Here is a 54,854-nt window from a genome sequence, read left to right as displayed (position 1 = left end):
GGACGGAGCAGAGTGGTGCGGGGCGCGGGCCTGTGGCCGGCGCGCGTGGTCGTCGCCCCCCCGGGGGGGGCCCCCCCCCCCCCCCCCCCCCCCCCCGCGACGCCTTGCCGAGCGCGGTGGTGATCCTGTCAATTGAAGACGGCTTGATATCGCCTGCGGCCGTTCTTCGGCTGTAGCTGGGAAATCAGAATGGTGTAAGGGCCGCCACGGCCGCAATCGAATTCATAGGCGGCATCGAGCAGGTATACGTCTTCGGCCGATTCAAAGAACAGGCTAAACGGCTCACGCTCCGCACCGATGAACAGCGGCTTGCGGTGCAACCTGACCAGAGTGAGCTCGACCGGCTCGGGAACGGTGGACACGCGGACGGCGCGCCCGATCCAGGGTTCGAAATCTTCAGGCTTCATCAGATACATTGGTGACCTCGATCAGATGCAATCATCATTCGGAAATGCAGCGTTCGGAGTTGATCCAAACGACAGATAAGCAGCATCATCGATGCGACGGTCCACGTCCGTCGTCAATGAGGCGCCGCAAAGAGCCGATCGGGGCAGATCATCGGGGAGGCGGGATGAGCAGAATTGGCGAACATTTCGCGCTGACGGTGCCCGGACTGACGATCCGGCCGGCGCGAGCCGAGGATGACGCCTTCTGCCGCAGCCTCTCGGATGCTACGTTGCGCGCCGCATGGGTTGGCATCGACATGCCTGATGAATTGCAGAACGCGCTACTCGTGCAGCAGTTCGAAGCGCAGCGGATCGGTTACCGACAGAGCTTTCCGAAGGCTGAGTATTTCATCATTGCGGAGCGGGAGATCGCCGTCGGTCGACTGGTGGTGGCGGAGGAGATGAGCGGAACCGGGCTGCATGATCAGAGCGAGCCGGATGCGAGCGCCGCAGGCAGGTCGGCCGGGCTGGCGCTACGTCTTGTCGATATCGCGTTGCTGCCGGCTGCACAGAGGCGCGGCGTCGGGCGTGAGGTGATCGCGAGCCTCGCGCGCGCAGGGCGGGCGATGGGAGCCGAGCGCCTGACATTGTCCGTGCAGCCATCCAATGATCGCGCGCGCAGCCTGTATCTTCGGCTGGGCTTCGTCGAGACGGACTGCGAGTCGTTTCGGCAGATGACGATGCGGCTGGACTGACCGGCGCCTCGGCCTAAATGATCATGGCCGGGGCGGACCCCGGCCATGATCAACTTCGCGAAGGGGCCGAGGACTTACTTCTTGACCAGCGGGCACTCGCTGTCCGCCAGCGGACGCGCAGCGTCATCGGCGGAGATGTCGGCGATCTTCTTGTAGTAGTCCCACGGGCCCTTGGACTCGGCCGGCGATTTCACTTCGAACAGGAACGCCGGCACCATGCGGCGGCCGTCGGCGCGGATCACCGATTTGCCGAACGGCAGATCGTCCGCCGGGATTTCCTTCATCTTGGCGACGACCTTGGCGCCGTCATGCGGATTGCCGCCCATCGCTTCCAGCGTCTTCAGATAGTGCAGCACCGCGGCATACACGCCGGCCTGGGTCATCGACGGCTTGGCGTTGTTCTTGGCCTGCTTCTGGAAGCGGTCCGCGAACGCACGCGTGTTGTCGTTGAGGTCCCAATAATAGGACTCGGTGAAGGTCAGGCCTTGCGCCGTCTTCAGTCCGAGCGAGTGCACGTCGTTGATGAACAGCAGCAGCGCGGCCAGCTTTTGCCCGCCCGCGGTGATGCCGAATTCGGCGGCCTGCTTGATCGAGTTGGTGGTGTCGCCGCCGGCATTGGCGAGGCCGATCACCTTGGCCTTCGACGCCTGCGCCTGCAGCAGGAACGACGAGAAGTCCGGGGTGTTCAGCGGATGCTTGACGCTGCCGACCACCTTGCCGCCATTGGCCTTGACGACCGCGGTGGTGTCGCGCTCGAGCGCGGCGCCGAACGCGTAGTCGGCGGTGAGGAAGAACCAGGTATCACCGCCGGCCTTGGTCAGTGCCTGACCCGTGCCGTGCGCCAGCATGTAGGTGTCGTACGTCATCGAGATGGTATTGGCGTTGCACGCCTTACCGGTCAGGTCGGCGCTGGCGCCGCCCGAGTTCATCAGGATGCTGTTCTTCTCTTTGACCAGGTTGCTGATCGCGAGCGCGACGCCCGAATTCGGCGTGTCGGTAATCAGGTCGACCTTGTCGACATCGATCCACTGCCGCGCCAGGTTGACGCCGACGTCCGGTTTGTTCTGGTGATCGCCGGAGACCAGTTCGATCTTCCAGCCCTTCGCTTCGAGCCCGGAATCGGCGATCGCCATCTTGGCGGCCACCACTGAGTTCGGGCCGCCGATGTCGGCGTACAGGCTCGACATGTCGTTAAGTACGCCGATCTTGGCGGTCTTGTCGCCGGACTGGGCCGACGCCGGCAGGATCAACGCCGCACTCACCAACGCAGCAGCGATGGCGTGCGAGAACACTCCTCTCATCACTTCCCCCTTTGTATGGATAGCTGATTGACTGCGGATGTTTCCCCGCTTGTAGTCAGTCAATCGCGCTGCCGGGCCGAAGTCAATCGGCCTGGGGGTCTTTCAGGGTGCGAGACGGGCCGTCGAACAGCTTGCCGGTTTCGGTAAAGGACGGCAGGCACAGCGGTAGCAACAGCTCCGCGGCCTGATCCGGCGTCGGCAGGGTTTCCGGGTCTTCGCCCGGCATCACGCTGGCGCGCAGCTTGGTCCGGGTCGGACCGGGATCGAACAGGTTGATGCGGATCGGCGTGGTGTTGACCACTTCCTTGGCCCACACCTGAACCAGCGTTTCCAGGGCCGCCTTCGATGCCGCATACGGGCCGCGGTAGCCCGGCGCCTTGCCGCCGGCGCGCGAGGTCAGGAACACGGCACGGCCGGCATCGGACGCCCGCAGCAGCGGTTCCATGCAGCGCACGAGTTGGAAGTTCACATTCAGGTTGATGCCGATGACGTCGAGCCACGGCTTCAGCTCGATATGGCCGAGCGGCGAAGACGGGCCGCCGATGCCGGCATTGCCGACCAGGACGTCGAGCTTGCCGTGGCGTTCGTAGATCGTGCCGCCGAGGCGGCCGATCGCCTGATAGTCGGTGAGATCGAGCGGGACCAGCGTCAGCGGATGACCGCCGTCCTTACGCACCTCGTCGTCGAGCTCTTCGAGACCGCCCTGGGTGCGGGCGACGGCGATGACGTGCGCGCCGGCCTTGGCGAGCGCCTTGGCGGTGGCGTAGCCGATACCGCGCGAGGCGCCGGTGACGAGAGCGATGCGGGAGGCGAGAGGTTGGGTCATGACAGGTCCGGCTCAAGATATATCGCGCATTGTCATACGCGGACCGGACCGGAGTATCCATCCTCTAAAAGAGGTATCGTGGGCGTCGTCACCGGCGTGGCCGATGACGACGTCAAGGCCGTGGCCGGATCAGCTCGCCTCCGCCAGCAGCGACAATTGCCGCGGCGCCGACTCGGTCTGATTGAGATCGGTGAGGCCGGTCGGATAGTCACCGGTAAAGCAGTGGTCGGTGAACTTCGGCAAAGCCGGATCGCGGCCCGGTTCGCCCATCGCGCGATAAATGCCGTCGACCGACAGGAACGCCAGCGTGTCGGCGCCGATCAGGTCGCGCATCTCTTCGAGCGAATGCGTCGCGGCCAGCAGGCCGGCGCGATCCGGGGTGTCGATGCCGTAATAGTCCGGGTGGGTGATCGGTGGCGAGGCAATGCGGAAGTGCACCTCGCGGGCGCCGGCATCGCGCATCATCTTCACGATCTTCTTCGACGTGGTGCCGCGGACGAGGCTGTCGTCGATCAGCACGATCCGCTTGCCTTCGATCGCGGCGCGGTTGGCCGAGTGCTTCATCCGGACGCCGAGTTCGCGAACGCTCTGGGTCGGCTGAATGAAGGTGCGACCGACATAGTGGTTGCGGATGATGCCGAGCTCGAACGGCACGCCGGACTGCCGGGAATAGCCGATCGCCGCCGGCACGCCGGAATCCGGCACCGGCACGATGACGTCGGATTCGACGTGGCTCTCAAGTGCCAGCTGAGCACCGAACGCCTTGCGAACGTCGTACACCGAGCGGCCGCCGACGATGGAGTCCGGACGGGCGAAGTAGATGTACTCGAAGATGCAGGGGCGGGGCGGCTGCGGCGGGAACGGCTTGTGGCTGGTGACGCCGTGGCGGTCGAACACGATGACTTCGCCGGGCTCAACGTCGCGGACGTAATGCGCGCCGATGATGTCGAGCGCACAGGTCTCCGACGCCAGGATCGGGCAGCCGTCGAGTTCGCCGAGCACCAGCGGGCGGATGCCGAGCGGATCGCGGGCGCCGACCAGCTTCTTGTTGGTCAGCGACACCAGCGAATAGGCGCCTTCCAACGCGCGCAGCGACTCGATGAAGCGCTCGATGAAGCGGGTCTTCTTGGAGTGCGCGACGAGATGCAGGATCACTTCGGTGTCGGTGGTCGACTGCATGATCGCGCCGCTGCGGATCAACTCACGGCGCAGGGTGAGGCCGTTGGTGAGGTTGCCGTTGTGGCCGACCGCGAAGCCGCCGGCGTTGAGCTCGGCGAACAGCGGCTGGACGTTGCGCAGGATGGTCTCGCCGGTGGTCGAATAGCGAACGTGGCCGATCGCCGAATTGCCCGGCAGCCGCGCGATCACGTCGGCGCGCGAGAAGGTGTCACCGACCAGACCGAGGCGACGCTCGGAATGAAACCGGCCGTTGTCGAACGACACGATGCCGGCGGCTTCCTGGCCGCGGTGCTGCAGGGCGTGCAGGCCGAGCGCGGTGATCGCGGCGGCATCGGGGTGCCCGAAAATGCCGAACACGCCGCACTCTTCGCGCAGCGTGTCACCGTCAGTATCGAAAACGGTATCGTCGAGGATGTGTTGGTCGCGAGCGTCCGAAGCGGGCGTTGCGGCGTCGTCGGAAGAGCTGGGCATCGCGTCCATCGCGCCTCTCATGTGGGACACGCTCAGCGCGTGGCCGGTTTGCCCTCTATCAGCTTTTTCAGGCCGTCACGGGCAGGTTTGCTATAGCCTTCATTGGCACCGGGAGCAGCCGAATCCTCGGTCTGCTGCTGGTCTTCTTCCGGCTTGTTCTTCTTGAACCGTTTCAAGATGGTATTTTCAGGGTCGTCCGGCAAGAGCGTCATCAGCCAATCACCGGTTCCTTGCAGAACCGTGCGCGACTTCGCGTTGGTGACCCACTCGGGACGCTGTTTGTCCGGCACCAGCCAGTTGAAGAACAGATACGCCACCACCACGATCAGCAGACCGCGGGCGAGACCGAACAGGAAGCCGAGGGTGCGATCGAGCGCGCCAATGCGCGAATCCAGGATCATGTCCGAGATCCGCACCGTGATGATCGACACGATGATCAAGGTGCCGAGGAAGACCCCGGCGATCACCACCACGGCGGCGACCGTCTCGGACGAGAAATAGGTCCGCGCCGTCGGCATCAGTTTTTGGAATGCGTACAGCGTCACCAGCGCGGCGGCGCCCCAGGCCGCGATCGACAGCACTTCGCGCATGAAGCCGCGCACCATCGCGAGCAGCCCCGACACCAACATCACCGCGAGAACAACGAGATCAAGGATGGTAATCGGCATCGGCAGGTCAGGTCCGCTCGGTCAGCACAACGGCGAATCGGCGTGCACGGGGTCGGCACAGGTGACGGTGGTATGGCACGCGGCGCAAGGCGAGAAAACCACCCCCGTCCGCCTCGCCACAGCAATGTTCCGCTGGGTTAAAGCTTGGTGGCCGGATACGTTCAGCTTGCGCGGGCGTTGTATAGCGGCGCGCTCCCGAAACGTCACGCCGCTTCAACCCTCCTGGCGCCGGAATCGCGCCGGTGTTGCATTTGAGGCAGCTTTCGTCCGCGGCGCACCATCGTCGTCACCCCGCCGTGTGCCGCGCGCAGCGATATCCGCCACCAGGCTGGAGAGGCTGCCGACGGATTGCAGCGTCAGCCCCGCATCGCTCGGCGCTTCGCCGCGGGTCTGTTCCGGCAGCACGGCGCGGGCGAAGCCAAGTTTGGCGGCCTCTTTCAGCCGCGCCGGGGTCTGCGCCACCGGGCGCACCGCGCCGGACAGCGAAATCTCGCCGAAATACACCGCATCGGTCGGCAGCGGCGCGTTCGCCAGCGACGACACCAGCGCCGCGGCCGCAGCCAGATCGGCGGCGGGCTCGTTGATGCGCAGGCCGCCGGCGACGTTGAAATAGACGTCGTAGCCACTCAGCTTGACGCCGCAATGCGCCTCGAGCACCGCGAGCACCATCGACAGCCGTGCCGAATCCCATCCGACCACCGCGCGCCGCGGCGTGCCGAGCGTCGAGGGGGCCACCAGTGCCTGTAATTCCACCAGCACCGGCCGTGTGCCTTCGATGCCGGCAAACACCGCTGTGCCCGGCGAGCCGAGGTCCCGCTCCGACAGAAACAGCTCCGACGGGTTGCTGACTTCGCGCAGGCCCAGGCCGGTCATTTCAAACACGCCGATCTCGTCGGTGGGGCCGAAGCGATTCTTGACCGAGCGCAGGATGCGGAACTGCTGCGAGCCTTCGCCTTCGAACGACAGCACTGCGTCGACCATGTGCTCGACCACGCGGGGGCCGGCGATCTGCCCGTCCTTGGTGACATGGCCGACCAGGATGATCGCCGCGCCGGTCTTCTTGGCGAAGCGGATCAGCGCCTGCGCCGAGGCGCGGACCTGGGTCACCGTGCCCGGTGCGGACTCCACCGTGTCGGTCCACATCGTCTGGATCGAGTCGATCACGATCAGCTTCGGCGTCGCGCCTTCGGACAGCGTTGCGATGATGTCCTCGACGGAGGTCTCGGCGGCGAGTTCGACAGGCGCTGAGGCGAGCCCGAGCCGTTCGGCGCGCAGCCGCACTTGGGCGATCGCTTCTTCGCCGGAGATGTAAACGGTGCGGTGACCGGCCTTGGCCATCAGGCTGGTCGCCTGCGTCAGCAGCGTCGACTTGCCAATGCCCGGATCGCCGCCGACCAGCAGCACCGAGCCGCGCACGAAGCCGCCGCCGGTGACGCGGTCGAGCTCAGCCATGCCGGAGGGCAGGCGGGGAGCGTCGTTGCTCTTGCCGGCCAGCGATTCCAGCTTGAACGTCCGGCCGCGTCGCTTGGCGCGGATCGACACCGGCACCGCGTTGTCACCGGCTTCCTCGACCAGCGTATTCCACTCGCCGCAAGCCTCGCACTTGCCCTGCCAGCGATTGAACGCCGCGCCGCAGTTCTGACAGACGAAGGAAGAGGAAGCTTTGGCCATGACGTCCACGTGGATGGGAAGAAAGCGCCCGACACCGAGACGGCCCGGCGACGGCTGAATATGTTCGCTTTTTGTTCCAGATGCAAGTCGCCGCGACCGAGTGAAGGCGATCGTCGGCCACCTTTCACAGGTTGCATTGACCTGGTGCTAACCCGCGGCCGCGATGATCCGCCGCGAACAGAGACGGGGCGAGGGACTGCGCGTGATGATCAAGGCTGCCGATGCCGCGCCGGGCGGCGGACCGACGCTTGGCTGGTGGGCCGCGGCGGCTGCGCTTCTCGTGGTGCTGCTGGTGCCGTTGCTGATGGTCGATGTGCCGCCGGTGCTCGACTATCCCAATCATCTGGCGCGCTACTTCGTGCTGGCGCATCCGGACGATCCTTTCCTGTCGGAGGTGTACGCGCCGCATTGGCGGATCCTGCCTAATCTCGGCATGGACGTGATCGGCGCGGCGCTGCTGAAAGTGTCGAGCGTTCACGTCGGCGGCCGCATCCTGCTGGCGCTCAGCCTGCTGATGCCGGTGATCGGTGCTATCGTGTATCACCGCGTGGTGTTCGGCCGGTTCTCGTATTGGTCGCTCGCCTCCGGCGCCGTCGCCTACAATGCAGTGTTCTTCCTCGGCTTCATGAACTTCCTGCTGTCGCTCGGCCTGGCGCTGATCGGCGCGGCCGCGTGGATCGCGCTGCGCCGGCGTAACCGCAACGTGGCAGCGGTGGTGATCGGCGCTACGTTCGCCGCTTTGACGTTCTTCTCGCACATCTTCGGTGTGGCGCTGTTTGCGCTTCTGATCGGCAGCGAAGAGATGGCGCGGATCGTGCGCGCCCGGCGAGATGGTGCGCCGGTGTTTCGCGAGACGACCGTCTCGGCACTGCTGCTGGCTCTCTCGCTCGCTCCGGCGGTTGCGCTTTATCTGGCGAGCCCGCTTTCCGAAGCGGGCGCCGGCGTCGGGCCATGGCGCGGCCTCGCCAAGCTGTGGGACCTGTTTGCGCCGGTGATGACGACCAGCGAAGTCGTGACGATGCTCAGCGTTGCAGCGTTGTTGATTACGCTGGGGCTGGCGATCCGCGGTGCGCGGCTGGCGCCGGCGTTGCCGCTGACTCTGCTGGTGCTGGCGGTGGGCTTTGTGATCGTGCCGGCGATGTATAAAGGCGGCAGCTTTCTCGACATCCGACTCGCGGTGATGGCGGCCGTGCTGCTGTTCGCCGGCATGCTGCCGCAGCTCTCGTCGCGCCGTGCTGCGGCGGTGGCGGCGCTGGTGATCGCGTTGATTGCCGGGCGCTCGGCCTATGTGGCGTACGACTGGTACGACCATCGCCACGATCTCGCCGAGCTGCGCGCTGCGATCGCGCATGTCGAGCCCGGCGAGCGGGTGCTGATGGCCCGCGGCCGCGAAGTCGATATCATTGCCTCGGCTCAGGCCGGACGCGCGCTGGCCCGCTACTTTCCGCTCGACAATCACGTCGGCGCGCTGCTGACGATCGAGCGGCGCGCGTTCTGGCCGCTGATGTTCGCCGACGCCACGCAGCAGCCACTGGTGGTGAAGCCGGCCTTCGCATCCTATGCGGCGCCGCTCTGCGAGCCGCTTGAGCTATCGTTGTTGATGGAGACGGCGTCGCTGCAGGTCGGGCAGGCGGGGCACCGCTGCAAGACGTATCTCGCCGACTGGCCACATCGCTTCGACGCGGTGCTGATGCTGGAGCCGCCGGCCACGGCGCCGTCGCCGGAACTGTCGCCGGTCTATCGAGGCAACTATGTCGCGCTGTATCGCGTGACGCCGCCGAAGGCCGAGCCCGGTTCCGCTGGCCGCGTTCATGCCGGTGAGCTAAGCTCACCGGTGCAATGACCCCGCGCCGTCACGATAGCGATTACGAACGCCGCAAGTGGCGTCAGGTCGCCGGCCATTTCGGCATGGGCGCGGCGTTCGGCGCGCTGTTCGCCGGCATCGTGCTGTTCAATAATTACTTCGGTCTGTCGAGCGTGATCGCCACCAGCGAGGCGCCGACCCTGGTGCGGATCATCTTCGTGGTCGGCGTCGCCGGATCATTCGCCTTCATGGCGGCGATCACCGGCTTTCTGTTTCTGGTCCACGAGGATTGAAAAGTTAAGCGAGGCCCATCCGCCCTTGCGAGCGAAGCGAAGCAATCCAGCGCAGTGCACTGGGCTGGATTGCTTCGTCGCTTCGCTCCTCGCAATGACGGGGAGAGTTTGTCATTGAAACGCGGCCTCAGCTCGCCGGTGCCACCGGCTCGACCGCTGCCGGTTCGGCCGCCGGCTTGGCGTCGCCGCCTTTGTAGATCCGGGTGTAGCGCCGGCCGAGGCTGGTCAGCACTTCGTAGCCGATCGTCCCGAAGTGATGGCCGAGTTCGTCGACGGTGATGCCGTCGCCGATCAGGGTCGCCATCATGCCGCGGCGCGCGGCGTTGGCGGGCAGGTCGGTGACGTCGACCGCGAGCAGGTCCATCGAGATCCGGCCGGCGATCGGACAGCGCTGGCCGGCGATGATCACGTCGGCGCCGCGGGTGCCGTCGCTCGAACCGGCGGCGCGGAAGTAACCGTCCGCATAGCCGGCCGACACCACCGCGATCTTGCTCGGGCGCCGTGCGCTCCAGGTCGCGCCGTAGCCGACGGTGTCGCCGCGCTCGACGCTGCGGACCTGGACGATCCGCGCTTTCAGATCGACCACCGGCTGCATCGGATTGTCGGCTTCCGGCGTAGGATTGATGCCGTACAGCGCCGCGCCGGGGCGGACCAGATCGAACGCGAACTGCGGACCTCGGAAGATGCCCGACGATGCCGACAGCGACGCCGGCACGCCGGCGAACTGACCGGCGATCTCGCGAAATGCCGCGGCCTGCTTGGCATTGAGCTGATGGTTGACGAGATCGGCGCAGGCGAGGTGGCTGATCACCAGTGTGATGCCATGGTCACCGGCGATGATGCGCGGCACGATGCCTTGCGCCTCGACGACGGTCAGGCCGAGCCGGCTCATGCCGGTGTCGATGTGGAGCGCCGCACCGCCGCGCCAGCCGGTGCGGCGGCAGAACACGTCCCATTCGGCGAGTTCGTACAGATCACCGATTACGGGCTGGCAGTTCAGCTTGGCGAATTCGTCGCCGGAGTTCGGGAAGAACCCATCGAGCACGTACAGCGTCGCCTCGGGGGCGGCTTCGCGCACGACGCGTGCTTCGCTCAGCGTGGCGACAAAGAAGGTCTTGCAGCCGGCCGCGAGCAGCGCCTTGGTGACGGGACCTGCGCCGCAGCCATAGGCGTCGCCTTTGACGACGCCGGCGCATTCGGAGGGGATCGCGGTCTTCTCGAGCTTGCGCCAGTTCGCGACCAGCGCGTCGAGATCGACGGTGAGAATGCCGGTTGCGGCCGCGTTGGCCGCGGCGAACTCAGCAGTTTTGCCCGCCTCCGGCGTCAACAACTCGGCGACGGTGGCGTTCGGATCGGGAAGGATATGCATGGCGCACCTTATGCGTTGCCTGCAGCGCGTTCAACGGCGGCCGGCGCGGCTCAGATCCGCTTCGGCATCAAATCCGTTCGGGCAGATGGCTGTCGTCGGTGAGATCGCTGAAGCGGGTGAACTGACCTTCGAACTGCAGATCGACGGTACCGGTCGGACCGTGACGCTGCTTGGCGATGATCACTTCGGCCTTGCCGTGCACCAGCTCCATGTCGGTCGCCCACTTCTCGTGCTCGGGCGTACCGGGCCGCGGCTCCTTGTTCTGCAGATAGTATTCCTCGCGGAACACGAAGATCACGACGTCGGCGTCCTGCTCGATCGAACCGGATTCACGCAAGTCGGAGAGCTGCGGGCGCTTGTCGTCGCGGGATTCGACCTGACGCGACAGCTGCGACAGCGCGATGACGGGGACGTTCAATTCCTTCGCCAGCGCTTTCAGGCTGGTGGTGATCTCGGTGACTTCCTGGACGCGGTTGTCGCCCTTCTTGCTCGAGCCCTGCAGCAGCTGGATGTAGTCGACCACGATCATGTCGAGGCCCTTTTGCCGCTTCAGACGGCGGGCGCGGGCGGTGAGCTGGGCAATCGACAGACCGCCGGTTTCGTCGACGTAGAGCGGCAGCGACTGCAGTTCGATCGAGACGTCGCGGAGCTTGTCGAAGTCGGATTCCGAGATGCCGCCGCGGCGGATCTTGCTCGACGCGATCTCGGCCTGCTCGGCGAGAATACGGGTGGCGAGCTGTTCGGCCGACATTTCGCAACTGAAGAAGCCGACGATGCCGCCATTGACGGTCTTGGTCGAGCCGTCCGGCTGCACTTCGCCGCGATAGGCCTTGGCGACGTTGTAGGCGATGTTGGTGGCGAGCGCGGTCTTGCCCATGCCGGGACGGCCGGCGAGCACGATCAAGTCGGAGTGCTGCAGACCGCCCATCCGGGTGTCGAGGTCGCGCAGCCCGGTGGAGATGCCCGACAGTTTTCCGTCGCGCTGGAACGCCTTCGCCGCCATGTCGACGGCGGTGGTCAGCGCCTGGGAGAATTTCTGGAAGCCGCCGTCGTAGCGGCCGGATTCCGCCAGTTCGTACAGCCGGCGCTCAGCGTCTTCGATCTGGTTCTTCGGCGCGAAGTCGACCGGCGCGTCGAAGGCAACGTTGACCATGTCGGTGCCGATGCCGATCAGATCGCGGCGTAGCGACAGTTCGTAGATCGTCCGCCCGTAGTCCTGGGCGTTGATGATGGTGGTGGCTTCGGCGGCGAGGCGCGCCAGGTATTGCGCGACCGTCAGGCCGCCGAGATCGAGATCGGCCGCCAGGAACGTTTTCAGCGTGACCGGGGTGGCGATCTTGCCGGCGCGGATGATGCTGGCGGCGGTCTCGAAGATGGTCTGGTGGATCGGCTCGAAGAAGTGCTTCGGCTCGAGGAAGTCCGACACCCGGTAGAACGCGTCATTGTTGACCAGGATCGCGCCCAGCAGGGCCTGTTCGGCCTCGATGTTGTGCGGCGCGGTCCGGAAAGCCGGCGCGCCGGGTTCCGGCGCGAGCTTCAGAACGTTCGAATCAGATGCGGCCATAGCTCTCGAATATCGGGTCGAATTTGTCGGATGCGGGGCGCGACTAAAGCGCCGATTTGCTCGGGAGCGAAAGCCGCAATCGCGCGTTATGCACCAGCGCGACAAGGATGTGGATGACCGCAACAGCCGCCATCACCCGTGCTTGACGCGTTCCGGCGTGAGCTCCGGCGGCATTGAACCTCCAGCGGCGGTCGGACGACAGTTCAAAATGGACGGTCGAGACAGATCGATCCGCTCCAGTCGGGGATTCGTAAGAATTTTCGGCGAGGATAGCGGCAAGACGCGATCACCGAGGCTCCCTGAGGGATGCACTCGAACAAGGTGACGCGGGACAGGGCAAGAGCGTCGAGGACTTCGCAGCGGCTCGCGAGGCGCCTCGGATGATGGACAGAGCAGATGGCGCAGCAGTATTGCCACGACCACTCCGACCGCGATTGGCTGACTTCGCTGATCGATTCCTTCGAGCGCGCCTCGGCTGAAGAGGCCGAGCATCGGCCTTGCGACCGCGAACTGCTGTGCGCTGCCGAGGCTCATCTGGCACGCCCGCTGCCCCTTGCGCCGGATCATGAGGATCCGGTCCGTCTCGTCAGCTGAGAATTCCAACACTGCCCGGCGGGTTCACTCGCCGGCGCGTTGCAGCCGTGGCTTGCGGCTGTTTCAATCCCGCGAAGTCGTTTCTCCTCCGCCGCGCTATAGTCGCGTGTGTCGGCTGTTGATCACTCCGACAACTACTTCCCCCGACGTGCCGAATTGCTCAAGGACGACGGCGTGATGCTGCGGCATTCGATCGGCCGCTCCGATGGCCCCGGCTTCACCAATCCTTGGATCGCCAAATACATCTTCGGGGGGCTGCCTGCCGGCCCTCCCGAAGGTGGCCGAACGGTCATACGACGCGTGGTTCGTGGTGCCGTGTTGGATGAGCGGCTGAGCAGCAGACAAAATACTCCGTCCATCGACTTGCCCCAAAACCGGACGCCGACAGCGAGGCGGCGCCTCGACTGCATCAACGGCGGCCGTGAAGCTCTGTTCTTATCGCTGTGACCCGGCCACCGCCGAAGCGTTCCCAGGTAACATCCGCGTCATGACCAACAGGCTGATCAGCTGCCTCATTTCATGCACGGTGATGTTCCATCTCTCCCTTCCAATCATCTCACAATTCGCTAAAAGGTCACCGCCGCTACAGCGGCGATTGTTTGCATCGGAGGGCTAAATGGTAAGCCGATTGCTCAGTTCGGTAGCGGTACTGCTCGCGCTTGGGATCACCGTCGCGCAGCCCGCCCGGGCCCAGAACTTAGAGGCGGGCAAGAGCTCGGCACAGATCTTCACGAGCACCTGCTCGGTCTGCCATAAGAGCCCGCGTGGCCTGCTCCGCACCGTGCCGCCGAATGCGGTCGGGTCGTTCCTGAGACAGCATTACACCACCAGCGCCGAAATGGCGTCGGCGCTAGGCGCCTATCTAGTGTCGAACGGCGCCACCGACGCTCGCGGCCGGCAGGATGGACCTGCCGAGCCGAAGCAGCGGCGCCAGCGTCGCGGCGCTCCCGAAGCGGTTGCTCCGGACGAAGCTTCGCCGGCACCGCAGGCGGAAGAGCCCAAGGTTCAGCGTGGTCGCAAGTCCAAGCGCCGTGCCGCCCCAGTCGAGGCTGCTCCTCCGGCGGAGAGCGCAGCTCCGGCCCCGGGCGCCGAAGCAGAACCGACCGCCGCGCCTGAGCCGGAAGCCAAGCCGACCAAGAAGCGCCGCGACAAAAAGCGGCTGCGCGAGAAACCGGCTCAGCCCGAAGCCGCCAAGCCGGAGGCGCCCGCGGCTGAGCCCAACAAGGGCGAAGCTGGCGCTGATCCGAAGCATGGAGCTGGCAAGCCCGCTGCGACGCCTGCGGCCGAAACTCCCGCACACACCGATCCGGTGCCTGCCGTGACCCCGGCGCCGAAGGCTGCGGAGCCTGAGCCGGCCAAGCCGGCGGCTCCGTCCGAGACCAAAGCGCCCGAATCTGCTGCGCCGGCCGCCGCGACGCCGAAGCCGGCTGCTCCGCCGCCGTCACCGGCCGGTCCTCCGGCCCGACAGTCGGAAACGCCATCGGCGCCGTCGACCGAAGTGGTGCCGCCGCCCGTGCAGGCGCCGTCCGGATCGGGCGACGTGCCGGCCTCGAAATAACCACTCAGGTGTTCTGACGTTCAAAGGGCCGCGCGATGCGCGGCCCTTTTTCGTTGGCTTCAGCCAAGGCGGGTTCTGGAGATTGTGCCCGGCCTACGAGTGGGCAACAGAAAGCCCGGCCTGATTGCTCAGGCCGGGCTCCGGAAATGATCGGCTGCAGGCGAGGCTTACTGCTCGGCCGGCTGCTCTTCGCCGAACTCCGCGTCCGGATCGAAGAACTCGCCAGCGGCGGCCAGCGCCTCGGCGGCAGCGTCTTCGTCCTCGCGGCGGGTCGAGATGTCTTCACCGCGGTTGATACGCTCGGCTTCCTCGGCGCTGCGCGCCACGGTGACCGACACTTCGACTTCGACTTCCGGATGCACCGCGACCTGGATCGAGTGCTTGCCGATGGTCTTGATCGGGGCGTCGAGCAGAACCTGGCTGCGATCGATCTTGACGCCCTGGCCGTCGAAGCTGGCGATGATGTCGCGCACCGACACCGAACCGAACAGCTGGCCGCCTTCCGACGCCTGGCGGATCACCACCACGTTCTGACCTTCGATCTTCTCCGCGACCTTGGTGGCTTCGGCCTTCGCGGCGATGTTACGCGCCTCGAGATCGGCCTTCATGTGCTCGTACTTCTCGCGGTTGGCGGCGGTGGCGCGCAGCGCCTTGCCGCGCGGCAGCAGGAAGTTGCGCGCGAAACCGTCCTTGACGCGGACCAGCTCGCCCATCTGACCGAGCTTGGCGACACGTTCCAGTAGAATGACTTCCATGATGATCTCCTCGTGTGTTTGCGAAAGACGTTGAACTAGTGAGTAGGGGGAGGCGGCATTGAGCGGCGCTCGAAGTAGCGCTGCCGTAGATTGAGGAAGGCGTCGCCGAGGCCGAGTGCGATCAGGCCGACGGCGGGCCATAGGAAGATCAGCATCAACGCGTAGGTCGAGCTGAGCAGAAACAGGCGGCTGCGCGACGCCATCGTCAGCGTGTGCAAGGTCGCCGCACCGGTGAGTCCATAGGCGACGAACAGCGCCGCGCTGGCGGTCTTGCCGAACATCGAGGTCAGGCCGCCGACGAAGCTGAGTGCCAGCGCCAGCGACAACACCGCCAGGGTCATCGGCGGCAGCGTCACGGTGCGCAGATCCGGCCACGGCCGCCCGAGGCGGTTGGAGGCGGAGGTAATCTTTGCAGCCAGCCACAGATTGAGCGTGAGCGTCACCATCGCCACCGTGGCTGCGGCAGGCGGCGCGATCGCCACCAGCGCGTCGACCAGCGCGGCGTCGCTGCCGGGCGTGCTGCGCGGACCGAGCGCGCGCTGCAGGCCGTTGCGAAGGCCGTCATTGATGGCGGCGCCGTCGGTGCCGAGCGTGAACAGAGCGGCCATCGTGGTGGTGGCGGCAAAGCCGGCCATCCACACCACCAGGCGGCCGACCGGGTACCATTCCAACGTGGGCGTTTCGCCCTGCGCGGCTTCCGCGGGGCGCGCCAACAGCGCGAGATGACCGAGCCAGCAGGCCGGCACGGCGATCGTCACGACAAATGCAATGGCGTAGGAGAAGCTGACCAGCGCAGCGAGGCCGATGGCGGCGACCAGACCGCCGATCGCGGCGGCGAGCACGCCCCAGCCGAGCGCGGCCACCATCAGCGGCAGCGGTGCCAGATAGAACAGCAGCAGGGAGATCAGCGCGCCCGAAACGATCGAGACGAACATCAGCGCCGAAGCACAGCCGGCGGCGAGCGCGATCAGAATGTTGATCATCATCAGCTGTCCCGCTCCCTTCGAGCGGTTAGAGGCGTTTCGCCCCAACCATCGGCGACCGGACGACCCGGAAGCCTTATGAGAAAAAAGAGGAGAGCCCCGCGGCGCGAACGCCACGGGGCTGCTTCGATTAGCGGATCACGTAGGGCAGCAGACCGAGGAAGCGGGCGCGCTTGATGGCGCGCGCGAGCTCGCGCTGCTTCTTGGCGGACACGGCGGTGATGCGGCTCGGCACGATCTTGCCGCGCTCAGAGACGTAACGCATCAGCAGCTTGGAGTCCTTGTAATCGATCTTCGGCGCATTCGCTCCCGTGAACGGGCAGGTCTTGCGGCGGCGGAAGAACGGACGGCGTGCACCTGCTTCAGCCATGATGCTTACTCCTCGACTGCTGCTGCGGGGGCGTCGGCGTCTTCACGCGGACGGCGCGGACCACGATCGCCACGGAAACCGTCGCGGTCGCCACGGCCTTCGCGATCACCGCGGAAGCCACCCTCGCGGGGGCCACGGTCGTCGCGTTCGCGATCCCGATCGGCCTTGCGCATCATCGCCGAGGGGCCTTCCTCGTGTTCGTCGACGCGCACCGTCAGATAACGGATGACGTCTTCGTTGATCCGCTCCTGGCGCTCGATCTCGGCGACCACCGCGGCCGGGCCGTCGATGTTCAGCAGCACGAAATGCGCCTTGCGGTTCTTGTTCATGCGGTAGGTCAGGGAGCGTAGGCCCCACGACTCGGTCTTTGTGACCTTGCCGCCGAGACCTTCGATCACGCCGGTGATCTGGGTGGTGAGCTCTTCGACCTGCTGGGCGCTGGCATCCTGGCGCGCCAAAAAGACATGCTCATAAAGAGGCATGGTTGTCCTTTCTCGTGTTAGCGCAGAACCGGCGGCAAGCCCTTCGAACCCTTCGGAAAGGACTCGACTGCTCAGAAGGCGGAAGCACGGGACGACGAGCCGACTGGCCCTGCCGCATCAAAATCGCCAAGGGAGATAAAGCCCAGGGGAGATCATGGTGAGACCGTCCGTTCAGCTCCCGGCCGGGATCTGCGGATGCGCCGTTATACGGATTTCGGTCGCCTTGGCAAGGGACTGAAGCTGTCGTTTCGGCCACCGGTCTGCCGATTCCGCTACCCGGCGCCTCGAGGGAGGAGCCATGTTGGGGGTAACGGGTGCGGGCGGTCGAGCGGCTGAGCCGGTGAGGCTGGATGCCACGAACCGGCCCTTTCCCTGACGTTTGGCCTGATACATGGCAATATCGGCGGCCCGCAGCAGGTCGTCCACCGTCGCGCCATCGTTCGGGAAGGTTGCGGCGCCGATGCTGACCCCGATGTCGAGCCGGCCGTGGCCCGCCAGTTCGAACGGCTCGGCAATCGCCGCGATGATTCGCTGCGCGACGGGAGCCGCATCGTCCGTCCGTGTTCCGGGCAGCAGCACCACGAATTCGTCGCCGCCGACGCGAAACACCTGATCCTGCTCGCGGACGCTGCTGCGGAGCCGCTCCGCGACCGAAACGAGCACGGCATCGCCGGCGGCATGACCGAACCGGTCGTTGGCGCTCTTGAAGCCGTCGAGGTCGAGACAGAACACGGTGAGCGGCTGGTGGCCGGCCGCATCGGCCCCGCGCAGCAACCGTTCGAACCGCTGCCGCTTCAGCACCCGGTTGGGCAGCCCGGTGAGAGAATCGTAGTTGGCGAGACGGCGATTCTTCCGCTCGGAGAGAAACAGGTTGAGCAGCACCTCGTAATTCTCGAGCAGAACGAGAGCCATGCCCAGGCCCCAGATCGGAACGAGCAGTCCGACGATGTACATATAAGGCAACGGCGACAGCACCATCGCCACGCTGTAGGGCGTGCCGAGCAGATAGATCAGCGTAATTCCGTAGCGCGGCGTGCCCGAGTTGCGGGACGAGATCCCGCCCGCCAGGCCGGAGATGAAGATGCCCGCCATCAAAATCAGCAGCCAATCGCCGGAGATAGCGCAAAGCCCGCAACCAATTCCGTAGCAAATCGCCCAGGACATGCCGAGATAGAGCGGCAGCACCGCATTGCCGGGGCGACCGGCCGCTTCGTCGCGCTGCAATGCAGCAAGCGCGGAGTAGCGTGCTGCACCGAACCCGAGTTCGACCGCGAGCCAGACCATCGCCCAGATTGCGCCGGTGGTGGCGGCGACCACTGCTGCCATTAGAGTTGTGGAGAAGATCGCCAGCACCAGCGTCCGCTTCCTGGTTTGCGTGTGCAGCAGCAACTTGCGAACGATCGACGCGGGCTGCGGCTGCGGGCCGCTGATCAGCCAAGTGATGATCGGGCTGGATGGGCCGATTGCGCGCAAAAAGCTCGCATTTGTCGAGGGCAAGTATCGTTCGCTGATCAATCGCATGAGGAATAATCGTCCGCTGTGCTGGTGATAGCGGTAGCCGGGAAAGCGTTGATGGGTTCCTTAAAAGCCGTACGCACCTTCCTGTACGGTAAATGCATTTCGCAGATGCCGGCCGTTCGACCGGAGAGGCGTTGCCGAGACGATGACAACAACAACCCTGTGAGTCACAGGGCTGTTCGAAAGGATGTTAGACAGCAGTCAACTTGACACGACGGGGCCGGGCGGTGTCTTACGGCCCCGACTTCAGAGACAGGTTCAGGAATCCAGATGACCGCAGCATTCACTTTTCCGGGGCAGGGGTCCCAGGCCGTGGGCATGGGCAAGGCGCTCGCCGAAGCCTTCCCGGCGGCACGGGCGGTGTTCGACGAAGTCGACGCGGCGCTCGGCGAAAAGCTGACCTCGATCATCTGGGAAGGCCCGGCCGAAACGCTGCAGCTCACCGAGAACGCACAGCCGGCGCTGATGGCGGTGTCGCTGGCGACGATGCGCGTGCTGGAGGCTGAGGCCGGTCTGTCGGTCGGCAAGGATGCCGCTTTCGTCGCCGGTCATTCGCTCGGCGAGTATTCCGCGCTGGCGGCGGCCGGCAGCCTGAGCGTGAGCGACACGGCGCGGCTGCTGCGGATCCGTGGTCAGGCAATGCAGAAGGCGGTGCCGGTCGGCGTCGGCGCGATGGCCGCGCTGCTCGGCCTCGATTACGACACCGCCGTCGCCGTGGCGGCCGAAGCCGCGCAGGGCCAGGTCTGCCAGGCTGCCAATGATAATGGCGGCGGACAGGTCGTGGTCTCCGGTCATAAGGACGCGGTGGAGCGCGCGGTCGAGATCGCCAAGGGCAAGGGTGCCAAGCGCGCGATGCTGCTGCCGGTGTCCGCTCCGTTCCATTGTTCGCTGATGCAGCCGGCGGCCGAAGCCATGGCCGAGGCGCTGGCGGGCGTCACCATCAAGGCACCGGCGGCACCGCTGGTCGCCAACGTTCTGGCGTCGCCGATCACCGATCCGGATGAAATCCGCCGCCGCCTGGTCGAGCAGGTCACCGGGACCGTGCGCTGGCGCGAGTCGGTTGCATTCATGGCGTCGCAGGGCGTGAACCAGTTTCTGGAGATCGGCGCCGGCAAGGTGCTGAGCGGCCTGGTGAAGCGCATCGCTAATGGCGCGATTGGTATTTCCGTAGGTGGCCCCAACGACATCGCGTCGGCGAAAGACGCGCTGGCGGCCGGACGCTCGGCATAAGCCGGCACAAGGAGGCGAGATGTTCGATCTGACAGGCAGAACCGCGCTGGTCACCGGCGCAACCGGCGGCATCGGCGGCGCGATCGCCCAGGCGCTGCACGGCCAGGGCGCCACCGTGGCGATCTCCGGCACGCGGCGCGAGGCGCTCGACGCGCTGGCCGCCAAGCTCGGCGAACGCGTGCACGTGCTGCCCTGCAATCTGTCGGACGCGGCGGACGTCGAGGCGCTGGTGCCGGCTGCGGCCGAAGCCATGGGCGGGCTCGACATCCTGGTATGTAACGCAGGTATCACCCGCGACAATCTGTTCGTGCAATTGCGCGACGAGGATTGGGACGAGGTGATCAAGGTCAACCTCACGGCGACCTTCCGGCTGACGCGCGCTGCCACCAAGCTGATGATGCGCAAGAAGTTCGGCCGCATCATTGCGATCACTTCGGTGGTGGGCGTCACCGGCAATCCGGGGCAGGGCAACTACACGGCCTCGAAGGCGGGCTTGATCGGTATGATCAAGACGCTCGGCGCCGAATACGCCAAGCGCAACGTCACGGCGAACTGCATTGCGCCGGGCTTCATCGCGACGCCGATGACCGACGTTCTCAATGACAAGCAGCGCGAGGCGATTCTCGGCAAGGTGCCGGCCGGCCGGCTCGGCACGCCGGACGACATTGCGGCTGCGGCGGTTTATCTCAGTTCGAACGAGGCCGCCTACGTCACCGGTCAGACCATTCACGTCAACGGCGGGATGGCGATGATCTGACAGCAATCTGCGAGCTTGTGGCGGCGCACGCGGTCCCCCGCAGTCGCCGCGGGCTTGTGGTCAATGCATCGGAAGTATGATAACCGAACCACTGGCGGACAAGCAAAGAAGGCCATTGCAGGATGTCCAAACCCTGTATATTGGCGATGGGGAGCTTGCCGCCCGGGTGGTCGGCTTCGACCCGGGGACGGGGGCAAAATCAACACACTTCGCGATGCGACGGGAACTTAGCGAGTTGACGCACCACGATGGCTCGTATCGTCTGTCGGTCGGGTCGAAACGGAACAGCACGGGGTTAAATAGATGAGTGAGATTGGCGAGCGGGTTAAGAAGATCGTGGTCGAACACCTTGGTGTCGAACCCGAGAAAGTTGTCGATAGCGCCAGCTTCATCGACGATCTCGGCGCCGACAGCCTCGACACCGTCGAACTCGTGATGGCGTTCGAAGAAGAGTTCGGCTGCGAAATTCCGGACGATGCCGCCGAGACGATTCTCACCGTCGGCGACGCCACCAAGTTTCTCGAGAAGAACGCAAAGAGCTGACGCTCCGCGCGGTGTGATGGAAGCCGGACGGACCGCACAAAAGCGGTCCACCGGCTTCTTATTTTGCATCGCGCATTCTACGCCGGAGTGCTGGAGATGAGACGGGTTGTCGTCACGGGCCTTGGCATGGTGTCGCCGCTGGGCTGCGGCGTCGAACCAACCTGGAGCCGCGTGCTCGCCGGCGAAAGCGGCGCGCGCAAGATCGACGCGTTCGACGTGTCGGATATCGCCAGCCAGATCGCCTGCATCATTCCGCGTGGCGACGGTACCAACGGCACCTTCAATCCTGATCAATGGATGGAGCCGAAAGACCAGCGCAAGGTCGACGACTTCATCGTCTATGCGATGGCGGCGGCGCGTCAGGCGCTCGATGACGCCGGCTGGCGTCCCTCCACCGAAGAAGAGCGCTGCGCCTCGGGCGTGCTGATCGGCTCCGGCATCGGTGGTCTGCAGGGCATCGCCGAGACGGCGCTGCTGCTCGAGCAGCGCGGCCCGCGCAGGATCTCTCCGTTTTTCATTCCCGGCCGCCTGATCAATCTGGCGTCGGGCTATGTCTCGATCGAATTCGGCCTCAAGGGCCCGAACCACGCGGTCGTCACCGCGTGCTCGACCGGCGCGCATGCGATCGGCGATGCGGCGCGGCTGATCGCGCTCGGCGACGCCGACGTGATGGTCGCCGGCGGCACCGAATCTCCGATCAGCCGTCTGGCGATGGCCGGCTTCGCCGCCGCGCGTGCGCTGTCGACCGGTTTCAACGATACGCCGACCAAGGCTTCGCGGCCGTACGACAAGGATCGCGACGGCTTCGTGATGGGCGAGGGCGCGGGCGTCGTCGTGCTGGAAGAGTACGAGCACGCCAAGGCGCGCGGCGCACGGATCTATGCCGAAGTGATCGGCTACGGTCTGTCGGGCGACGCACATCACATCACTGCGCCGAGCTCGGATGGTGACGGTGCGTTCCGTTGCATGAGCGCTGCGATCAAGCGCGGCGGCATCGCGGTGTCGGACATCGACTACATCAACGCGCACGGCACCTCGACGCCGCTCGGCGACGAGATCGAACTCGGTGCGGCGCAGCGTCTCCTGGGCAATGCGGCCTCGCGGGTGTCGATGTCGTCGACCAAGTCGTCGATCGGCCATCTGCTCGGCGCTGCCGGTGCCGTGGAAGCGATCTTCTGCGTGCTGGCGATTCGCGACAACGTCGCGCCGCCGACGATCAATCTCGACAATCCTTCGGTCGAGACCGCGATCGATCTGGTGCCGTGGAAGCCGCGGTCGCGCGAGATCAACGTTGCGTTGTCGAACTCTTTCGGGTTCGGTGGCACCAACGCGTCGCTGCTGTTGCAGCGCGTGCCGAACTAACGCGCGCGCCTTCATCCACCGTTTCGCCGCAATCGCTGCTAAACCCTACGCGGTCCGTTAGTTTCGGAGTATGATCGGTTGCAGCCCTCATCCGCCTGGATAGACTCCAGACCGGACATTGCATCGAAGTCGTGATCCCGAATGTCGCCGGTGCAGATTGCGCCGGCCCCAATGCGAGCCGACAGGATTCAGGTTGCACCGATGAGTGAAAGGCCGCCGATTTCGCCGAGAAGCCCGCGTGCGGCGCTCGAGCCGGAGCAGCTTCCGCCGCCGCCGAAGCGGTCCGACCATGCCCGCAATCCGCTGGTGATCATCGGCAATGCGATCATCACCTTCATCGTGGTTGTGATGATCGGTGCCGGCGGCTTGTACGTGTATGGCAAGAACAAGCTCGAAGCGCCGGGCCCGCTGGCGCAGGACAAGGTCGTCAACATCCCGCAGCGCGCCGGTCTCGACGACATCGCACAGATCCTGAAACGCGAAGGCGTGATCGAAGACGGGTGGCTGGTATTTGCCGGCGGTGTGATGGCGCTGCGCGCCCGCACTGAACTGAAGCCGGGTGAGTATCTGTTTCAGAAGAGCGCCAGCCTGCGCGACGTGATCGGAACCATCGTCGAAGGCAAGGTGGTTCAGCACGCGGTGACGATTCCCGAAGGACTGACTTCGGAGCAGATCGTCGAGCGCCTGTCCGACAATCCGATCTTCACCGGCAGCATTCGGGAAATTCCGCGTGAAGGAACGTTGCTGCCGGAGACCTACAAGTTTCCCCGCGGCACGCCACGCGAGCAGGTGATCCATCGTTTGCAGCAGGCGCAGAAGCGGGTGCTCAGCGAGATCTGGGAGCGTCGCAGTCAGGATCTGCCGATTAAGACGCCCGAGCAGCTGGTGACGCTGGCTTCGCTGGTGGAGAAAGAGACCGGCAAGCCGGACGAGCGCACCCGCGTCGCCGCGGTGTTCGTCAATCGGCTGCAGAAGAAGATGCGGCTGCAGTCCGACCCGACGATCATCTACGGACTCGTCGGCGGCAAGGGCACGCTCGGCCGTCCGATCAAGCGCAGCGAGATCACGCAGCCGTCCCCGTACAACACCTATGTGATCGACGGATTGCCGCCGGGGCCGATCGCCAATCCGGGGCGCGCGTCGCTCGAGGCTGCGGCCAATCCGGCGCGCACCCGCGACCTGTACTTCGTCGCCGACGGCAGCGGTGGTCACGCCTTCAGCGACAATTACGAGGTGCACCAGAAGAACGTCGGCAAGCTGCGCGCCCAGGAAAAGCAGCTCCAGAACGACACCGTCGAGCCGCCGGAAGAAACACCGCCGGCCGCAGCCGCGCCGGCTACTGAGCCGGCTGCCGATCCTGCTGCGTCGGCCGCACCTGCGGGGGCGCCGAAGGCCGGCAAGAACGGCGCGCAGAAGCGCCGCGCCCGCAACGCGACACCGAACGGTGCGACCGAGTAACTTGCACGCGCCCGGCAGTTCACATCGCGGCGGAGTTTGCGTTAAGTTCCGCCGGCCGATACGCGGCGATTCTTAAACCTCGAAATCCGGAGACAGTGACGCGATGTCGTTATCGAGCATGACCGGATTTGCGCGCAGCCACGGTGCCAGCGGCCCCTACGTGTTCGAGTGGGAATTGAAGTCGGTGAACGCCAAGGGCTTCGATTTCCGGATGCGGCTGCCGCCCGGCTGGGACGATATCGAGCCGCCGGTCCGCAAGCGTGCCGCCGAGGTGCTGTCCCGCGGCACCGTCTACGCCAATCTCACCGTCAAGCGCGCCAACGCGGTCTCGGCCATCCAGATCAATCAGGATGTGCTGGCCTCGGTGTTGAAGGTTGCCAGTGAGATCGCCGGCAAAGTCGACGCCGTCGCGCCGAGCATCGATGGGCTGCTCGGCATCAAGGGCGTCATCGAGGTGGTCGAACCCGAGGCCGACGAGGCCGAGGAGAAGGCCGCACGCGCCGCCGTCGAAACTGCATTCGGTGAAGCGCTGAAGAGCCTGATCGAGATGCGCAAGCGCGAGGGCGCGAGCCTCGGCGCGGTGCTGGCCCAACGTCTGGATGAGCTGGAAGCGCTCGCCAAGCAGGCCGAGGCGGCGCCTGGCCGCAAGCCTGATGCGATCAAGGCGCGTCTTGCCGAACAGATCGCGGCGCTGCTCGATACGTCCGACCGTTTCGACCCTGATCGGTTGCATCAGGAAGCCATCATGATGGCGACCAAAGCCGATATTCGGGAAGAGCTCGACCGCATTGCGTCCCATATCGCGCAGAGCCGCGAGATGCTCGCCAAGGGTGGCGCCGTCGGGCGCCGGCTCGATTTCCTCGCGCAGGAATTCAACCGCGAGGTCAACACCTGCTGCTCCAAGTCGATCGATCTGGAGTTGACCAATGCCGGACTTGCGATGAAGAACGTCGTCGAACAGTTCCGCGAGCAGGTTCAGAATCTGGAGTAATCATGAGCGACGGAGCGGCGGCCAGCTACAGCGGTGTCGAGCGGCGCGGGCTGATGTTCGTGCTGTCGTCGCCCTCCGGCGCCGGCAAGACGACGCTGTCGCGGATGCTGGTCGAGCAGATGCCGGGGCTGCAGATGTCGGTGTCTGCAACGACACGGCCGATGCGGCCCGGCGAGGTCGACGGCCGCGATTATTACTTCGTCGATCGGCCGAAATTCGACGAGATGGTCGGCGCCGGGGAATTCCTCGAATGGGCCAACGTGTTCGACAATCGCTATGGCACGCCGCGTGCCCCGGTCGAAGCCGCACTCGCAGCCGGCCGCGATGTGTTGTTCGACATCGACTGGCAGGGCACCCAGCAGCTCCGCAGCCGTGCTGGAAGCGACGTCGTTAGCGTCTTCATCCTGCCTCCGTCCGTGCAAGCGCTGGAGCATCGGCTGCATACCCGCGCGCAGGATTCCCACGAGGTGATCCGCGGCCGGATGAAAAAAGCCGGCGACGAGATGAGCCACTTCGACGCCTACGATTACATCGTGGTCAACGACAATATCGGCGTTGCCTTCGAGTCCGTGCGCTCGATCCTGCGTGCCGAGCAGCTCAAGCGCGAGCGCCAGGTCGGATTGGATGCCTTCGTCCGCGGGATGCGCCAGCAGCTCGAAGGCTGACGATCACGCCGCAGAACGCTTCTGCGCCAGCGCCAGCAATTGTTCGATTTCGTCTGCTGCGGGCGGAGCTGGCTCCGCAACGGATCGGCTCGCCGTCTCCGATGCTGCCCGCGACTGAGCGCTGCTGAGTTCTGAGGCCCCGACCTCTGCCGCACCCGGCCGAATGCTGTCGTTGGCGATGCGACGCTCACGGGCCGCCTTGATCCAGGCGGGCGGTTCGATGTCATCCTCCGACGCGACGTGTTCGGCAGGCGGCGGTGCTGTCGGCTTGCGTCGCGGAGCATCGAGGTCGATCGGGCTCGACCGGAAGTCGTTGGCGTAAATATCGGTTGCAACCGGTTCGGTCCGGCCTGCCCAGAGGTCGGGACGTCCGCCGGGCTCACGCCGGACGATCGGCTCACTGCGGCCGAATTTCATGAGTGCGGCCGCGATGCCGCCGGCGACCGCGAGGGCCGCGAGCAGGGCGCCGATCAACGTCGCAAGTGTGCCCGCGCTCATCGATTCCTCGGTGAGGGATGCCGGCGCCGACTTGGTCACCTTTGCGGCCTTGCGCAGCTTGTCGGTGGCATCGGCATTGGCGGGAGCGCTACCGGCCGCTGAATCCGACCAGCGATCGTTCATCGAGGTGGGAGCGGGGGCGCTCGAAGGTTCGGCCGCGGGGGCAGGCGTTGCCGCGGCCTGTGTCGCCTCCACGGGTGCCGTGAGCACCGGTGCCGGGAAGGGAGAATTGGTCGTCGTCGGAGCGGCTGTCTGCGGCTGCTGCGGCGCCGCGAATTCGGCGCGGGCATCGGCAACGGAGGAGCGCAACGGAGCGGCACTCGATTGCGACGGCGCCATTGGCTGCGTCATGCTCGGTGCTGCAGCGGACTTGGTTTTCGGAGATGAAGCTGGACTAGTTGTTGCCGCTGCGGGGGCGCTCTCGGCAGTATCGGTCGCCTCGGGCGAGGTCGCTTCCGTGGGACTTGCTGCTGCCGCTGCGCCGTCCACCTTGCGCAAGTACCAGCACTTGCGCTTGTTGGCGTGGTCGGCCCGGTAGAACCAATGACTTCCGGCCGGGGTGGGCGCGTTCGGTGCCGACAAACAGGTGTCGGCCTGCGCCGAAGACAAGGGGCTTGCTGTGATCGCAACGCTCGCGATCGCGCCGGCGCTCACGGCCAACAGCAGTTTCGCGGATCGGTTGTGCATGGCATTCCCCATTCTGACGCGGACAACGGAACTTCTGTTCGCCCGTTTTTTCCGCGACAAATGGGGTCGCAATATGCCGACAATCCGGTGAGGGTGAGACAATTCGGAGCCTGGCATTGCGGCTTTTGGAACCCGCAATGCCAGGGAGAAGGCGACGATTAGTTCGCCAGCATGATGCGTCCGACAACTTTGCCGGCGCGCAGCTGATCGATCCACTTCTGGGCGTCCTGCATCGGCTCTTCCTTCATCGGCGTCGGCTTGACCTTGCCGGCACGCGCAAGTGCCAGCAGCTCTTTGGTCTCTTCGAGCGTGCCGACCATGAAGCCTTCGACGGTCATCCGCTTGTAGATCCACTGCACCATCGGCAGGCTGAACTGGCCGCCCATCAGGCCGGACACCACGATCTTGCCGCCCCGCGCAACCGTGCTGACGGCGAAGTTCATCGACTTGTCGTTGCCGGCGAAATCCACCACGCCATCGAAGCCGCCATCGGTCTCCTTGAAGATGCGTTTGGCAACGTCGGGCTCCGATGGATCATAGGCAACGGCCGCGCCGTTCTTCAGCGCGGCTTCGCGCGCTGCGGGGCTGAGATCGGCCACCGCGATCGGCTGCTTGAACATCGCCTGGGCCAGCGACAGCCCCATCATGCCGACGCCGCCCAATCCAATTAGCAGCAGATTGCGCTGACGCGGCCGGTCCACCAGACGCTTCAGGGCGCCATAGGCAGTGATACCAGAGCACATCAAAGTCGCCGCGACGTTGGTCGGTAGCGGGTCGTAGTCGAGCAGATACTTGGCGTCCGGTACCAGCACGTGGGTCGCGAAGCCACCGTCGATCGAGACGCCGAGAAAGCGGTTCTTGGCGCACAGGTTTTCGTCGCCGGCGAGGCAGTCACGGCATTTGCCGCAGCCGATCCAGGGAAACACCGCCTTCTTGGTGCCGATCAGCTCCTGCGGGGCATCGGGACCGACTTCGGCAACGACACCGGCGATCTCATGGCCCAGGGTGAACGGCAGCGTCATGCCGCGTGTGGTATCAAGCTTTTTGCCGCCGCCGAGATCGGCGTAGCCGTCCTGAATATGCAGGTCGGAGTGGCACAGGCCGCAGCGCTCGATCTTCACCAGCACTTCGCGCCCCTGCGGCTTCGGCGCATCGATGATGGTCTCACACAGCGGGGCGTCGAATTTCACCAGAGACTGGCGACGCATTTGCGTCATGTCGGGTTTCTCCCTTTCAGGCTTGTGTTCTTATCGCGCGACTATTGGCCAATTCGTTCGCCATGGCAACAAAACCGGAAACGGGCACGGTCTCGGCACGCCGCGCCGGATCGATCCCGGCGGCCGCTGTAAGCTGTGCCGGATCGATGCCAAGCGACTTGAGGCTCTGACGCAGCATCTTGCGGCGTTGACCGAATGCGGCGGCCGCGACTTGCTCAAGCGCTGCGCGATCGCACGGCTCCGGTTGCTGACGAGGCACCAGGCGCACCACCGAGGATGTCACCTTCGGCGGCGGCACAAAGGCGGACGGCGAAATATCGAACAGCATCTGCGTCTCGGCGCGCCAGTTCGCCAGCACCGCAAGCCGGCCATAGGCGTCGTCGTCGTGATGCGCGACGATGCGCTGCGCCACTTCGCGCTGAAACATCAGCACCATCATCTCGTACCACGGCGGCCATGGCTCGGCGCAGAGCCAGCCGATCAGCAACGGGGTGGCGATGTTGTAGGGCAGGTTGGCGACGATCCGGGCGCGATCACCGTTCAGCAGCGGGCGCGGATCGAACTCCATGGCGTCGCCGCTGATGATCTGGAGGCGGCCAGGATAGTGCGCCGCGATTTCCTCCAGCGCGCCGAGTGCGCGCTCATCTCGCTCAATCGCGATGACACGCTTGGCGCCGGTCGCCAGCAGGGCGCGGGTGAGACCACCCGGACCGGGCCCGATCTCGACCACCGTGACACCCTCGAGCGGGCCGGCTGCTCGTGCAATGCGCGCCGTCAGATTGAGATCGAGCAGGAAGTTCTGGCCGAGCGATTTCCGCGCAGCGAGATCATGCCGCCGGATCACCTCGCGCAGCGGCGGCAAATCGTCGATCGCGCTCATGCGGTCTTGGCCGATGCCATTTGTGCGGCGAGCTTCAAGGCCGCGATCAGACTCGAGGGATTGGCGCGGCCGCTGCCGGCAATGTCGAACGCCGTGCCGTGATCAGGTGACGTCCGGATAAAGGGAAGACCAAGGGTGACGTTGACACCTTCATCAAACGCAATGGTCTTGATCGGGATCAGCGCCTGATCGTGATACATGCAGATCGCGCAGTCATAGGTCTTGCGTGCGGCCGCATGAAACATCGTATCGGCCGGCAGCGGTCCCCGCGCATTGATGCCTTCGCCCCGCAGCATCTCGACCGCAGGTGCCACCACGGCGCGGTCCTCATGCCCCAGCGCACCGTCTTCGCCGGCATGGGGATTGAGGCCGGCGAGGGCCAATCGGGGCTGCTTGATCCCCATACGCTCGCGCAGATCTTTGACGACGATCCGCGCGGTCGACACGATCAAATCGGTGGTGAGTTGAGTGATCGCGTCGCGCAGCGAGACATGGATCGTCACCGGTACGACCGCGAGAGTAGGGCACCACAGCATCATCACCGGCTGCGGCACGATGCCGTCTCGCTTGGCGAGTTCGGCCAGAAACTCGGTATGGCCGGGATGGCGGAAACCGGCTTGGTACAGCACGCTCTTGGCAATCGGGTTGGTCACGACAGCGGCTGCGCGGCCGCTCTGGACGTCTGCCACGGCGTGCTCAATCGACGCGATTGCGGCCGGCGCGCTCGTCTCGTTCGGCTGGCCAGGCTGCGCGGTTGCGGTTTGTCCCGTGGAGACGATCGGAAGGGCGGTGGCAAACGCAGCCGCGGCGTCTTCGGCTTTGACCTCGGCGAGTGGAACGTCGAGGCCAAGCAGCGTGGCGCGGCGGGACAGACAGCCGGCATCACCAAGCAGGTAGAACGGCGGCAGTCCGTGTTGCTCGCGCTGCAGCCAGGCTGCCAGAGCGATGTCGGGGCCGATCCCTGCAGGCTCGCCGAGTGTCAGCGCCAGTGGTTTTGCCATTCCGGTCATGATCGACTCCGAGGCGCGGACCGCCGGCACTTGTGTCGCAAGGAAGCTCGCTGCAACGTCTCAGCGATACTCGATCATCGCGGCTTTGCGGACTTCCTGCAGATACTCTTTAGACTTCGCCTGGAACTTCTCGCCGAACAGCTTCTCACGGATTTCGCGCTTGCGCGGCGTGTCGGCTGTCGACTGCTTGCGCTCACACAGGGCCACCATCTCGATGCCCTGCTTGGTGGCTTCGGGCGGGGTGAGGTGGCCCACCGGCGTCTTGTCGAGGATATCGCGGAGGGCCGGCGGCAGATCGGCGGAGGTCTTCATCACGATGCCGCGGATCGCCGCATTCGGCATCGCTTTGAAGACGCGATCCGCCTCGGCGCAGCTCGAGATGCGGCCGCGAAGCTGCTCCGCTTCCTTGCGGCGGGATTCCAGTGACTCCGAACCCGAGCCGCGCGAAACGATCATCACCACGGGCCGGAGTTGATACTCGAAACTTTCGACGGCTTTGGAGTCGTCTCCGCCCTTGAGCTGGGCCTGAACTTCACGCTCGCTGACCTGGAGACTGTCCTTGAAGCGGCCACGCACCAGGCTCGCCCAGACCATCTCGGCCCTGATCCGCGACTTCAACGTATCCGGCCGAATGCCTTGAGCGGCCAGCATATTCGTCATCTGCGCGGTGCTCATCCGCATCCGCGACGCCATCGTGGAGAAAGAGGAGTCGATGTCGGAATCGCTGGGATTGACGCCGTACTTCTTGGCTTCCTTGATCTTGACCTTCTCGTCGATCAGATCCTCGAGAACCTGCTGCCGGCTGTCCGCTTTGTGCGACATCCGGTTCAGCTTCGAGCGCTGATCGATGTCGAAATTGGTGATCGGTTCGCCATTGACCATCACCACGACCGACTGCGCCTGGCCCTGCGTCGTTCCAAGACCCAGCGTCGCCGCCGCACAGCACAGCGCCAAGCCAATGATGCGAAGGGAAAGCTTGCTCGTCATGGGTCGCGTTTACCTCACAGCCGATCGGGTTCTGGGTGGTGGCGAGCCGGAAAACGTTCAGGCCCGCGCGGCGCGCGCTATTGGCCGAACATGCCGCTCGCTGCGCCAGACACACTCTGCTGCATCGCAAACATGCCGATGGTGCGGAGTCCGATCTGCACCATGACCGAGTGGTTGAGCGTCGGCGTCGTTCCGTAGTTGGCGTAGGAATAGCCGGTAACGTAGTTCAGCGCCAACACGAAGCAGTCGTCCACGTAACCGGCGCCGACGATGTATTGGTTGATCTTGTTGGCTTCAAGATCCCAGCGGGCGCCGCCCGAGACCACCCAATTGGATGCGATCTTGAGCGTTCCGGTTCCGAGAATGCCCTGACGACGTGTCAGGAAGCCGAGATCGGGCTGGGCGGCGTAGTTGCCGTAGATCATGCTCACCGACCAGCGATTGAAGCTGGCGCTGGCCTCGGCTTCGAACCGCTCGACGTTGAACGTCGCTTCGTTGAAGCGTGCGCGGGTCGTGAACTTGTAGGTCGAGTTCGGCGAGTACGACACCCGGCCGACATAGTCCGACTTCGGCTTAGCCAGACCGGAGTCGAGGCCGGTGTTGGTGGCGTCCGCCACCGCGAACGAGTTCAGGCCGAACAGCTGATAGGACTGGCCGAACAGCACGTTGACCGAGCCGCCCTGATCGAACTGCGTGGTTGCCTGGACGCCGACATTGGCGCGGCCGCCGCCTTCGACGCGGTCGTAGCCGGAGAACTTGTCGACGCTGAACAGATTGCTGGCGTCGAACACCATGGTCTGTGCGTCTTCGTTCGGCAGCTTGCCGGCGTAGGACTCGTTCGGGCGGATGATCACCTGCGCGATCGGCTCGATCGTGGTGGTGCCCCACGGCTGAACGTTGATGAACGGGTAGCGATATTCCAGGCCGACGGTCGGCATCAGCCGCATCGCCTGCGTGTCGCCCGGCAGCAGATAGTTCGATACGCCGGGCTGATTCGAAATTGAAGCGTCGATCGCGTCGGCGCGCAGCGAGGCGAACGGGGTCCAGATCTGGCCGTAGGGGTCGGTGAACGACCGCCGCCAGTCGGCCTGCGCGGTCAACCGGGTGTAGGTGCCGGGGACGCCGCGCAGCAGGCAGCTCGACGGCAGCCGCGCCGCCGGATCAGCCGACGTGTTGAGGCAGAGCCCCGTGGTGTTGGCGATGGTGGTGACCGGATCGAACTGCGCCGTCTGGCGGCTCAGGCTGGTCAGATTGGTCTTGTAGCTGAACTCGCCGCCGAAGATGTTCTGATCGAGCGTCTTCGAATAGTCGAGCACCGGGTGCACGACCGGAATCTGGCCCTGAATATCCGCAGCGGCCCAGCCGAGATAGTGGATCGCGCGAATGTCGAAATACGACCGGTTGCCGACGCCAGTCAGATAGATCTGCGACGTCGCCTCGGTCGATTGATTGAGGAACGTGCCCCAGCTGTCGCGATATTGCGCCAGCCGATAGTCCAGGAAGAACGCGCGATCGGACATCAGCACGCCTTCCCAGCCCCACACCCATTTGTCGTTGAGTGCGAACTGGCCTTTGGTATCGACGGCGCCGCGGAGGTCGCGGTTGCCGGGCGTATTCGCTCCGAAAGCGGCGGGATCGGACTGGTTGATGCCGTAGGCGCGGACCTCGTAGGCACCGTCCAGCAGCCGCTGCCGGAACTCGCCCTGCATCAACACGCCTTGCTTGGTGGTGATGCGCGGGGTGATCGTGACGTCATAGTCGGGGGCGAGCGCCCAATAGAACGGGATCTCGAAGCCCGAGCCGAACGTCGTGTTGCTCGTGTAGGCCGGCATCAGGAAGCCGGTCTTGCGCGCGACCGTCGGATCCGGGGTCGACAGATACGGCATGTAGGCGAGCGGGACGCCGAAGAACTCGATCCGAGCATCTTCGAAGTACAGCATCTTGTCGGTCTGGTCGTGGATGATCCGTGCACCCTTGACCTGCCACAGCGGCGGTTTTTTCGGATCGTCCTTACAGGGCGCGCACGCGGTGTACACGCCGTTCTGGAACACGTTGTAATTGCCGCCGGTGCGGTCCGCGCGCGACGCCGCGATGCGGGTGTCCTGCGCCGTATCGACCCGCAGCGAGTCGACGAAGCCGTCGCGATAGTCGTCCGACAGATCGAGGAAATTGGCGTAGGTGATCTTGCCGTCCGCATCGGTCATGCGGACGTTGCCCTCGGCGCGCAGCCGCTTGGTGTCCTGGTCGTAGACCAGCCGATCAGCCTCGACGGTGGTGCCGTTGTAATACATCTGCACGTTGCCGACCGCAGCGACGCGCTTGTTATTGTAGTCGTAATTGACCTCGCTGGCCTGAACCAGCATCTGGCCGTTGTTGGCGGCCGGCGGCGGAGGCGGCTTCGGCCGGGCAGGGCGCGGATTGTAGGTGTAGCCCTGAGCGGAGGCGGAATCGATCACGACCGCCTGCATCCCGCCCGCGAGCGCGAGCACGGCAAACGGCGTCAGCAATACAGCCGTCACCACACGCTCGCGGCGCACCTTGGTGCGCCGACGCTTGGTCGACAGCTTTCCATGGAGGGCGGCCATCGCAGCCACTATCCGTCCTCCTGATAGAGCAAGGCTAGAAATCCAGCGAGACCGCCCACGCACACGGGCAACCACGCTGCAGCAAGCGGATGCATCAGTTCAGCCTTACTCAAATCCTCGGTCACTTTCGACAGGATATAGAGCAGAAAGCCTGCGGCCACGCCACTCAAAACCATCTTTTGCACGCCGCCGAAACGGAAGAATCGCAAGCTCACAGAAGCAGCTAGCATGACCATCGCGGCCAGCAAAAACGGCTTTGCCAGCAGCTTGTGATACTGCAGACGATAGCCAGCGGTCGCAAAACCGGAGTTTTCCGACGACTTGATGTAGGTCGGAAGTTGCCAAAAAGACACACTTTCCGGCGTGGCAAAACTGTTGCGGACCTGCGCGAGTGTGAGTGACGTCGGCAACTCAAGGGTGTCTTGATCTACCGGGGCACCGTTCATTGTATAACGGCGTACATTTTTCAGCAGCCAATGCCCCGGTTCGAGCACCGCCTCCCGCGCCTCGATTCGGTCCTTGAACTGGAAGTCGGGTTCGAATCGAAACACCGTGATGCCGGTGAGGACCGCGCCTTGCTGCTGGCTGCGTGCGGCGTTGATGATCGCCTGTCCGTCAGGGCTGACCTGGTTCATCCAAAAGCCGTTGGCATCCTGCAGCCCGCCGGTGTTCTCGCCGAACATTTCGGCTTCCATCTGCTTGGCGCGCTCCTGCATGTGCGCGGACAGCGGATTGAATACGGTGGTGGCAATGATCCCGATCGCGATCGCGCTCCACAGGGCGGGCGAGATGAATTCCCAGGCCGAAAGCCCGGCAGCGCGGGCCACCACCAGTTCAAGGCTGCGCGACAACGCCAGGTAGCAGGTCATGCCGCCGATCAGGATGCAGAACGGCAGCAGCCGTTCGAGCAATTGCGGTACGCGGCAGAATGAGGCCTGCGCGACATAAAAAGCCGAGACGGCGAGGCCGCCGGCACGGCGCAGCAGGTCGACATAGTCGACGAACACCAGCAACACGAACAGCCCGAAGAACACCCCGAGCGAGGCGATCACGAACCGGCGGGCGAAGTAGCGTCCGAGGGTGTTGACGACCATCATGCGCCCCGCGTTACGCCGGCACCGGTCGCCGGATCAACCGGGCGATCGACGCATTGAAGGCGTTCAGGGCTTCAGTCACACGCGCCGGCGGTTCGATCACGACGTTGCGGTTGATCAGCCACAGGCACGTCCCGGTGGCGACGAACAGCAGCAGATACTGCAGGCCGGCCACGTAAGGCGTCTTGTTGGCGATCACCGACAACGCGAACCCGGCGAGTCGCACCACGAAAGCGACCAGCACCGCGCCGGCCATCGAGAAGTTGCGGCTCTGTCGGGTGGTCCGGGCCAGGCCGAGAAACGCGAAGGCGACCGCGGCGAAGAAGAACGGATAGATCGGCGCCAGCAACCGATCATGCATTTCCGAGCGGAATTCGGTCGGCAGCCGCGCCAGCAGCGGATCGTTTTCCGCCGGCCACAACAGCTCCCACAGATAGCGTTCGCGAATGCCATAGGCGACGTCGCGGGCACGCGAGAACTTCGACATGTCGAAGGCGTAGCGGCTGAACGCCACCAACGCGGGCTCTTCCTTGCCGGTCTGGAAACGCTCGAGGTGGCCGTCTTCCAGCACCAGGAACGAGCCCTTGTCGTTTTTCACGACGGTGCCGTGGTCGGCGATGATGCTGATGCGCTCGTTGGGCGCGCGGGCGTCGTCGATGAACACGCCGACCAGCAGGCCGCCCGGTTGACGCTCGCGGACCCGGATCGTCAGTCCCTGTTCGAGCTGCGCGAACCGGCCGGGCTGCAGCACGTTGGCGAGCACGTCGGCGGTAATCTCGCTGTCCCACCGCGCGATCCGGCGAAGCCCATCGGGCGCGATATAGGCACCGATGATGATCACGAGCGCCGCCACTACCATGGTGGCGTAGAAGAACGGCCGGAACAGCCGAATCGGCGACAGGCCGGCGGCGTTCATCACGATGATTTCTGAATCGGTTGCCAGCCGGTTGAGGGTGTGGGCCACCGCGATCATCAGCGCGATCGGGGCGATCACCAGCACCAGCACCGGAACGGCGAGGCCGGTCAGCCCGAGAAAGGTGATGATGGTCTGGCCCTGGCTGGTCATCAAATCGATGCCGCGCAGCGCCTGGGTGATCCAGATCACACCCGTGAGGCTGCCCATCACGACCGCGAACGACACCAGCGTCGTGCGGAAGATATAGCGGTCGATGGAGCCCATCGCTCAGTACGATCCCCTCGAATCCGGATTCTATGGCCGCCCGGATTCATGATGAATCCTCCCCAGGGCGGAAAGCCCGGCCTTGTCCCAGGTTGCCATTACCATCTGTCTGATCTGTCAACAAAATGGCCGGGACGCGGCGCACTGGGGATATGGTTAATGGTGCGCGACCGGCTCCCGAAGACCACAGATTCCTGTTCCGTGCAATGTAAAGACAGGGGCAGTAGCACCATCGACGGTGACCTCGCCACCGATCCGCCGACGGAGCGCCGCGCAATCCACTTTCCCGTGAAAGCTGCGCAGCTTAACGATGTCGTCTTGACTTGACGCCTCAACGCTCCAAAACAACGGCTTTGGACCCGCGCCTGCCGGATCGTTTCCGCCGACAGCCTGTTTTTGGAGGAATGCCAATGCCCGACGCCGTCAAGGTCGGTTTCGTCCCGTTTTCTACGCCCGCGCGCGGCACGCTGATCGTGTTCTGCGACGACGGTCTGAAGTTCGGCGCGACGGCGACCAAGGCCTTGGGCGCAGCGGTCGCCACCGTCAAGCGCGCGGCTGCCACCGCGCAGTTCAAGGGCAAGTCCGGTTCCGCCCTGGACCTGTTGGCACCTGAGGGCCTGAAGGTCGGCCGCCTGATCGTTGTTGGCGCCGGCAAGGTCGCGTCGATCAACGATTACGATCTGCTCAAGCTCGGCGGCGCCGTTGCCGGCAAGATCGGTGCGGGCGATACCGCCGTGACGGTGATTGCCGATCTGCCGACCGGCGCGATGAAGCCCGAGCAGGCGGCTGCGATCGCCTCCGGCATCCGGCTGCGGGCCTATAAGTTCGATCGCTACAAGACCAAGAAGAAGGACGACGAGACCGGCGCGGCGAATGCCAGCGTCACGCTCGCGGTGGCCGATCCGGCGGCGGCCAAGAAGGCGTTCACGCCCGACAGTCATGTCGTCGACGGCGTCATCCTGGCGCGCGAGCTCGTCAACGAGCCGCCGAACGTGCTGTATCCGGAAGAATTCGCCAAGCGGGCCGCTCAGCTCAAGAAGCTCGGCGTCGAGGTCCAGATCCTCGACGTCAAGGCGATGACCCAGCTGAAGATGTGCGCGCTGCTCGGCGTGTCGCAGGGCTCGGCACATCCGGGCCGCACCGTGATCATGCGCTGGAACGGCGGCAAGAAGGGCGAGCAGCCGCTCGCCTTCGTCGGCAAGGGCGTGTGCTTCGACACCGGCGGCATCTCGATCAAGCCGTCGGCCAGTATGGAAGATATGAAGGGTGACATGGGCGGCGCGGCCTGCGTCGTCGGCCTGATGCACGCGCTCGCGGCCCGCAAGGCCAAGGTCAATGCGGTCGGCGCGATCGGCCTGGTCGAGAACATGCCGGACGGCAACGCGCAGCGGCCGGGCGACATCGTCACCTCGATGTCGGGCCAGACCATCGAGATCATCAACACCGACGCCGAGGGCCGCTTGGTGCTGGCCGACGTGCTTTGGTACGTGGCGCAGAAGCACAAGCCGAAGTTCATGGTCGATCTGGCGACGCTGACCGGCGCCATCATGGTGGCGCTCGGCACCGAATATGCCGGCCTGTTCTCCAACAACGATCAGCTCGCGGAGCGGCTGACCGCGGTGGGTCAGTCCACCGGCGAGAAGGTTTGGCGGATGCCGCTCGGCCCGGAATACGACAAGCAGATCGATTCCCAGTTCGCCGACATGAAGAACACCGGGTCGCGCAACGGCGGTTCGATCACCGCGGCGCAGTTCCTGCAGCGCTTCGTCGACGGCACGCCGTGGGCGCATCTCGACATCGCCGGCACCGCGATGGCCTCGCCGAAGAACGAGATCAATCAGAGCTGGGGCTCTGGCTACGGCGTCCGTCTGCTCAATCAGCTCGTGGCGGAGTACTACGAAGCCAAGAAGTAATCGGCGCGATGACCGAAGTGCTGTTCTATCACCTCCAAGGCAGGACCGTCGAACAGGTGCTGCCGCCGCTGCTCGAGAAATCACTCGCGCGCGGCTGGCGGGTGGTGGTGCAGTCGACATCCGAGGAGCGGGCCGACGCGCTCGACTCGCATCTTTGGACCTATCGCGACGACTCGTTTCTGCCGCACGCCACCTGGCGTGTGGCAGACGCCGCGCATCAGCCGATCCTGCTGACGACGGGCGAGGGCAATCCGAATGGAGCCAAGGTCCGGTTCCTCGTCGACAACGCGGCGCTGCCCGAGGATTCGGGCAGCTACGAACGGATGGTGCTGCTGTTCAACGGCGATGACGACGAGGCGGTGGCAATGGCCCGCGACGCCTGGAAGCAGTGCAAAGCGAAGGCTTTTGAGGTGACGTACTGGCAGGCCGACGAGGCCGGTCGCTGGCAGCGGCGGGACTAGGCGGACCAGACCAGGCAACAGGCTGTGGATGCTGAAGGCGACCGCAGGGCTACGGCAAGGCCGTCACGGTGGTGCCGTAAATCGGTGATTGGACAAGTGCTTAAGATCTCTATAGGGGCGCGATCGATCGTGTATCAGAAGTTTTCCGTGCGGCCGCTGTTCATCACGCTGGCGCTGACCACGCCCTTGCTTGCGGGCTGTTCCGGCACACCTGAATTCCTGTCACGCGATGCCGAGTGGTTCTCGAAGCCGGGCCGGGTGTTCATCAAGAACATCTCGATCGAAACCCCGCCGCTGACGCCGGACAAGCCGGTGACCCCGGAAGACCTAATCAGCGCGGACGGCCGCTGCCCTGGCATGGGGCCGGCGCCGGGCGATCCCAACGCGCCGCAGGACGGGCAGGCCGCTCCAATGACGGCGGGCGGCACCGTCGCGCTCGGCCACACCGAATGCGACGTCGCGCGCGGCCTCGGTGCGCCGGACCATGTCAGCCTGTCGAACAATGAGCGCGGCGACCGTCTCGCGGTCCTGACCTACAACCGCGGGGCGCGTGCCGGCATCTACACCTTCACGGCGGGCCGGCTCAGCGCGATTGAGCGTGCACCGGACGCTGTCCAGGAACGCAAGCCGCCGCGCGCGAAGAAGCGAAGCACGCGCTCGGCGCAGTAGCGCTCAGCTTTGCGCGGCGTCCTGCGCCGCGCTCGCTTCCAGCCACTTCTCTTCAGCAGCTTGCAAGGCCGCCTGCGCGTTGGCCCGTGCGGTGCTGAGCTGAGCAGCCTGTTTCGGATCGCGGGTGAAAAGCTCCGGGATCGCCAGCGCCGCATCGATCTTCTCGATGATCGCGGTGATCCGGTCGATCTCGGTTTCGGCGTCGGCGATCTGTTGCTTCAGCGAAACCGTCTTCTTGGGGCGCGGTGTCGACGCCTTGGCGGCGCTGTCATCGGCTTTGCGTTCCTTGGTCTCTGACGACGTCGTTCGGGCGCCACGGGACGACAGCACGGCCCGGCGATAATCGTCGAGATCGCCGTCGAACGGTTTCACCTTGTGCTCGGCCACCACCCACAATCGATCGGCGCAGGCGTCGATCAGATAGCGGTCGTGCGACACCATGATCACCGCGCCGGGAAAGTCGTTGATCGCCTCCGCCAGCGCCGCGCGGCTATCGATGTCGAGATGGTTGGTCGGCTCGTCGAGGATGATCATGTTCGGGCCGTAGAAGGTCGCGAGCCCGAGCAGCAGGCGCGCCTTCTCGCCGCCCGACAGGCTCTTGACCAGGGTATCGGCCGCCTTGCCGGAGAAGCCCATGGCGCCGGCACGCGCCCTGATCTTGCTCTCCGGCGCATCCGGCATCAGCCTGCGGACGTGGTCATAGGTCGAGCCGTCCTCGTTCAGCTCATCGAGTTGATGCTGGGCGAAGTACGCGATCGACAGCTTGTCCGCCCGCGTCACGGATCCCGAGAACGGCGCCAACCGGTTCGCCAGCAGCTTCACCAGGGTCGACTTGCCGTTGCCGTTGGAGCCGAGCAGCGCGATGCGATCGTCCGGATCGATCCGCAGCGTGACGTGGCGCAGCACGGGATGTTTCGGGTCGTAGCCGACCGCCACATTGTCGACCGCGATGATCGGCGGCGACAACGTTTTCTCAGGGGCAGGGAAGTTGATCTCTGGAGTGTCGTCCGCCACCAGCGGCGCGATCGGCTTCATCTTCTCCAGCATCTTGACGCGCGATTGCGCCTGCCGCGCCTTGGTGGCCTTGGCCTTGAAGCGGTCGACGAAGTCCTGCAGATGCTTGCGCCGCGCTTCGTCACGCTTGGCGTTCTTGGCGTCGAGCGCCAGCTTGTTGGCGCGGAAGTCCGCGTAGGCCGAGTAACTGCCACGGAAATGGACCAGCCGGCCGCGGTCGAGATGCAGGATCTCGTTGACCGATGTATCGAGCAAGTCGCGATCGTGGCTGATCACGATCACGGTGCGTGGATAGTTGGCGAGATGATCTTCCAGCCACATCGTGCCTTCGAGGTCGAGATAGTTGGTCGGCTCGTCGAGCAGCAACAGGTCGGGCGCAGCGAACAGCGTCGCGGCCAGCGCCACGCGCATCCGCCAGCCGCCGGAGAATTCCGAGCACGAGCGTGCCTGGTCGGCGGCGGAGAAGCCGAGGCCGCTGAGAATGGCGCTCGCCCGCGCCGGCGCGGAGTGCGCGTCGATGTCGACCAGGCGGGTCTGAATGTCGGCGATGCGGTGCGGGTCCTGGGCGGTTTCGGCCTCATGCAGCAGCGCGGCGCGCTCGATGTCGGCGGCCAGCACCACCTCCAGCAGCGTCTCGGGCCCGTTCGGGGCCTCCTGGGCGAGGCTGCCGATCCGCCACCGCGGCGGCAGGGTGATCCGGCCGGTCTCGGTTGCAAGCTCGCCGCGGATCGCGCGAAACAGGGTGGATTTACCGGCGCCGTTGCGGCCGATGAAGCCGACGCGAGCGCCGGGGGCGATCTGGACCGAACTTTGGTCGATCAACAGCCGTCCGGCGAGCCGGATCGAAATGTCGGTAAGCGTGAGCATGGCGCGTTTTGGCCGGGTCGGGCCGCAAAGGCAACCGGATCGAGCAGATCAGCGCCGGATGAATCGCCACCCGCAGCTTGCCCGCGCGCGGCGGCGCCGATATAAGCCCGGCAACTCCTCCCGCCCTTAGCTTTCAAGGACATTCCATGGCGATCGAACGGACTTTCTCGATTCTCAAGCCCGATGCGACCGAGCGCAACATCACCGGCGCGATCAACGCGCTGATCGAAAAGGCCGGTCTGCGGATCGTCGCCCAGAAGCGCATCCGCATGACCCGCGACCAGGCCGAGACCTTCTACGCCGTGCACAAGGAACGCCCGTTCTTCGGCGAACTGGTCGACTTCATGATCTCCGGCCCGGTGGTGGTTCAGGTGCTCGAAGGCGAGGGCGCGATCGCCAAGTACCGCGACGTGATGGGCGCGACCGATCCGTCGAAGGCGGCTGACGGCACCATCCGCAAGCTGCACGCCAAGTCGATCGGCGAGAACTCGGTGCACGGTTCGGACGCGGCGGAAACCGCCAAGATCGAGATCGCTCAGTTCTTCTCCGGCAACGAAATCGTCGGATAAGCATTACCCGTCGGACGTCCCCGGCCGCTGATCTTCGGCGGCCGCGGGATGCCGGCGCAGTCGGGGAAAGATCGTGGACTGGGTGCTGCACGTCTTTGACCCCGCGACCTTCTGGTCGATCGTCGCCCAATTCAAGAGCGGCGTGCAGCAGCCCGAATTCTGGATTTCCGTCGGCAAGATCATCTGGATCAACGTGCTGTTGTCTGGCGACAACGCGCTGGTGATCGCGCTCGCGTGCCGCGGGCTGAAGCCGAACCATCGATTGTGGGGCATGGTGCTCGGCGCGGGCGCAGCCGTCCTGCTACGCATCGTCTTCACCGGAATCGTCGCCACGCTGATGGAGTGGCCGTATCTGAAGTTGGTCGGCGGCCTGGCGCTGCTGGTGATCGCCGCCAAGCTGGTGGTCCCCGAGAACGAAGACGAAGACAGCGTCAAAGCGGCCTCGCATCTGTTGCATGCCGTTCAGATCGTTGTCGTTGCCGACATCATCATGAGTCTCGACAACGTCATCGCGGTGGCGGCTGCCGCGGATGGCAGCGTGCCGCTGCTGATCCTTGGGCTCGCAATCAGCGTTCCGCTGATCGTGGCGGGCGCGGCACTGATCCTGATGGTGCTGGAGAAACTGCCGATTCTGGTGTGGGCCGGTGCTGCGCTGCTCGGCTGGATCGCCGGGCAGGTGATTGCCACCGATCCGGTCGTGCTGCCTTTGGTGCACAAGCTCGATGCGCCGATCGGCGGTCAGCTCGACGCGCTGTTCGCAATGGTTGGGATGTACACGCACCTCGCCGGCAACGGCGGCGTCGGCGAGCACTTGTTCGCCGTGGTCGGCGCCATCGTGGTGCTGATCGCGGGATCGATCTGGCGAAGCCGGCAATCGGTCGAGCAGGGCGCCTAACCGCAGCTTGCCGCTACCGCGCCGGACAACAAAAAAGCGAGCCGGGCGGCTCGCTTTTTCCATGAATCTGAAAGTCGGCTGGTCTCAGGCAGTTCCGGCGACTAAGCCGTGGTGGCTGTGATCGGCCCCATCGTGACCGCAGCACTCAACGGTGCGGGTGCGATCATAGGCTTCGCGCACAATGTGGTAGCAATCGCAGGTGCGGCTTTCCAGCGCCTGGCGATCCACGATCCGCACCGCGCCGCGGCGCTTCTCCACCACACCTTCAGCCTCGAGCTGCAGCAGCGCGTTGGTGATGCTCGCACGGCGAACGCCCATGCTGGAGGCGAGCAGTTCGTGCGTGATGTACAGCACGTCGCTTTGAATGCGATCGTTCGCCAGCAGCAGCCAGCGTGCGAGACGCTGATTGATTTCGTGCTTGGCGGCACAGAGCACGCTCTGTGTATTCTGGGCGATCAGAGCCGGCACGTATCGCAGCATCTCTTCGCGGATCTGCGGCCGGTCGGCCATCAGCCGTGCCAGATCTTCGGCCTCGACCCTCAGGGCAGTTCCCGGCATGCACACGACCGAGCGCTGCGACGCGACATCGGCTCCCAGCACTAGCGGAACCCCGACGTAGCCGAAATAGCCGACCATGGCCGTTTCAACGAAGTCGGTGCGGGTTCCAGAGAGGTGCGACACCAGGCCGTCCTCGATGAAGTGCACGCATTCGACGCGTCGGTTGGCCTCCTGCAGTACAGCGCGACCGCGAAACTCGACCGGCCGGAGCAATGGTTTAAGCGCTTCGAAATCGTCCGGTGCGAGCTGCGCCAGAATTCGATTTCTCACCGCAGGAGAGCTAGCTTGAAGATCGTTCGCCAAAATATCAACGGCTCCTTGGTGATGGATGGATGTCCGTGGAACCGGCTACGCCGATTCAGAAGGGAGCTTACCGGACAGAGGCGGGGGTGGCCACGTCTCGCAGGTGTCCAATATTGTCGCATCCTCGCCGCAGTGACGACGCAGTTCTGCAGTGCAGCAAACAGCAGCGCTGATCAGATGCGCGAAATTGAGTCAGTGCGAGTGAAACAGGCAGCAGCGGTGGAGCGGACGAACTACGCGTGCTGCAGATTGCAGCGTGCGCTGCATCGGAACTGATCAGTTACGCTACGTACTACACGAGATCAGAACGGTGCGTTGCGCGACACTTGCTATACCACAAATTTCGTGTTGCAATTGACCCGCAATCGGATCTGGCCCCTTCGGCTTTATGTTTAGCGACTGGGAAATCGATATCGCATTGGGTTCGCCGTTTGTGGCGTGGCACGCGGGCAGCGTGCCGCGTCTTTTTTGTATCTAGATCGGGAGGCAGGCGATGCAAAAGGGCACCGTCAAATGGTTCAACCCCACAAAAGGGTATGGCTTCATCCGTCCGACCACGGGCGATAAGGACGTTTTCGTCCATATTTCGGCGGTCGAGCGCGCTGGGCTGAGCACGCTCAACGAGAACCAGGCGATCGAGTACGATCTGGTCGAAAATCGCGGTCGTACCTCGGCGGAGAACCTGAAGATCTCCTAATTCAAGGCCGAAGGTTCGTCGGACTGCCCCCGGTCGAAAGCCGGGGGAATTTCGTGCTGCCGCTCAGCTGGCCGCGGGCACGATCAGCGTTCGCTCAGCTGCGCTTTGCGTGGCGGACCGGCAGAGATCGCCGTCGAACCGGAGCAGGCCGGCAGCGAGCAGCCGTAGCGCCTCTGGGTAGATGCGATGCTCGACCGCGAGCACGCGCGCGGCCAGCGTGTCGGGCGTGTCGTCGTCCTGCACCGGCACCGCGCCCTGGACGATGATCGGGCCTGCGTCGGTGTCCGGCGTGACGAAGTGCACGGTGGCGCCGGAGATCTTGACGCCGGCGCGCAATGCCTGGCCATGCGGATCGAGGCCGGGAAACGACGGCAGCAGCGACGGGTGGATGTTCAGCATCCGGCCGTACCAGCGCTGCGCGAACTCGGCCGTAAACAGCCGCATGAAGCCGCCGAGGCAGATCAGCTCGATGCCGCGCGTGTCGAGTTCGGCCTGCAGCTTGGCTTCGAACCCGGCGCGATCTTTGCCGAACGGCTTGCTTTCGATCACCACGGTGGCGATGCCGCTGCGTTCGGCGATCGCAAGACCGCCTGCCGTCGCTACGTTGGAAATCACCACAGCGATCTCGGCCGGAAACCCGTCCTCAGCCGCGGCTTCGATCAGCGCGGCCATGTTGGAGCCGCGCCCGGAAATCAGGATAGCAACGCGAGGCTTCATCGGCGCGCTCACCAGGCGAGGTCGAGGTGGCCATCATAGACCACACGCTGTTCGCCCTTGGCGGCAATGACCTGACCGAGCAGGTGCACGCTCTCGCCGCTGGCGGTGAGGCTCTCAGTGACCTGATCGACGGCGTCGGCCTTGACGATCATGACCATGCCGATGCCGCAGTTGAAGGTGCGCAGCAGTTCGAGCTCGGCGATCTCGCCTTGTTCGGCGAGCCACTTGAACACCGGCAGCACCGGGATCCGCGGCAGGTCGATGCCGACGCCGAGATGCTTCGGCAGCACGCGCGGGATGTTCTCGGTGAAGCCGCCGCCGGTGATGTGCGCGAGGCCTTTGATGGCGCCGGTGTCGCGGATCGCCTGCAGGCAGGACTTCACATAGAGCTTGGTCGGCGCCAGCAGCGCACCGCCGAGCGTCATCACCGGCGAGAACGGCGCCGGCGCGTCATAGGGCAGGCCGGATTTCTCGACGATCTTGCGGACCAGCGAGAAGCCGTTGGAGTGCACGCCGGAGGAGGCCAGCCCGATCACCGCATCGCCTTCGGCAATGTCCTTCGACGGCAGCAGCGTGCCGCGTTCGGCGGCGCCGACCGAGAAACCGGCGAGGTCGTAGTCGCCGTCCTTGTACAGGCCGGGCATTTCGGCGGTCTCGCCGCCGATCAGCGCGCAGCCGGACTCGCGGCAGGCTTCCGCCACGCCGGCGACGATCTCGGCGGCGGCCTCGGGATCGAGCTTGCCGCAGGCGAAGTAATCGAGAAAGAACAGCGGCTCGGCGCCTTGCACCACGAGGTCGTTGACCGACATCGCCACCAGGTCGATGCCGATGCCGGCGTGCAGCCCGGCGTCGATCGCCACCTTGATCTTGGTGCCGACGCCGTCGGTGGCGGCGACCAGCACCGGATCCTTGAAGCCGGCCGCCTTCAGATCGAACAGGCCGCCAAAGCCGCCGATCTCGGAATCCGCACCGGCCCGTGCGGTGGCGCGCACCATCGGCTTGATCAGATCGACGAGCCGGTTGCCCGCATCGATGTCGACGCCGGAGTCGGCGTAGGTGAGGCCGTGCTTCCGCTCGGTCATGCCCGGTTTTCCCAATTCAAGCTGTGCGGCACCCGGGCATCCGTCGCCAGGGCGGAGCCCGCCGTCGATTTCGCCGGCGCGACGACGCTAGACCTAAGTCCCGCTTGTCCGCGCCCAGCCGATGTTTTGGGGTGGTTACGTCGGATTCCGCCAGCGTGCAATGGCTCGCAAGGGGACCCAGCATGGTCTATGTAGAAAACCAGCCCGCTCAACCGTCGAAAGTCGAGGTTTTTCGGCGGATTTGGGCCGGAAGCCGGGAACGTTGCGTGAGCATTCCAAACATCATTACGCTTTGCCGCATCCTGTTGGTGCCGGTGATCGTCTGGGCGATCGCGTCCAATGAGATGGAAATCGCCTTCGCGGTGTTCGTGGTGGCCGGGGTCAGCGACGCGGTCGACGGGTTTCTGGCCAAGCGCTTCAACATGTCCAGCGAGCTCGGCGCGCTGCTCGATCCGCTCGCCGACAAGGCGCTGCTGGTCTCGATCTACGTCTCGCTCGGGATTTGGGGCGCGATCCCGCGCTGGCTGGTGATCCTGGTGGTGTCGCGGGACATCATGATCGTCGGTGCGGTGATGATCTCCTGGGTGTTCGGGCGGCCGATCCCGATGAAGCCGCTGATGGTGTCGAAGCTGAACACCGTTGCCCAGGTGTCGTTTGCCGCGCTGATCCTCGGCGCACTCGCCTTCGGCTTCGAACCGGCGCCTTACGACCTCTTTCTGATGGGCGCGGTGACCGTCTTGACCTTGCTTTCCGTCTCCCTCTATCTCGTCGAGTGGATGCGGCATATGAGCACGATCGAGCCAAGCCGTTGACCGCGTCGGCCGGCCGCGTTTTGGGCCGGCATGGAGCGCCCCGTGCCAGTTCGCGTTGAACCTCGACAATTAGCCCTCGACCTGCCGCATGCCGAAAGCCTGTCGCGCGAGGATTTCCTGGAAGGTTCAGCCAACACCGCGGCGCTGTCTCTGATCGAGAGCTGGCCGGACTGGCCCAACCGTATCATGATGCTGGTTGGCCCCGAGGGCAGCGGCAAGAGCCATCTGGCAGCGATCTGGGCCGAACTGGCTGGCGCACGGTCGACCGCGGCGCAGGCGCTGAATGCCGCGGCGGTGCCCGGCGCGCTGGCGACCGGCGCGGTGGTCGTGGAGGATCTCGTCCCCGGCAGCTTCGACGAGCGTGCGTTATTTCACCTAATGAATATGGCGCGGGAAGACGAGGCCTACGTGCTGTTCACAGGCCGGGTCGAGCCGGCAGCCTTGTCGATCGACCTGCGCGACCTGAAGTCGCGGCTGCGGGCCGTGCCGGTGGTGTCGTTACTGCCGCCCGACGATGCGCTGTTTCGCGCCCTGATCGTGAAGTTTTGCGCCGACCGCCAGATGTGCATCGACGCTGCGCTGGTCGGCTACCTCGCCAACCGGATCGACCGGTCATTCGTGGCCGCCCGCCAGGTGGTGGAAAAGCTCGACACCATGGCGCTGCGGCTCGGGCGTCCGGTGACCCGGGCGCTCGCCTCCGAAGTGCTGCGCGCCGACTAGCGCCCGCCCTGCGGCATATGGCGGGAAGGCGGGCCGCTTGACGGTTTCTGCGCCTCGTTTCTCAATGTCATGGAAACGTCATGCAGCGTCAGCATTGTCTCGCGGCGCCGCAGCCGCGGTGCGCCCCATCCTGGTCTGGATCAATTTCTCATGGACTCCGAGCAAGTGATTGCCATCGAAGAGAAAAAAGGCGAAGCCGAGCCGGCGTCGATGATTGCCGCCGGCCCCGAGCGATTCATCAATCGCGAGCTGTCATGGCTTCACTTCAACCGTCGGGTGCTCGAAGAATCGGTCAATCCGCACCACCCGGTGCTGGAGCGGGTGCGGTTTCTGTCGATTTCGGCCAACAACCTCGACGAATTCTTCATGGTCCGCGTCGCCGGTATCAAGGCGCAGATCCGCGAAGGCATCACCGAGCGCAGCCCGGACGGCCTGACGCCGTCCGAACAGCTCGCGCTGATCAACGAGGCGGTCTCCAAACTCGCCAGCGACCAGCAGTCGATCTGGCGGGAGCTGCGCGGCGTGCTCGCCGAATCCGGTATCCTGTTGCTGGACGGTAAGGACGTCACCAAGGCGGAGCGCGCCTGGATCGAGGATCACTTCCTCCACAACATCTTCCCGCTGCTCACGCCGCTGGCGATCGACCCGGCGCATCCGTTCCCGTTCATCCCGAGCCTCGGCTTCACCATCGGCCTGCAGCTGGCGCGGGTCTCCGACGGCAAGCCGATGAATGCGCTGATCCGGATGCCGGCGCGGATCGACCGTTTCATCCGTCTGCCCGGGAATGGGCGCGACCAGGCCGTCCGGGTGATGACGCTGGAGCAGGCGACCTCGCTGTTCATCGGGCGGCTGTTCCCCGGCTACCACGTCAAGGGGCAGGGCTCGTTCCGGATCATCCGCGACAGCGAACTGGAAATCGAGGAAGAGGCCGAGGATCTGGTGCGGCTGTTCGAGACCGCGCTGAAGCGGCGGCGGCGCGGGTCGGTGATCCGGATGGAGGTCGACTCCTCCATGCCGGAGGAGCTGCGCGTGTTCGTGCAGCGCGCGCTCACCGCGGCCGACGACGAGGTGTTCCTGGTCGACGGCGTGCTGGCGATGAACGAGCTGTCGCAGCTCACCCGGGTCGATCGTCCCGACCTCGAATTTGTGCCCTATGTGCCGCGGCATCCGGAGCGGGTGCGCGACCATGGCGGGGATATCTTCGCGGCGATCCGGCAGAAAGACCTGATCGTCCACCACCCGTATGAATCGTTCGACGTCGTCGTTCAGTTCCTGCAGCAGGCGGCGCGCGATCCCGACGTCGTCGCGATCAAGCAGACGCTGTACCGCACCTCGAACAACTCGCCGATCGTGCGCGCGCTCGCTGAAGCCGCCGAGGCCGGGAAGTCGGTTACGGCGCTTGTTGAGTTGAAGGCGCGGTTCGATGAGGAAGCCAATATCCGCTGGGCGCGCGACCTTGAGCGCGCCGGCGTGCAGGTGGTGTACGGCTTCCTGCAGCTCAAGACCCACGCCAAGCTGTCGCTGGTGGTGCGGCGCGAGGGTGGCAGCCTGACCACCTACATCCACACCGGCACCGGTAACTACCATCCGGTGACGGCGCGTATTTATACGGACTTGTCGTACTTCACCTCCGATCCGATCCTCGGCCGCGACGCTGCCCGGGTGTTCAACTACATCACCGGCTACGCCGAGCCGAGCGACATCGAGAAGATGGCGGTGTCGCCGATCACGCTGCGCAAGACCATGCTCGAGCACATTCGCGGCGAGACGACCTTTGCCCGCCACGGCAAGCCGGCCGCGATCTGGCTGAAGATGAATGCACTGGTCGACCCCGAGATCATCGACGCGCTGTACGAAGCCTCGCGCGCAGGGGTCTCGGTCGAACTGGTGGTCCGTGGCATCTGCTGCCTGCGGCCGGGCGTGCCGGGGCTGTCGGACAACATCCGGGTCAAGTCGATCATCGGCCGGTTCCTGGAGCACGGCCGTATCTATTGCTTCGGCAACGGCTACGGCCTGCCGAGTGCCAAGGCGGCGGTGTACATCTCCTCCGCCGACATGATGCCGCGCAATCTCGACCGCCGGGTCGAAGTGCTGTGCCCGATGCTCAACCCGACCGTGCATCAGCAGGTGCTGGAGCAGATCATGGTCGCCAACCTGAAAGATACCGAGCAAAGCTGGCGGTTGTTGCCGGACGGATCGTCGACGCGTATGAAGGCGGCCAAGGGCGAGGAGCCCTTCAACGTCCACAACTACTTCATGACCAATCCGAGCTTGTCCGGCCGTGGGAAGTCGCTCCAGGAATCCTCACCCCGCCGGCTCACCCGGCGTGCTGAACGTCAGCAGTCCCAGCAGTCTTCCTAAGGGACGACGACGTTGAGCAAGCAGCCGCACAGGCGCGAACCCAGCGTCGCCGTCATCGACATCGGCTCGAACTCCGTGCGCCTCGTGGTCTACGAGGCGCTGGCGCGCAGTCTGGTCACCGTCTTCAACGAGAAGGCGCTGTGCGGCCTCGGCCGCGAAGTTCAGACCACCGGGCTGCTGACGAAGGATGCCGTCAGCAAGGCGCTGGTGGCGCTCCGGCGGTTTCGTGCGCTGATCCGGGTGATGAAGGTGGGCAAGGTGTTCGCGATCGCGACCGCCGCCTGCCGCGACGCCAAGAACGGTCCCGAATTCATCGCCGAGGCCGAACGGATCTGCGGCGTCACCATCGAGATCCTGTCGGGACCGCGCGAAGCCAAGCTGTCGGCGCTCGGGGTAATCTCCGGCGTGCACAAGCCGAACGGCGTCGTCGGTGATCTCGGCGGCGGCTCGCTCGAACTGATCGATGTCCGCGGAAACGCGGTGCGCAAGGGCGTGACCCTGCCGCTCGGCAGCCTGGCTCTGCAGGACGCCTCGCAGAAATCACTCAAGCGCGCCGAGCGGATCGCGCAGCAACTGCTGTCCCAGGCGGGACCGCTGAAGACCGCCCGCGGCCGCACGTTCTACGCGGTCGGCGGCACCTGGCGTGCGCTCGCCCGGATCCACATCATCCAGAGCGGCCACTCGCTTAAAGTGATGCACGGCTATTCAATCTCGGCAGCCGAAGCCTTGCGGTTCGCGCAGCGGCTGCGGGTGCTGGCGGCTGCTAATCAGCTCGCCGATATCGAAGTGGTCGCGGATGCGCGGCGGCCGCTGCTCGCCTATGCGGCGGTCGTGCTCGAATACGTCATCCGCATTGCCAAGCCGAAGACGATCGTGTTCTCGACCTACGGCGTGCGCGAAGGACTATTGTACGAGCAGCTGCCGCCGGCAGAGCGCGCCAAGGATGGGCTGCTGTGCGCCGCGCAGAACCTGAACCTGCTATTGTCGCGGTCGGCGCGGCATGCCGAGGAACTAATCGAGTGGACCGATCGGCTGTTCCGCGTCGCCAAGGTCAAGGAAACCGATGAGGATCGCCGGCTCCGCCGCGCGGCCTGCCTGATGTCCGACGTCGGCTGGCGCGTACATCCGGATCATCGCGGCGAGCAGACCCTGTCGCTGATCGCCAATGCCAATTTCGGCGACGTCACCCATCGCGACCGCGCCTTCATGGGACTGTCGGTGTACTACCGCTACGCCGGCTTCAGCGAACAGAACGAGCCGCCGATGTCGGCGCGTGAGCTGGTGACCGAAGCGCTCGACGAACGCGCCCGGCTGCTCGGCGCCGCGTTCCGGGTGGCGCATCTGATCAGCGCGGCGCGGCCCGGCGTACTGCCTGCGACGCATTTCCGCACCGAGGGCCGCAAGCTGATGTTGGTGTTCGAGCACAGCCTGGTCGATCTCGTCGCCGACCGCGTCGGCAGCCGGTTCAAGCAGCTCGCAAAGATGGTCGGGCGCTCAGGGACGATCGTGCTGCGCTGAAGCGGCGCGGCTAGCCGCAGCTCACACCAGGATGTGGTTGACCGGCTTCGGCAGGGGCGGCAGGTCGGTTTCGCCGAGCGCCTCGCGCAGGTTGATCTCGATCGTATCGGCGAGCGCGGCGATCGGCAGATCGTTGGGCAGTTGGCCGAACGGCTCTTCCAGCTCGGAGCCGAGCGCGTCGAGGCCGAAGAAGGTGTAGGCCGCCAGCGCCGTGGCGAACGGCGTTAGCCAGCCGAGCGTGTTGGCGAAGCCGAACGGCAGCAGGAGGCAGAACACGTAAGCGGTTCGGTGCAGCAGCAGCGAATAGCCGAACGGCACCGGTGTCGAACGGATGCGTTCGCACGCAGCCTGAACCATCGCCATCTGGCCGATGGTGCGATCGATGATCTGGAATGGGATGTCGCGTAGTTCGCCGCTACGATGCAGCGCGGCGAGCTCAGCCTGCATCGCCGAGAGAATGACTTCGGGCGCGTTGCAGCTGGCCTCATAGCGCGCTCGGGTTTCGGCGGTGAGATGGCGCGTCACCTTGGTGGTGTCGCTTCCTGGGCGAAGATGCAGCACCAGCGCTTGGGCGAAAGCCATCGCCAATCTCAGCAGCGTCCGCCGGCTGCGCTCCGGCTCTTCGCCGGAGCAGGGCAGGATCTGCGTCTGCCGCGCCAGATTGCGGCTGAGACAAATCAGCTCGCCCCAATGCCGGCGAGCCTCCCACCAGCGGTCGTAACAGGCGTTGTTGCGGAAGCCCATGAAGATCGACAGCGCGATGCCAAGCACCGTGAACGGCGCGCTGTTGAAGTCCGAGACGAGGCCCGGATAGGCGTGATGTGCCCACACCACCGCGACCGACAGGGCCGCGATCAGCAGCGCCTGCGGAAAGATCCGCTGCACCACCGAGCCTTGAACCAGAAAGAACAGCTGAAGCAGATTAGGCTGCGGTCGAACGATCATTGTTCGGCGCTTGAGCTCCGAGTGGCGGCGCTGCGGTCGACCTGAATCACCTTGCCGCGTTCGATCGCAAGCGACAGCCGGCCGTGCTTCAGGGCGAGAGCCGCCTCGCCGAACAACTCGCGGCGCCAGCCGCGTAGCGCGCCGACATCGGCGTTGTCGTCGGCCGCGATCTGTTCGAGGTCGTCGACGGTCGCGATGACTTTGGCGGCGACCGCGTGGCGCTCGGAAGTCATCCGCAGCAGCACCTTGAGCAGTTCGACGATCGCGGTGCCGTTGGAGTTGTTCCGCGGCTTGTCGATCTTCGGCAGCGAAGCCATATCGCGCGCGAGCCCGCGCTGCACCGCTGCGACGATCTCGGTGCCCCATTTCGACCGATCGAACCCCTTCGGCAGCGAGCGCAGGTTGGCTAGCTTCTCCAACGAGGTCGGCGCGTGGGTGGCGATGTCGCCGAGCGCATCGTCCTTGAGCACGCGCGAGCGCGGCACGTCGCGGCTCTGCGCTTCCTGCTCGCGCCACGCGGCGATCTCCATCAGCACCGCGAGCTCTTTGGGCTTGCGCACGCGGGTCTTCAGTCGTTCCCAGGCGCGCTCGGGGTGGACGTCATATGTATTCGGCGAGGTCAGGACTTCCATTTCCTCGCTGACCCAATCGCTGCGGCCGCGCTTCTTCAGGTCGGCATCGAGTGCGGCGAACACGTCGCGCAGATGGGTGACGTCGGAGACCGCGTAGTGCACCTGCTCCTGGGTGAGGGGGCGGCGCGACCAGTCGGTGAAACGATGGGTCTTGTCGGGACGGTGGCCGGTGATGCGCTCGACGAGCTGATCGTAGGCGATGCTGTCGCCATAGCCGAGGACCATCGCGGCGACCTGGGTATCGAAGATCGGATGCGGCACGATCCCGGCGCGGTGCCAGACGATTTCAATGTCCTGCCGGGCGGCGTGGAAGACTTTCAGTACCTGCTCGTTCGCCATCAGGTCGAAGAACGGCTTCAGGTCGATGCCTTCGGCGAGCGCGTCGATCACGAGCGCTTCGTCGGCACTCGCCATCTGCACCACGCAGAGCAGCGGATAGAACGTCGTCTCGCGCAGAAACTCGGTGTCGACCGTAATGACGGGATGGCGGGCGAGACGGGCGCAGGCGTCGGCAAGCTGCTCGGAAGTTGAAATCAGGTCCATTAAACTCTGTCGCGTTCGGGGGACGGTTCGGGCGACAATCGGCCGCGCCGGCTGCCCAAAGCCGTCGAATCCGGTCCACTAGACACGCTCACCCGGCGGCGATCAAGTTCCGCAGAAGGTTTCCAGCACCCGTTCATGGGGCTGCGGCGGCTCCGCATAGCGGGCGAATTCCGCCTGTTCCTCGAAGGGGTTGGCGAGCACCGTCAGGATCTCTTCGAACGGCGTGAAATCGTTTCGGTCGACGGCGGCCCGGATTACCGCCTCGATCCGGTGATTGCGCGGGATATAGGCTGGGTTGACCCGCCGCATCGCGGCTTGGCGGGTCCCGGCATCCTCCGGCTCGGCTGCGATCCGGGCGCGCCACCGCGGGGCCCACTCGTCGAACGCCGCCGGATCGGTGAACAGGGCCCGAACCTCGCCAAGGTCGGACGGATCGCCGGCAGCATCGCTCAGCCGGCGGAAGCCGAGCGTGAAGTCGGCTTCGCCCTTGGCCAGGGCAGCCAGGAATTCCTGCGACAGTTGCTGATCGTCTGGCTGACTGGTGAACAGGCCGAGCTTGGCCGCCAGCTTGGCCAGATAGGCGGCGTTGAACCGCTCGGCAAAGCCGCCGAGCGCGGTCTGGGCGATTTCGATGCCCTTGTCGTCGTCATCCGCCAGTAGCCGGACCAAGCATTCGGCGAGCCGGGTCAGGTTCCACAGTGCGATCGGGGGCTGGTTGCCGTAGGCATAGCGACCGAACTGGTCGATCGAGGAATAGACGGTCTTCGGATCGAAGGTGTCCATGAAGGCGCAGGGGCCGTAGTCGATGGTTTCGCCGGCAACCGAGCAGTTGTCGGTGTTCATCACCCCGTGGATGAAGCCGATCATCATCCAGCTCGCCACCAATTCCGCCTGCCGACCGATTACGGCTTCGAGCAGGGCCAGATAAGGCGAGGGCGCCTGCGCCGCGTCCGGGTAGTGGCGGGCGATGGCATGGTCGGCGAGCGCCCGGACGCTGTCGAGATCGCCCCGGGCGGCGAAATACTGGAACGTGCCGACCCGAATATGGCTGGAAGCCACCCGCGTCAGCACCGCGCCGGGCTGGATCGGATCGCGCAGCACCGTTTCACCTGTCAGAACCGCGGCGAGCGATCGCGTGGTGGGGATGCCGAGCGCGGCCATCGCTTCGCTGACGACGTATTCGCGCAGCACGGGACCGAGCGCGGCGCGGCCATCGCCCATCCGGGAAAACGGCGTGCGGCCGGCGCCCTTGAGCTGGATGTCGCGGCGAACGCCGTTCCGGTCGACCACCTCGCCGAGCAGGATCGCCCGGCCGTCGCCGAGCTGCGGCACGAAGTTGCCGAACTGGTGGCCGGCATAGGCCATCGCGATCGAGGCTGCGGTCTCCGGCATTTGGTTACCGGAGAGGATCGCGGCACCCTCGGGCGTCTTGAGCAGGTCCGGGTCAAGCCCGAGCTGGACCGCGAGCGGGCGGTTCAGCTTGATCAACCGAGGGGCGGCGACCGGCGTCGGCGCAACCCGCGCGAAGAAGTTCGGCGGGAGCGCCACGTAGCTGTTGTCGAACGGAAAATGCGCTGTCATCGATCACCAGTTAAGAACGCTTCGCCGTTTCGACAATCCGCCGGAAACCGGCCGGTTTCAACAGCTTCCGCGGAAAAGCTGCAATCCGGAGGCGGGTAGGCGAAAGGTTGTGAAGGGGACTTGCGGCCTGCTTGGAACGCGGTGGTCCCCCGTTCCGCATTTGGTTGCCGCGGTGGGTTCGCTCGGGTAAACCCTGACGCTCTCCGCAACGGCTTGCGGACACGCGATTCTGCCTAAAGACGGCTTTCCCGGGATTTCCATGCACCGTTATCGAACCCATACCTGCGGCGCGCTCCGCGACAGCCA

Annotated in this window: 52 protein-coding genes and 1 pseudogene (1 of these 53 cut by a window edge); 25 read left to right on the top strand and 28 right to left on the bottom strand. The window is 65.1% G+C overall.

Going from position 1 to position 54,854, the window contains the following annotated elements; genetic code table 11:
• Window positions 1-128: 128 nt before the first annotated feature.
• The gene (locus VRZ08_RS02925; RefSeq protein ID WP_264052575.1) at window positions 129-416 is read right to left on the bottom strand and encodes a DUF6916 family protein; all 288 of its coding nucleotides are present in this window, start codon (window positions 414-416) and stop codon (window positions 129-131) included.
• Window positions 417-571: 155 nt separating this feature from the next.
• Here VRZ08_RS02925 and VRZ08_RS02920 point away from each other — a divergent pair, with 155 nt between their 5' ends.
• On the top strand, window positions 572-1,141 hold the full coding sequence (locus VRZ08_RS02920; protein WP_414531515.1) for a GNAT family N-acetyltransferase: 570 nt from the start codon (window positions 572-574) through the stop codon (window positions 1,139-1,141).
• A 74-nt stretch (window positions 1,142-1,215) separates the two neighbouring features.
• Here VRZ08_RS02920 and VRZ08_RS02915 read toward each other — a convergent pair whose 3' ends face one another.
• The 5 genes from VRZ08_RS02915 to radA form a co-directional block, all read right to left on the bottom strand.
• The gene (locus VRZ08_RS02915) at window positions 1,216-2,442 is read right to left on the bottom strand and encodes an ABC transporter substrate-binding protein (protein ID WP_414531514.1); all 1,227 of its coding nucleotides are present in this window, start codon (window positions 2,440-2,442) and stop codon (window positions 1,216-1,218) included.
• A gap of 82 nt (window positions 2,443-2,524) precedes the next feature.
• Entirely contained in the window at window positions 2,525-3,268 is a 744-nt protein-coding gene (locus tag VRZ08_RS02910; RefSeq protein WP_011158637.1) for an SDR family NAD(P)-dependent oxidoreductase, read from the bottom strand.
• A 129-nt stretch (window positions 3,269-3,397) separates the two neighbouring features.
• Window positions 3,398-4,927 carry an amidophosphoribosyltransferase gene (purF, locus tag VRZ08_RS02905; RefSeq protein WP_107344954.1) on the bottom strand — a complete coding sequence of 510 codons (1,530 nt, stop codon included), beginning with the start codon at window positions 4,925-4,927 and terminating at the stop codon, window positions 3,398-3,400.
• A gap of 23 nt (window positions 4,928-4,950) precedes the next feature.
• Complete coding sequence (locus VRZ08_RS02900; protein ID WP_414531513.1) at window positions 4,951-5,586, bottom strand: CvpA family protein; 636 nt, start codon at window positions 5,584-5,586, stop codon at window positions 4,951-4,953.
• 213 nt (window positions 5,587-5,799) lie between these two features.
• Window positions 5,800-7,257, bottom strand: coding sequence for a DNA repair protein RadA (gene radA / locus VRZ08_RS02895; protein WP_414531512.1), 1,458 nt, complete (start codon window positions 7,255-7,257; stop codon window positions 5,800-5,802).
• 205 nt (window positions 7,258-7,462) lie between these two features.
• Between radA and VRZ08_RS02890 the strand changes: the two genes are divergently transcribed.
• A complete protein-coding gene (locus tag VRZ08_RS02890; RefSeq protein ID WP_414531511.1) occupies window positions 7,463-9,100 on the top strand; it encodes a hypothetical protein in 1,638 nt (545 codons plus the stop codon).
• Window positions 9,097-9,354, top strand: a complete 258-nt coding sequence (locus VRZ08_RS02885) for a hypothetical protein (RefSeq protein ID WP_414531510.1) — start codon at window positions 9,097-9,099, stop codon at window positions 9,352-9,354. The genes VRZ08_RS02890 and VRZ08_RS02885 overlap by 4 nt, the downstream gene beginning before the upstream one ends.
• Before the next feature lie 127 nt (window positions 9,355-9,481).
• On the opposite strand, the gene alr is transcribed toward VRZ08_RS02885, so the two are convergent.
• Entirely contained in the window at window positions 9,482-10,723 is a 1,242-nt protein-coding gene (alr, locus tag VRZ08_RS02880; RefSeq protein ID WP_414531509.1) for an alanine racemase, read from the bottom strand.
• A gap of 67 nt (window positions 10,724-10,790) precedes the next feature.
• Window positions 10,791-12,287: a replicative DNA helicase gene (locus VRZ08_RS02875; RefSeq protein ID WP_107356027.1), complete on the bottom strand. Its 1,497-nt coding sequence runs from the start codon at window positions 12,285-12,287 to the stop codon at window positions 10,791-10,793.
• Between the two features lie 396 nt (window positions 12,288-12,683).
• Here VRZ08_RS02875 and VRZ08_RS02870 point away from each other — a divergent pair, with 396 nt between their 5' ends.
• The 3 genes and pseudogenes from VRZ08_RS02870 to VRZ08_RS02860 all read left to right on the top strand — a co-directional run bounded on the left by VRZ08_RS02870 (window position 12,684) and on the right by VRZ08_RS02860 (window position 14,439).
• Entirely contained in the window at window positions 12,684-12,881 is a 198-nt protein-coding gene (locus VRZ08_RS02870) for a hypothetical protein (RefSeq protein ID WP_107344949.1), read from the top strand.
• Window positions 12,882-12,998: 117 nt separating this feature from the next.
• A pseudogene (locus VRZ08_RS02865) lies at window positions 12,999-13,161 on the top strand (class I SAM-dependent methyltransferase); the annotation flags it as partial.
• Window positions 13,162-13,497: 336 nt separating this feature from the next.
• A complete protein-coding gene (locus VRZ08_RS02860) occupies window positions 13,498-14,439 on the top strand; it encodes a hypothetical protein (protein ID WP_414531508.1) in 942 nt (313 codons plus the stop codon).
• A gap of 167 nt (window positions 14,440-14,606) precedes the next feature.
• On the opposite strand, the gene rplI is transcribed toward VRZ08_RS02860, so the two are convergent.
• The 5 genes from rplI to VRZ08_RS02835 all read right to left on the bottom strand — a co-directional run bounded on the left by rplI (window position 14,607) and on the right by VRZ08_RS02835 (window position 18,418).
• The gene (rplI, locus tag VRZ08_RS02855) at window positions 14,607-15,194 is read right to left on the bottom strand and encodes a 50S ribosomal protein L9 (RefSeq protein ID WP_107344947.1); all 588 of its coding nucleotides are present in this window, start codon (window positions 15,192-15,194) and stop codon (window positions 14,607-14,609) included.
• A 35-nt stretch (window positions 15,195-15,229) separates the two neighbouring features.
• Window positions 15,230-16,180, bottom strand: a complete 951-nt coding sequence (locus VRZ08_RS02850; protein ID WP_414531507.1) for a hypothetical protein — start codon at window positions 16,178-16,180, stop codon at window positions 15,230-15,232.
• A gap of 127 nt (window positions 16,181-16,307) precedes the next feature.
• Window positions 16,308-16,547: a 30S ribosomal protein S18 gene (gene rpsR / locus VRZ08_RS02845; RefSeq protein ID WP_011158623.1), complete on the bottom strand. Its 240-nt coding sequence runs from the start codon at window positions 16,545-16,547 to the stop codon at window positions 16,308-16,310.
• Window positions 16,548-16,552: 5 nt separating this feature from the next.
• Window positions 16,553-17,029: a 30S ribosomal protein S6 gene (gene rpsF, locus VRZ08_RS02840; RefSeq protein WP_107344945.1), complete on the bottom strand. Its 477-nt coding sequence runs from the start codon at window positions 17,027-17,029 to the stop codon at window positions 16,553-16,555.
• Between the two features lie 171 nt (window positions 17,030-17,200).
• The gene (locus tag VRZ08_RS02835; RefSeq protein ID WP_414531506.1) at window positions 17,201-18,418 is read right to left on the bottom strand and encodes a diguanylate cyclase domain-containing protein; all 1,218 of its coding nucleotides are present in this window, start codon (window positions 18,416-18,418) and stop codon (window positions 17,201-17,203) included.
• Between the two features lies 1 nt (window position 18,419).
• Between VRZ08_RS02835 and VRZ08_RS02830 the strand changes: the two genes are divergently transcribed.
• From VRZ08_RS02830 to gmk, 8 genes are all read left to right on the top strand, one after another.
• Window positions 18,420-18,578: a hypothetical protein gene (locus tag VRZ08_RS02830; protein ID WP_414531505.1), complete on the top strand. Its 159-nt coding sequence runs from the start codon at window positions 18,420-18,422 to the stop codon at window positions 18,576-18,578.
• Between the two features lie 239 nt (window positions 18,579-18,817).
• The gene (gene fabD / locus VRZ08_RS02825) at window positions 18,818-19,777 is read left to right on the top strand and encodes an ACP S-malonyltransferase (RefSeq protein ID WP_414531504.1); all 960 of its coding nucleotides are present in this window, start codon (window positions 18,818-18,820) and stop codon (window positions 19,775-19,777) included.
• Between the two features lie 19 nt (window positions 19,778-19,796).
• Window positions 19,797-20,534, top strand: coding sequence for a 3-oxoacyl-[acyl-carrier-protein] reductase (fabG, locus tag VRZ08_RS02820; protein WP_012496526.1), 738 nt, complete (start codon window positions 19,797-19,799; stop codon window positions 20,532-20,534).
• Between the two features lie 303 nt (window positions 20,535-20,837).
• Window positions 20,838-21,077, top strand: a complete 240-nt coding sequence (locus VRZ08_RS02815) for an acyl carrier protein (RefSeq protein ID WP_002716125.1) — start codon at window positions 20,838-20,840, stop codon at window positions 21,075-21,077.
• Window positions 21,078-21,173: 96 nt separating this feature from the next.
• Window positions 21,174-22,439, top strand: coding sequence for a beta-ketoacyl-ACP synthase II (gene fabF / locus VRZ08_RS02810; protein WP_107356019.1), 1,266 nt, complete (start codon window positions 21,174-21,176; stop codon window positions 22,437-22,439).
• Between the two features lie 201 nt (window positions 22,440-22,640).
• Window positions 22,641-23,897, top strand: coding sequence for an endolytic transglycosylase MltG (mltG, locus tag VRZ08_RS02805; RefSeq protein ID WP_107346635.1), 1,257 nt, complete (start codon window positions 22,641-22,643; stop codon window positions 23,895-23,897).
• Window positions 23,898-24,000: 103 nt separating this feature from the next.
• On the top strand, window positions 24,001-24,888 hold the full coding sequence (locus VRZ08_RS02800; RefSeq protein ID WP_107356018.1) for a YicC/YloC family endoribonuclease: 888 nt from the start codon (window positions 24,001-24,003) through the stop codon (window positions 24,886-24,888).
• Between the two features lie 2 nt (window positions 24,889-24,890).
• Window positions 24,891-25,553, top strand: a complete 663-nt coding sequence (gmk, locus tag VRZ08_RS02795; RefSeq protein WP_164571855.1) for a guanylate kinase — start codon at window positions 24,891-24,893, stop codon at window positions 25,551-25,553.
• Window positions 25,554-25,556: 3 nt separating this feature from the next.
• On the opposite strand, the gene VRZ08_RS02790 is transcribed toward gmk, so the two are convergent.
• The 8 genes from VRZ08_RS02790 to lptF all read right to left on the bottom strand — a co-directional run bounded on the left by VRZ08_RS02790 (window position 25,557) and on the right by lptF (window position 35,691).
• Window positions 25,557-26,738: a hypothetical protein gene (locus VRZ08_RS02790; RefSeq protein WP_414531503.1), complete on the bottom strand. Its 1,182-nt coding sequence runs from the start codon at window positions 26,736-26,738 to the stop codon at window positions 25,557-25,559.
• 158 nt (window positions 26,739-26,896) lie between these two features.
• Window positions 26,897-27,955, bottom strand: coding sequence for an alcohol dehydrogenase (locus VRZ08_RS02785; RefSeq protein WP_107356015.1), 1,059 nt, complete (start codon window positions 27,953-27,955; stop codon window positions 26,897-26,899).
• Between the two features lie 16 nt (window positions 27,956-27,971).
• The gene (gene rsmA / locus VRZ08_RS02780; protein WP_414531502.1) at window positions 27,972-28,835 is read right to left on the bottom strand and encodes a 16S rRNA (adenine(1518)-N(6)/adenine(1519)-N(6))-dimethyltransferase RsmA; all 864 of its coding nucleotides are present in this window, start codon (window positions 28,833-28,835) and stop codon (window positions 27,972-27,974) included.
• Complete coding sequence (gene pdxA, locus VRZ08_RS02775) at window positions 28,832-29,845, bottom strand: 4-hydroxythreonine-4-phosphate dehydrogenase PdxA (RefSeq protein ID WP_414531501.1); 1,014 nt, start codon at window positions 29,843-29,845, stop codon at window positions 28,832-28,834. The genes rsmA and pdxA overlap by 4 nt, the downstream gene beginning before the upstream one ends.
• Window positions 29,846-29,905: 60 nt before the next feature.
• On the bottom strand, window positions 29,906-30,832 hold the full coding sequence (locus VRZ08_RS02770) for a SurA N-terminal domain-containing protein (RefSeq protein ID WP_264052558.1): 927 nt from the start codon (window positions 30,830-30,832) through the stop codon (window positions 29,906-29,908).
• A 77-nt stretch (window positions 30,833-30,909) separates the two neighbouring features.
• Window positions 30,910-33,417, bottom strand: coding sequence for an LPS-assembly protein LptD (locus tag VRZ08_RS02765; protein WP_414531500.1), 2,508 nt, complete (start codon window positions 33,415-33,417; stop codon window positions 30,910-30,912).
• A gap of 8 nt (window positions 33,418-33,425) precedes the next feature.
• Window positions 33,426-34,511 carry an LPS export ABC transporter permease LptG gene (gene lptG / locus VRZ08_RS02760; RefSeq protein ID WP_414531519.1) on the bottom strand — a complete coding sequence of 362 codons (1,086 nt, stop codon included), beginning with the start codon at window positions 34,509-34,511 and terminating at the stop codon, window positions 33,426-33,428.
• Between the two features lie 13 nt (window positions 34,512-34,524).
• Window positions 34,525-35,691, bottom strand: coding sequence for an LPS export ABC transporter permease LptF (gene lptF / locus VRZ08_RS02755; RefSeq protein WP_107344933.1), 1,167 nt, complete (start codon window positions 35,689-35,691; stop codon window positions 34,525-34,527).
• A gap of 410 nt (window positions 35,692-36,101) precedes the next feature.
• On the opposite strand from lptF, the gene VRZ08_RS02750 reads away from it, so the two are divergent.
• The 3 genes from VRZ08_RS02750 (at window position 36,102) to VRZ08_RS02740 (ending at window position 38,734) form a co-directional block, all read left to right on the top strand.
• On the top strand, window positions 36,102-37,604 hold the full coding sequence (locus VRZ08_RS02750) for a leucyl aminopeptidase (RefSeq protein WP_414531499.1): 1,503 nt from the start codon (window positions 36,102-36,104) through the stop codon (window positions 37,602-37,604).
• An 8-nt stretch (window positions 37,605-37,612) separates the two neighbouring features.
• Window positions 37,613-38,065, top strand: coding sequence for a DNA polymerase III subunit chi (locus tag VRZ08_RS02745; RefSeq protein WP_107356010.1), 453 nt, complete (start codon window positions 37,613-37,615; stop codon window positions 38,063-38,065).
• Between the two features lie 129 nt (window positions 38,066-38,194).
• Window positions 38,195-38,734 carry a hypothetical protein gene (locus VRZ08_RS02740; protein WP_414531498.1) on the top strand — a complete coding sequence of 180 codons (540 nt, stop codon included), beginning with the start codon at window positions 38,195-38,197 and terminating at the stop codon, window positions 38,732-38,734.
• Window positions 38,735-38,737: 3 nt separating this feature from the next.
• On the opposite strand, the gene VRZ08_RS02735 is transcribed toward VRZ08_RS02740, so the two are convergent.
• Window positions 38,738-40,615 carry an ABC-F family ATP-binding cassette domain-containing protein gene (locus VRZ08_RS02735; protein WP_414531497.1) on the bottom strand — a complete coding sequence of 626 codons (1,878 nt, stop codon included), beginning with the start codon at window positions 40,613-40,615 and terminating at the stop codon, window positions 38,738-38,740.
• A 146-nt stretch (window positions 40,616-40,761) separates the two neighbouring features.
• On the opposite strand from VRZ08_RS02735, the gene ndk reads away from it, so the two are divergent.
• Window positions 40,762-41,184 (top strand): nucleoside-diphosphate kinase, encoded by a 423-nt coding sequence (ndk, locus tag VRZ08_RS02730; RefSeq protein ID WP_011158602.1) that lies wholly within the window; start codon window positions 40,762-40,764, stop codon window positions 41,182-41,184.
• A gap of 73 nt (window positions 41,185-41,257) precedes the next feature.
• The gene (locus VRZ08_RS02725) at window positions 41,258-42,079 is read left to right on the top strand and encodes a TerC family protein (RefSeq protein WP_107356008.1); all 822 of its coding nucleotides are present in this window, start codon (window positions 41,258-41,260) and stop codon (window positions 42,077-42,079) included.
• Between the two features lie 84 nt (window positions 42,080-42,163).
• Here the strand turns inward: VRZ08_RS02725 and VRZ08_RS02720 are convergent, their stop codons facing one another.
• On the bottom strand, window positions 42,164-42,940 hold the full coding sequence (locus VRZ08_RS02720) for a Crp/Fnr family transcriptional regulator (protein ID WP_264052554.1): 777 nt from the start codon (window positions 42,938-42,940) through the stop codon (window positions 42,164-42,166).
• Window positions 42,941-43,433: 493 nt separating this feature from the next.
• Here VRZ08_RS02720 and VRZ08_RS02715 point away from each other — a divergent pair, with 493 nt between their 5' ends.
• On the top strand, window positions 43,434-43,637 hold the full coding sequence (locus tag VRZ08_RS02715) for a cold-shock protein (RefSeq protein WP_013502093.1): 204 nt from the start codon (window positions 43,434-43,436) through the stop codon (window positions 43,635-43,637).
• Window positions 43,638-43,700: 63 nt separating this feature from the next.
• On the opposite strand, the gene purN is transcribed toward VRZ08_RS02715, so the two are convergent.
• Together purN and purM are read right to left on the bottom strand one after the other, a co-directional pair.
• Window positions 43,701-44,354 (bottom strand): phosphoribosylglycinamide formyltransferase, encoded by a 654-nt coding sequence (gene purN, locus VRZ08_RS02710; RefSeq protein WP_414531496.1) that lies wholly within the window; start codon window positions 44,352-44,354, stop codon window positions 43,701-43,703.
• An 8-nt stretch (window positions 44,355-44,362) separates the two neighbouring features.
• On the bottom strand, window positions 44,363-45,436 hold the full coding sequence (purM, locus tag VRZ08_RS02705; protein WP_414531495.1) for a phosphoribosylformylglycinamidine cyclo-ligase: 1,074 nt from the start codon (window positions 45,434-45,436) through the stop codon (window positions 44,363-44,365).
• 266 nt (window positions 45,437-45,702) lie between these two features.
• Here purM and VRZ08_RS02700 point away from each other — a divergent pair, with 266 nt between their 5' ends.
• From VRZ08_RS02700 to ppx, 4 genes are all read left to right on the top strand, one after another.
• Entirely contained in the window at window positions 45,703-46,248 is a 546-nt protein-coding gene (locus VRZ08_RS02700) for a CDP-alcohol phosphatidyltransferase family protein (RefSeq protein WP_107344924.1), read from the top strand.
• 30 nt (window positions 46,249-46,278) lie between these two features.
• Window positions 46,279-46,968, top strand: coding sequence for a DnaA/Hda family protein (locus tag VRZ08_RS02695; RefSeq protein ID WP_205502614.1), 690 nt, complete (start codon window positions 46,279-46,281; stop codon window positions 46,966-46,968).
• Window positions 46,969-47,118: 150 nt separating this feature from the next.
• Window positions 47,119-49,329, top strand: a complete 2,211-nt coding sequence (locus tag VRZ08_RS02690; RefSeq protein ID WP_414531494.1) for an RNA degradosome polyphosphate kinase — start codon at window positions 47,119-47,121, stop codon at window positions 49,327-49,329.
• A gap of 12 nt (window positions 49,330-49,341) precedes the next feature.
• Window positions 49,342-50,847: an exopolyphosphatase gene (gene ppx, locus VRZ08_RS02685; protein WP_414531493.1), complete on the top strand. Its 1,506-nt coding sequence runs from the start codon at window positions 49,342-49,344 to the stop codon at window positions 50,845-50,847.
• A 21-nt stretch (window positions 50,848-50,868) separates the two neighbouring features.
• Here the strand turns inward: ppx and VRZ08_RS02680 are convergent, their stop codons facing one another.
• From VRZ08_RS02680 to VRZ08_RS02670, 3 genes are all read right to left on the bottom strand, one after another.
• Window positions 50,869-51,792, bottom strand: a complete 924-nt coding sequence (locus VRZ08_RS02680) for a bestrophin family protein (protein WP_107344921.1) — start codon at window positions 51,790-51,792, stop codon at window positions 50,869-50,871.
• Window positions 51,789-52,967, bottom strand: a complete 1,179-nt coding sequence (gene rnd / locus VRZ08_RS02675; RefSeq protein ID WP_107344920.1) for a ribonuclease D — start codon at window positions 52,965-52,967, stop codon at window positions 51,789-51,791. Before rnd ends, VRZ08_RS02680 begins: the two co-directional genes overlap by 4 nt.
• Before the next feature lie 102 nt (window positions 52,968-53,069).
• Window positions 53,070-54,548, bottom strand: a complete 1,479-nt coding sequence (locus tag VRZ08_RS02670) for a protein adenylyltransferase SelO (RefSeq protein WP_414531492.1) — start codon at window positions 54,546-54,548, stop codon at window positions 53,070-53,072.
• 259 nt (window positions 54,549-54,807) lie between these two features.
• Here VRZ08_RS02670 and aspS point away from each other — a divergent pair, with 259 nt between their 5' ends.
• Window positions 54,808-54,854, top strand: the beginning of a protein-coding gene (aspS, locus tag VRZ08_RS02665; protein ID WP_107344918.1) for an aspartate--tRNA ligase. The gene runs 1,729 nt beyond the window's last position; the window shows 47 of its 1,776 coding nt (coding positions 1-47); its start codon is at window positions 54,808-54,810; its stop codon lies beyond the right edge, outside the window.

Source organism: Rhodopseudomonas sp. G2_2311, from assembly GCF_047501505.1.
In the GTDB taxonomy this organism is placed as follows: domain Bacteria; phylum Pseudomonadota; class Alphaproteobacteria; order Rhizobiales; family Xanthobacteraceae; genus Rhodopseudomonas; species Rhodopseudomonas palustris_H.
This window is presented reverse-complemented; position numbering and strand designations above follow the sequence as displayed.

What these genes read in the sequence shown, in the direction of transcription:
- VRZ08_RS02850 (WP_414531507.1), bottom strand. Translation starts at nt 16,180, where the DNA reads ATGATGATCAACATTCTGATCGCGCTCGCCGCCGGCTGTGCTTCGGCG.
- VRZ08_RS02870 (WP_107344949.1), top strand. Translation starts at nt 12,684, where the DNA reads ATGGCGCAGCAGTATTGCCACGACCACTCCGACCGCGATTGGCTGACT.
- VRZ08_RS02690 (WP_414531494.1), top strand. Translation starts at nt 47,119, where the DNA reads ATGGACTCCGAGCAAGTGATTGCCATCGAAGAGAAAAAAGGCGAAGCC.
- VRZ08_RS02680 (WP_107344921.1), bottom strand. Translation starts at nt 51,792, where the DNA reads ATGATCGTTCGACCGCAGCCTAATCTGCTTCAGCTGTTCTTTCTGGTT.
- rplI (WP_107344947.1), bottom strand. Translation starts at nt 15,194, where the DNA reads ATGGAAGTCATTCTACTGGAACGTGTCGCCAAGCTCGGTCAGATGGGC.
- purN (WP_414531496.1), bottom strand. Translation starts at nt 44,354, where the DNA reads ATGAAGCCTCGCGTTGCTATCCTGATTTCCGGGCGCGGCTCCAACATG.
- VRZ08_RS02765 (WP_414531500.1), bottom strand. Translation starts at nt 33,417, where the DNA reads ATGGCCGCCCTCCATGGAAAGCTGTCGACCAAGCGTCGGCGCACCAAG.
- VRZ08_RS02785 (WP_107356015.1), bottom strand. Translation starts at nt 27,955, where the DNA reads ATGACGCAAATGCGTCGCCAGTCTCTGGTGAAATTCGACGCCCCGCTG.
- VRZ08_RS02815 (WP_002716125.1), top strand. Translation starts at nt 20,838, where the DNA reads ATGAGTGAGATTGGCGAGCGGGTTAAGAAGATCGTGGTCGAACACCTT.
- rsmA (WP_414531502.1), bottom strand. Translation starts at nt 28,835, where the DNA reads ATGAGCGCGATCGACGATTTGCCGCCGCTGCGCGAGGTGATCCGGCGG.
- alr (WP_414531509.1), bottom strand. Translation starts at nt 10,723, where the DNA reads ATGCATATCCTTCCCGATCCGAACGCCACCGTCGCCGAGTTGTTGACG.
- VRZ08_RS02770 (WP_264052558.1), bottom strand. Translation starts at nt 30,832, where the DNA reads ATGACGAGCAAGCTTTCCCTTCGCATCATTGGCTTGGCGCTGTGCTGT.
- VRZ08_RS02890 (WP_414531511.1), top strand. Translation starts at nt 7,463, where the DNA reads ATGATCAAGGCTGCCGATGCCGCGCCGGGCGGCGGACCGACGCTTGGC.
- gmk (WP_164571855.1), top strand. Translation starts at nt 24,891, where the DNA reads ATGAGCGACGGAGCGGCGGCCAGCTACAGCGGTGTCGAGCGGCGCGGG.
- mltG (WP_107346635.1), top strand. Translation starts at nt 22,641, where the DNA reads ATGAGTGAAAGGCCGCCGATTTCGCCGAGAAGCCCGCGTGCGGCGCTC.
- VRZ08_RS02735 (WP_414531497.1), bottom strand. Translation starts at nt 40,615, where the DNA reads ATGCTCACGCTTACCGACATTTCGATCCGGCTCGCCGGACGGCTGTTG.
- lptF (WP_107344933.1), bottom strand. Translation starts at nt 35,691, where the DNA reads ATGGGCTCCATCGACCGCTATATCTTCCGCACGACGCTGGTGTCGTTC.
- purF (WP_107344954.1), bottom strand. Translation starts at nt 4,927, where the DNA reads ATGGACGCGATGCCCAGCTCTTCCGACGACGCCGCAACGCCCGCTTCG.
- VRZ08_RS02915 (WP_414531514.1), bottom strand. Translation starts at nt 2,442, where the DNA reads ATGAGAGGAGTGTTCTCGCACGCCATCGCTGCTGCGTTGGTGAGTGCG.
- purM (WP_414531495.1), bottom strand. Translation starts at nt 45,436, where the DNA reads ATGACCGAGCGGAAGCACGGCCTCACCTACGCCGACTCCGGCGTCGAC.
- fabD (WP_414531504.1), top strand. Translation starts at nt 18,818, where the DNA reads ATGACCGCAGCATTCACTTTTCCGGGGCAGGGGTCCCAGGCCGTGGGC.
- VRZ08_RS02885 (WP_414531510.1), top strand. Translation starts at nt 9,097, where the DNA reads ATGACCCCGCGCCGTCACGATAGCGATTACGAACGCCGCAAGTGGCGT.
- VRZ08_RS02745 (WP_107356010.1), top strand. Translation starts at nt 37,613, where the DNA reads ATGACCGAAGTGCTGTTCTATCACCTCCAAGGCAGGACCGTCGAACAG.
- VRZ08_RS02900 (WP_414531513.1), bottom strand. Translation starts at nt 5,586, where the DNA reads ATGCCGATTACCATCCTTGATCTCGTTGTTCTCGCGGTGATGTTGGTG.
- VRZ08_RS02695 (WP_205502614.1), top strand. Translation starts at nt 46,279, where the DNA reads ATGGAGCGCCCCGTGCCAGTTCGCGTTGAACCTCGACAATTAGCCCTC.
- VRZ08_RS02750 (WP_414531499.1), top strand. Translation starts at nt 36,102, where the DNA reads ATGCCCGACGCCGTCAAGGTCGGTTTCGTCCCGTTTTCTACGCCCGCG.
- VRZ08_RS02920 (WP_414531515.1), top strand. Translation starts at nt 572, where the DNA reads ATGAGCAGAATTGGCGAACATTTCGCGCTGACGGTGCCCGGACTGACG.
- fabG (WP_012496526.1), top strand. Translation starts at nt 19,797, where the DNA reads ATGTTCGATCTGACAGGCAGAACCGCGCTGGTCACCGGCGCAACCGGC.
- VRZ08_RS02670 (WP_414531492.1), bottom strand. Translation starts at nt 54,548, where the DNA reads ATGACAGCGCATTTTCCGTTCGACAACAGCTACGTGGCGCTCCCGCCG.
- radA (WP_414531512.1), bottom strand. Translation starts at nt 7,257, where the DNA reads ATGGCCAAAGCTTCCTCTTCCTTCGTCTGTCAGAACTGCGGCGCGGCG.
- fabF (WP_107356019.1), top strand. Translation starts at nt 21,174, where the DNA reads ATGAGACGGGTTGTCGTCACGGGCCTTGGCATGGTGTCGCCGCTGGGC.
- VRZ08_RS02910 (WP_011158637.1), bottom strand. Translation starts at nt 3,268, where the DNA reads ATGACCCAACCTCTCGCCTCCCGCATCGCTCTCGTCACCGGCGCCTCG.
- VRZ08_RS02790 (WP_414531503.1), bottom strand. Translation starts at nt 26,738, where the DNA reads ATGCACAACCGATCCGCGAAACTGCTGTTGGCCGTGAGCGCCGGCGCG.
- rnd (WP_107344920.1), bottom strand. Translation starts at nt 52,967, where the DNA reads ATGGACCTGATTTCAACTTCCGAGCAGCTTGCCGACGCCTGCGCCCGT.
- ndk (WP_011158602.1), top strand. Translation starts at nt 40,762, where the DNA reads ATGGCGATCGAACGGACTTTCTCGATTCTCAAGCCCGATGCGACCGAG.
- VRZ08_RS02875 (WP_107356027.1), bottom strand. Translation starts at nt 12,287, where the DNA reads ATGGCCGCATCTGATTCGAACGTTCTGAAGCTCGCGCCGGAACCCGGC.
- VRZ08_RS02925 (WP_264052575.1), bottom strand. Translation starts at nt 416, where the DNA reads ATGTATCTGATGAAGCCTGAAGATTTCGAACCCTGGATCGGGCGCGCC.
- rpsR (WP_011158623.1), bottom strand. Translation starts at nt 16,547, where the DNA reads ATGGCTGAAGCAGGTGCACGCCGTCCGTTCTTCCGCCGCCGCAAGACC.
- rpsF (WP_107344945.1), bottom strand. Translation starts at nt 17,029, where the DNA reads ATGCCTCTTTATGAGCATGTCTTTTTGGCGCGCCAGGATGCCAGCGCC.
- VRZ08_RS02800 (WP_107356018.1), top strand. Translation starts at nt 24,001, where the DNA reads ATGTCGTTATCGAGCATGACCGGATTTGCGCGCAGCCACGGTGCCAGC.
- VRZ08_RS02715 (WP_013502093.1), top strand. Translation starts at nt 43,434, where the DNA reads ATGCAAAAGGGCACCGTCAAATGGTTCAACCCCACAAAAGGGTATGGC.
- lptG (WP_414531519.1), bottom strand. Translation starts at nt 34,511, where the DNA reads ATGGTCGTCAACACCCTCGGACGCTACTTCGCCCGCCGGTTCGTGATC.
- pdxA (WP_414531501.1), bottom strand. Translation starts at nt 29,845, where the DNA reads ATGACCGGAATGGCAAAACCACTGGCGCTGACACTCGGCGAGCCTGCA.
- VRZ08_RS02860 (WP_414531508.1), top strand. Translation starts at nt 13,498, where the DNA reads ATGGTAAGCCGATTGCTCAGTTCGGTAGCGGTACTGCTCGCGCTTGGG.